The sequence below is a fragment of the Planococcus salinarum genome (genome assembly GCF_007004625.1).
GTDB lineage: Bacteria > Bacillota > Bacilli > Bacillales_A > Planococcaceae > Planococcus > Planococcus salinarum.
The window spans coordinates 1-49273 of the sequence record NZ_VIFV01000024.1; the positions used below are offsets into that span (position 1 = coordinate 1).

The 49273-nt window shown below is 47.6% G+C and carries 48 protein-coding genes, 1 riboswitch and 1 other annotated feature; of the genes, 11 read left to right on the forward strand and 37 right to left on the reverse strand.

Going from position 1 to position 49273, the window contains the following annotated elements; genetic code table 11:
* Positions 1-159: 159 nt before the first annotated feature.
* The 12 genes from DIJ65_RS12330 to DIJ65_RS12385 all read right to left on the reverse strand — a co-directional run bounded on the left by DIJ65_RS12330 (position 160) and on the right by DIJ65_RS12385 (position 11144).
* On the reverse strand, positions 160-1245 hold the full coding sequence (locus DIJ65_RS12330; RefSeq protein ID WP_071151789.1) for a bifunctional 3-deoxy-7-phosphoheptulonate synthase/chorismate mutase: 1086 nt from the start codon (positions 1243-1245) through the stop codon (positions 160-162).
* A gap of 168 nt (positions 1246-1413) precedes the next feature.
* Positions 1414-1743, reverse strand: a complete 330-nt coding sequence (gene ytxJ, locus DIJ65_RS12335) for a bacillithiol system redox-active protein YtxJ (RefSeq protein ID WP_117302761.1) — start codon at positions 1741-1743, stop codon at positions 1414-1416.
* A 14-nt stretch (positions 1744-1757) separates the two neighbouring features.
* Positions 1758-2543 carry a YtxH domain-containing protein gene (locus DIJ65_RS12340; protein ID WP_117302763.1) on the reverse strand — a complete coding sequence of 262 codons (786 nt, stop codon included), beginning with the start codon at positions 2541-2543 and terminating at the stop codon, positions 1758-1760.
* Between the two features lie 34 nt (positions 2544-2577).
* A complete protein-coding gene (locus tag DIJ65_RS12345) occupies positions 2578-3069 on the reverse strand; it encodes a DUF948 domain-containing protein (RefSeq protein ID WP_071151790.1) in 492 nt (163 codons plus the stop codon).
* A gap of 137 nt (positions 3070-3206) precedes the next feature.
* Positions 3207-4520 (reverse strand): UDP-N-acetylmuramate--L-alanine ligase, encoded by a 1314-nt coding sequence (murC, locus tag DIJ65_RS12350; protein WP_071151791.1) that lies wholly within the window; start codon positions 4518-4520, stop codon positions 3207-3209.
* A gap of 140 nt (positions 4521-4660) precedes the next feature.
* The gene (locus tag DIJ65_RS12355) at positions 4661-7114 is read right to left on the reverse strand and encodes a DNA translocase FtsK (RefSeq protein WP_117302765.1); all 2454 of its coding nucleotides are present in this window, start codon (positions 7112-7114) and stop codon (positions 4661-4663) included.
* Positions 7115-7120: 6 nt separating this feature from the next.
* Positions 7121-7729, reverse strand: a complete 609-nt coding sequence (gene ytpR, locus DIJ65_RS12360; RefSeq protein WP_117302766.1) for a YtpR family tRNA-binding protein — start codon at positions 7727-7729, stop codon at positions 7121-7123.
* Positions 7726-8541, reverse strand: coding sequence for a DUF1444 family protein (locus DIJ65_RS12365; protein ID WP_117302768.1), 816 nt, complete (start codon positions 8539-8541; stop codon positions 7726-7728). The genes ytpR and DIJ65_RS12365 overlap by 4 nt, the downstream gene beginning before the upstream one ends.
* Positions 8542-8602: 61 nt before the next feature.
* Positions 8603-8920 carry a thioredoxin family protein gene (locus DIJ65_RS12370; RefSeq protein WP_117302822.1) on the reverse strand — a complete coding sequence of 106 codons (318 nt, stop codon included), beginning with the start codon at positions 8918-8920 and terminating at the stop codon, positions 8603-8605.
* Positions 8921-8932: 12 nt separating this feature from the next.
* The gene (locus DIJ65_RS12375; protein WP_117302770.1) at positions 8933-9448 is read right to left on the reverse strand and encodes a hypothetical protein; all 516 of its coding nucleotides are present in this window, start codon (positions 9446-9448) and stop codon (positions 8933-8935) included.
* Positions 9449-9508: 60 nt separating this feature from the next.
* Entirely contained in the window at positions 9509-10030 is a 522-nt protein-coding gene (locus DIJ65_RS12380) for a DUF84 family protein (protein WP_117302771.1), read from the reverse strand.
* 40 nt (positions 10031-10070) lie between these two features.
* The gene (locus tag DIJ65_RS12385) at positions 10071-11144 is read right to left on the reverse strand and encodes a M42 family metallopeptidase (protein WP_117302773.1); all 1074 of its coding nucleotides are present in this window, start codon (positions 11142-11144) and stop codon (positions 10071-10073) included.
* 173 nt (positions 11145-11317) lie between these two features.
* On the opposite strand from DIJ65_RS12385, the gene DIJ65_RS12390 reads away from it, so the two are divergent.
* Complete coding sequence (locus DIJ65_RS12390) at positions 11318-11632, forward strand: hypothetical protein (RefSeq protein WP_117302774.1); 315 nt, start codon at positions 11318-11320, stop codon at positions 11630-11632.
* 76 nt (positions 11633-11708) lie between these two features.
* Entirely contained in the window at positions 11709-12266 is a 558-nt protein-coding gene (locus DIJ65_RS12395) for an AAA family ATPase (protein ID WP_117302776.1), read from the forward strand.
* Between the two features lie 372 nt (positions 12267-12638).
* Here DIJ65_RS12395 and DIJ65_RS12400 read toward each other — a convergent pair whose 3' ends face one another.
* The 6 genes from DIJ65_RS12400 to pepV all read right to left on the reverse strand — a co-directional run bounded on the left by DIJ65_RS12400 (position 12639) and on the right by pepV (position 18054).
* Complete coding sequence (locus tag DIJ65_RS12400) at positions 12639-13493, reverse strand: YtnP family quorum-quenching lactonase (RefSeq protein WP_071152183.1); 855 nt, start codon at positions 13491-13493, stop codon at positions 12639-12641.
* A gap of 21 nt (positions 13494-13514) precedes the next feature.
* Positions 13515-14162 carry a tRNA (guanosine(46)-N7)-methyltransferase TrmB gene (gene trmB, locus DIJ65_RS12405; protein WP_071152182.1) on the reverse strand — a complete coding sequence of 216 codons (648 nt, stop codon included), beginning with the start codon at positions 14160-14162 and terminating at the stop codon, positions 13515-13517.
* Between the two features lie 18 nt (positions 14163-14180).
* On the reverse strand, positions 14181-15092 hold the full coding sequence (locus DIJ65_RS12410) for a diacylglycerol/lipid kinase family protein (protein WP_071152181.1): 912 nt from the start codon (positions 15090-15092) through the stop codon (positions 14181-14183).
* Positions 15093-15114: 22 nt separating this feature from the next.
* The gene (gene thpR, locus DIJ65_RS12415; protein WP_071152180.1) at positions 15115-15654 is read right to left on the reverse strand and encodes an RNA 2',3'-cyclic phosphodiesterase; all 540 of its coding nucleotides are present in this window, start codon (positions 15652-15654) and stop codon (positions 15115-15117) included.
* Positions 15655-15744: 90 nt separating this feature from the next.
* A complete protein-coding gene (gene dat, locus DIJ65_RS12420) occupies positions 15745-16593 on the reverse strand; it encodes a D-amino-acid transaminase (protein WP_117302777.1) in 849 nt (282 codons plus the stop codon).
* An 84-nt stretch (positions 16594-16677) separates the two neighbouring features.
* Positions 16678-18054 (reverse strand): dipeptidase PepV, encoded by a 1377-nt coding sequence (pepV, locus tag DIJ65_RS12425; protein ID WP_117302779.1) that lies wholly within the window; start codon positions 18052-18054, stop codon positions 16678-16680.
* Between the two features lie 310 nt (positions 18055-18364).
* Here pepV and DIJ65_RS12430 point away from each other — a divergent pair, with 310 nt between their 5' ends.
* Positions 18365-18586 (forward strand): DeoR family transcriptional regulator, encoded by a 222-nt coding sequence (locus tag DIJ65_RS12430; protein WP_117302781.1) that lies wholly within the window; start codon positions 18365-18367, stop codon positions 18584-18586.
* 229 nt (positions 18587-18815) lie between these two features.
* On the opposite strand, the gene DIJ65_RS12435 is transcribed toward DIJ65_RS12430, so the two are convergent.
* Positions 18816-19529, reverse strand: coding sequence for a pseudouridine synthase (locus tag DIJ65_RS12435; protein ID WP_117302782.1), 714 nt, complete (start codon positions 19527-19529; stop codon positions 18816-18818).
* 8 nt (positions 19530-19537) lie between these two features.
* Positions 19538-21142, reverse strand: a complete 1605-nt coding sequence (locus DIJ65_RS12440) for a putative polysaccharide biosynthesis protein (RefSeq protein ID WP_117302784.1) — start codon at positions 21140-21142, stop codon at positions 19538-19540.
* A 306-nt stretch (positions 21143-21448) separates the two neighbouring features.
* On the opposite strand from DIJ65_RS12440, the gene DIJ65_RS12445 reads away from it, so the two are divergent.
* Complete coding sequence (locus tag DIJ65_RS12445; protein WP_117302785.1) at positions 21449-22714, forward strand: BaiN/RdsA family NAD(P)/FAD-dependent oxidoreductase; 1266 nt, start codon at positions 21449-21451, stop codon at positions 22712-22714.
* 264 nt (positions 22715-22978) lie between these two features.
* On the opposite strand, the gene leuS is transcribed toward DIJ65_RS12445, so the two are convergent.
* From leuS to DIJ65_RS12465, 4 genes are all read right to left on the reverse strand, one after another.
* Positions 22979-25390 (reverse strand): leucine--tRNA ligase, encoded by a 2412-nt coding sequence (gene leuS, locus DIJ65_RS12450; RefSeq protein ID WP_117302787.1) that lies wholly within the window; start codon positions 25388-25390, stop codon positions 22979-22981.
* A 224-nt stretch (positions 25391-25614) separates the two neighbouring features.
* Positions 25615-25820: a binding site (T-box leader), on the reverse strand.
* Positions 25821-25865: 45 nt separating this feature from the next.
* Positions 25866-26519, reverse strand: coding sequence for a 3-oxoacid CoA-transferase subunit B (locus tag DIJ65_RS12455; protein WP_071152482.1), 654 nt, complete (start codon positions 26517-26519; stop codon positions 25866-25868).
* 16 nt (positions 26520-26535) lie between these two features.
* On the reverse strand, positions 26536-27228 hold the full coding sequence (locus DIJ65_RS12460; protein ID WP_071152481.1) for a CoA transferase subunit A: 693 nt from the start codon (positions 27226-27228) through the stop codon (positions 26536-26538).
* A gap of 172 nt (positions 27229-27400) precedes the next feature.
* Positions 27401-28600 carry an MDR family MFS transporter gene (locus tag DIJ65_RS12465; protein WP_071152480.1) on the reverse strand — a complete coding sequence of 400 codons (1200 nt, stop codon included), beginning with the start codon at positions 28598-28600 and terminating at the stop codon, positions 27401-27403.
* 156 nt (positions 28601-28756) lie between these two features.
* Here DIJ65_RS12465 and DIJ65_RS12470 point away from each other — a divergent pair, with 156 nt between their 5' ends.
* Both DIJ65_RS12470 and DIJ65_RS12475 read left to right on the forward strand, forming a co-directional pair.
* Positions 28757-29710 carry a tRNA modification radical SAM protein MnmL/YtqA gene (locus DIJ65_RS12470; RefSeq protein ID WP_071152479.1) on the forward strand — a complete coding sequence of 318 codons (954 nt, stop codon included), beginning with the start codon at positions 28757-28759 and terminating at the stop codon, positions 29708-29710.
* A complete protein-coding gene (locus DIJ65_RS12475) occupies positions 29707-30282 on the forward strand; it encodes a tRNA 5-(aminomethyl)-2-thiouridylate-methyltransferase MnmM (protein ID WP_117302789.1) in 576 nt (191 codons plus the stop codon). Before DIJ65_RS12470 ends, DIJ65_RS12475 begins: the two co-directional genes overlap by 4 nt.
* Positions 30283-30342: 60 nt before the next feature.
* Here the strand turns inward: DIJ65_RS12475 and DIJ65_RS12480 are convergent, their stop codons facing one another.
* Both DIJ65_RS12480 and DIJ65_RS12485 read right to left on the reverse strand, forming a co-directional pair.
* Entirely contained in the window at positions 30343-31359 is a 1017-nt protein-coding gene (locus DIJ65_RS12480) for an LLM class flavin-dependent oxidoreductase (protein WP_117302791.1), read from the reverse strand.
* 20 nt (positions 31360-31379) lie between these two features.
* Positions 31380-32183 carry an alpha/beta hydrolase gene (locus tag DIJ65_RS12485; protein ID WP_117302792.1) on the reverse strand — a complete coding sequence of 268 codons (804 nt, stop codon included), beginning with the start codon at positions 32181-32183 and terminating at the stop codon, positions 31380-31382.
* A 111-nt stretch (positions 32184-32294) separates the two neighbouring features.
* Between DIJ65_RS12485 and DIJ65_RS12490 the strand changes: the two genes are divergently transcribed.
* Entirely contained in the window at positions 32295-32807 is a 513-nt protein-coding gene (locus tag DIJ65_RS12490; protein ID WP_117302794.1) for a gamma carbonic anhydrase, read from the forward strand.
* 43 nt (positions 32808-32850) lie between these two features.
* On the opposite strand, the gene metK is transcribed toward DIJ65_RS12490, so the two are convergent.
* Positions 32851-34047, reverse strand: coding sequence for a methionine adenosyltransferase (metK, locus tag DIJ65_RS12495; RefSeq protein ID WP_117302796.1), 1197 nt, complete (start codon positions 34045-34047; stop codon positions 32851-32853).
* 413 nt (positions 34048-34460) lie between these two features.
* A riboswitch (SAM riboswitch) is annotated at positions 34461-34572 on the reverse strand.
* A gap of 235 nt (positions 34573-34807) precedes the next feature.
* On the opposite strand from metK, the gene pckA reads away from it, so the two are divergent.
* On the forward strand, positions 34808-36397 hold the full coding sequence (gene pckA / locus DIJ65_RS12500; protein ID WP_117302797.1) for a phosphoenolpyruvate carboxykinase (ATP): 1590 nt from the start codon (positions 34808-34810) through the stop codon (positions 36395-36397).
* An 82-nt stretch (positions 36398-36479) separates the two neighbouring features.
* Here pckA and DIJ65_RS12505 read toward each other — a convergent pair whose 3' ends face one another.
* The 3 genes from DIJ65_RS12505 to DIJ65_RS12515 form a co-directional block, all read right to left on the reverse strand.
* A complete protein-coding gene (locus tag DIJ65_RS12505; protein WP_117302799.1) occupies positions 36480-37271 on the reverse strand; it encodes an alpha/beta hydrolase family protein in 792 nt (263 codons plus the stop codon).
* Positions 37258-37710: an RNA deprotection pyrophosphohydrolase gene (ytkD, locus tag DIJ65_RS12510; RefSeq protein WP_117302801.1), complete on the reverse strand. Its 453-nt coding sequence runs from the start codon at positions 37708-37710 to the stop codon at positions 37258-37260. The genes DIJ65_RS12505 and ytkD overlap by 14 nt, the downstream gene beginning before the upstream one ends.
* A 68-nt stretch (positions 37711-37778) precedes the next feature.
* Complete coding sequence (locus DIJ65_RS12515; protein ID WP_117302803.1) at positions 37779-38225, reverse strand: Dps family protein; 447 nt, start codon at positions 38223-38225, stop codon at positions 37779-37781.
* Between the two features lie 202 nt (positions 38226-38427).
* Between DIJ65_RS12515 and yidD the strand changes: the two genes are divergently transcribed.
* Positions 38428-38658, forward strand: coding sequence for a membrane protein insertion efficiency factor YidD (gene yidD / locus DIJ65_RS12520; protein ID WP_117302805.1), 231 nt, complete (start codon positions 38428-38430; stop codon positions 38656-38658).
* An 88-nt stretch (positions 38659-38746) separates the two neighbouring features.
* Entirely contained in the window at positions 38747-39883 is a 1137-nt protein-coding gene (locus DIJ65_RS12525; RefSeq protein ID WP_117302806.1) for a metal ABC transporter solute-binding protein, Zn/Mn family, read from the forward strand.
* Positions 39884-39918: 35 nt separating this feature from the next.
* Here DIJ65_RS12525 and DIJ65_RS12530 read toward each other — a convergent pair whose 3' ends face one another.
* From DIJ65_RS12530 to DIJ65_RS12560, 7 genes are all read right to left on the reverse strand, one after another.
* The gene (locus tag DIJ65_RS12530) at positions 39919-40581 is read right to left on the reverse strand and encodes an MOSC domain-containing protein (RefSeq protein WP_117302808.1); all 663 of its coding nucleotides are present in this window, start codon (positions 40579-40581) and stop codon (positions 39919-39921) included.
* A 51-nt stretch (positions 40582-40632) separates the two neighbouring features.
* Positions 40633-41706, reverse strand: a complete 1074-nt coding sequence (gene menC / locus DIJ65_RS12535) for an o-succinylbenzoate synthase (protein WP_117302810.1) — start codon at positions 41704-41706, stop codon at positions 40633-40635.
* Positions 41697-43130, reverse strand: a complete 1434-nt coding sequence (locus tag DIJ65_RS12540; RefSeq protein ID WP_117302811.1) for an o-succinylbenzoate--CoA ligase — start codon at positions 43128-43130, stop codon at positions 41697-41699. The genes menC and DIJ65_RS12540 overlap by 10 nt, the downstream gene beginning before the upstream one ends.
* A 117-nt stretch (positions 43131-43247) precedes the next feature.
* Positions 43248-44066, reverse strand: a complete 819-nt coding sequence (gene menB, locus DIJ65_RS12545; protein ID WP_117302813.1) for a 1,4-dihydroxy-2-naphthoyl-CoA synthase — start codon at positions 44064-44066, stop codon at positions 43248-43250.
* 10 nt (positions 44067-44076) lie between these two features.
* The gene (gene menH / locus DIJ65_RS12550) at positions 44077-44889 is read right to left on the reverse strand and encodes a 2-succinyl-6-hydroxy-2,4-cyclohexadiene-1-carboxylate synthase (protein WP_117302815.1); all 813 of its coding nucleotides are present in this window, start codon (positions 44887-44889) and stop codon (positions 44077-44079) included.
* Complete coding sequence (gene menD, locus DIJ65_RS12555; RefSeq protein WP_117302816.1) at positions 44886-46586, reverse strand: 2-succinyl-5-enolpyruvyl-6-hydroxy-3-cyclohexene-1-carboxylic-acid synthase; 1701 nt, start codon at positions 46584-46586, stop codon at positions 44886-44888. Before menD ends, menH begins: the two co-directional genes overlap by 4 nt.
* Positions 46573-47964, reverse strand: coding sequence for an isochorismate synthase (locus DIJ65_RS12560; protein ID WP_117302818.1), 1392 nt, complete (start codon positions 47962-47964; stop codon positions 46573-46575). Before DIJ65_RS12560 ends, menD begins: the two co-directional genes overlap by 14 nt.
* Positions 47965-48135: 171 nt before the next feature.
* Here DIJ65_RS12560 and DIJ65_RS12565 point away from each other — a divergent pair, with 171 nt between their 5' ends.
* Entirely contained in the window at positions 48136-49047 is a 912-nt protein-coding gene (locus DIJ65_RS12565) for a 1,4-dihydroxy-2-naphthoate polyprenyltransferase (RefSeq protein ID WP_117302820.1), read from the forward strand.
* Positions 49048-49273: the final 226 nt, after the last annotated feature.

Genomic DNA, 49273 nt, shown 5'->3' on the forward strand with positions numbered 1-49273 from the left:
TTGCCGCCCGCTTCCTTCAGATTCCACGTCGCCGTAGACACCCTTGCGCTTGGCTAACTGTTACTTCTGCCTTCACAGTTCGGGACTCGCACCCTATAGATTACGCCCATGCCGGGCACACCAAAAAACAAAAGCCGGGTTTTCACCCGGCTCTTGGAGTTACATTTTCATCTCATACTGCTTCATGAATTTCATCAATGAATCGTAGTATTCATCGAATTGCTGAAGATTCATCTGTTGCTGTGCATCTGATAAGGCTACTGCCGGGTCCGGGTGGACTTCTGCCATAACCCCGTCAGCTCCGATGGCGATTGCCGCTTTGGCAGCCGGCAAGAGAAGGTCGCGGCGTCCAGTAGAATGTGTTACATCAACGAATACCGGCAAATGCGTTTCCTGTTTAAGAATAGGCACTGCTGAAATATCCAATGTATTGCGTGTTGCTTTCTCATATGTGCGAATGCCTCGCTCACAAAGAATAATCTGGCTGTTGCCTGAAGCGATGATGTATTCAGCCGCATTGATGAATTCCTCAATAGTAGCTGACATGCCGCGTTTCAGCAGAACCGGTTTGTTGATGCTTCCGACAGCTTTCAGCAATTCAAAGTTCTGCATATTGCGTGCGCCAACCTGGACTACATCGACGTATTCGAGTGCATCTTCCAAGTGATGAGGTGTAACGATTTCAGAAACCACCGCCAAATTGTGCTGGTCTGCGGCTTTCTTCAGCAGTTTCAAACCTTCAAGACCCAATCCTTGGAAATCGTATGGTGATGTGCGGGGTTTGTAAGCTCCGCCTCGAATCATTTTCAGGCCTTTGCCGCCAATTGCTTCTGCAACTTTCATGACCTGATCCTGGGATTCCACTGCACAAGGGCCAAATATGAATGAAGGTTCGCCTTGTCCGATCTTTTCACCGTTAATATCGATAATTGTATCTTCCGCTTTGTTTTTACGCGACACAAGCAGTGCTTTGCGCGTATCTTCTTCCTGCATATCCAAAGCAGACTTGAAAATTTCCTTGAATATATGATCAACCGTTTTTTGGTCTAAGGGACCGTTATTATTATCTTTCAGCAAATTCAGCATATGTCGCTCACGCAGCGGGTCATATCTGTTCATCCCCTGCTTTTCCTTGATTTTTCCGATTTCCTGTATAACAGAAGCTCTGTCGTTTATCAGGGACAGAATTTGCAGGTTTACTGCATCGACTTTTTCTCTCAGCTGTTCCAAATCCATCTTGCTCATCCTAATTTCCCCTTTCATAAATCACCTTTAATCGGTGACTTATCTTAACATGATAGGACTAGTATATGCAAAAGATTCAACAAAGTCACGAAAAATGTTTTAGCGATTCAACGCGCTAAAGTAAAAACCCCTGAAAAAGACCGGAGCACTGGGGCTCCGGCCATTTCATTAAGCTAAAAATTCTTTCATTGCTTTGCTTTTAATTTTATTATGCGATGCATGCCAGTCGACTTGCATGTTTGAGAAATGCATCAATTGGGGTGACTCATGTTTAATCTGTGTGATTTCTGCAATTTCCTGCGCCAATTTTTTATCTTCCTGGACTACCAGAAAAAGAAAAAGCTGATTCGGATGCAGGGAACAATATTCATTGTATTCGTTCCAGGCGGCCGCAGAAACCGGGCATGTGCTGCTGTGTTTGAACAGCCAATAACTTTGGGTGCCTTCAACGGCTTTCTTGAGACCATCCAAATCCTGTACTCGTAGTAAATTTTTCATTTTATCCGCTCCAATTATTTCGTTGAGTTGTTTTTATTGCTGTTGGAATTGGAATTATTTTTATTGACCTGGTTACCGGATTTGCTTTGGTTTCCAGATTTGTTCTTGTTGGTATTTGAAGTGTTTCCTGAACTCGCGCCTGTAGTGGAACCTCCGCTGCTTGTTACATCATCCTTGGTTGTTGAACCCGTCGAATAGCCTGAACCGGATTTCTTTTCATCATTCACTTCTTCTACAGCCTCTTTCAAAGCGTTGGCCGTCGATGTGAATGCCTCGTCACCCGCAGTTTCAGTTTCTTTATTCGACTCATAGACAGTGTTCTGGATCGTCGCATGCATATCAATTGATTCTTCCCCTTCAGATGAGGCTGTGCCGTCATCCATCGGTGAAGAGCCGCCTTTGATGCCTTTTACTTTATCGACAACTTTAGAAGACTGGTCCTTAAGCTGCTGCTTTAAGCCGCCTTCGCTGTCAGAACCTCCATTTGAACTTTGGGTCTTTTCTTTCAACGAGGATACCTGGGTATTCAATTCACCACGGAATTCTTTCCCCGATTTTGGTGCAAGGAATAATGCAGCTGCAGCTCCGATAACCACTCCTACAAGAGCGCCCATCAGGAAACTGCCTGAGCCAGACTCTTCTTCGTAATCATAAAGGTCGTCATATCTGCTGGACATGCCATACGATTGGGGAACGTAATCACTTTGCTGATAGTTTTGTCCCGTATTCGTATAATAGTCCCGATTATACTGCGAGTCATTATAATTTGGTTTGTTGAACTCATTATTTTTTTCAGTCATTTTACATTCCTCCAATTAGTATATGGTACTTTAATCAGTACTGATCGTTGTGCGGAAGCTGTTTCTGACCCGGTACAGGCTGATATGTTTCAGTCTGCTGGGTATTGTATGCTTTGCGGGCTTTCCATTTGTCGCGGATTCCCATAGCTACGTTGCTCCATTGCACAACCTGTGCAATTTTTTCTTCATTTTGTTCAGCCTGGGAAGCGATCGACATTGTAATGCGGCGAACAGAAGCATTCAAATCAGTCACCGAATTGCCAACACCTTTAACAGCATCAACAACACCGTTAAGCTTTTCAGTCTTCACCTGGATATCCTCTGCGAGCTCATTTGTTTTATGCAGAAGATTTGTGGTCTCCAATGTGACACCCTGCAATTGGTTTTCGAGCCCCGAAACAGTTCCAGATACTTCTTTTAATGTGTTTTTCAACGAATTCAACGTCACTGCAAGAGCTATGCATAGAATTAAGAATCCGACAGCAGCCACGATTGCGGCTATGTAGAGCAGTATTTGCCAATCCATGAAAATTCCTCCTTTTACATTCTGTTATATAACTTTTCTACCCTCGCAGGCCTGAGCCTAAACACAGGCCTTCTACATTAATTCTCCAAAGCTTTGCAAAAGACCTGCAAAAAGAAGAAAACAGTTTAACCCGAAAGTTAAACTGTTTCCTCTGTCTTCAGCATATTTTCAAATGCCTCTTTAAATTTGGTGACATCCCCTGCTCCCATGAACAAGAAAACACCGTCTTTATGCTCCGTGAGCTGTGCTATATCTTCCACCTGCATCAATTTGCTGGCCGGTATCTTCTCTTCCAGATCACGGATCGTCAATGTGCCGGCTTCTTCCCGGGCCGATCCAAAGATATCACAAAGGTAAACCTGGTCTGCTTCGGCCAGGCAATCAGCAAATTCCTGCAGGAATGTCTGCGTCCGCGTAAATGTGTGCGGCTGGAAAATGGCAATCACTTCACGCTCAGGAAACTTCTGGCGGGCTGATTGCAAAGTCGCACGGATTTCTGTCGGATGATGTGCATAATCGTCAATAAGGATGCGCTCCCCGATATCGGTTTGCGAAAATCGCCGTTTGACTCCTTCGTAATCACTGAATTGCTGTTGGATGATATCAGCCGGTATATTTTCATAATGGCACAGCGATATCACCGCCAGGGCATTCAGAATGGTGTGGTCACCGAACATCGGAATGGTGAATGTATGGAAAAATTCGTTGCGGATCACCACATCGAAAGTTGTGCCTTCGGTAGTTTTAACGATATTTCTTGCCTGGAAATCATTCTCTTCACCGAATCCGTAATAAACCATCGGCACTGGAGCCTGTAATTTCTGAAGATATTCATCATCTCCACAGGCGATTATGCATTTTTTTACTTGCTGCGCCATTTCTTCGAACGCTTTAAAAACATCATCGACGCCGGAAAAATAATCCGGGTGATCAAAATCGATATTTGTCATAATAGCGTAATCGGGATGATAGGCAAGGAAGTGTCGGCGATATTCACAAGCTTCAACAACGAAGAAATGTGAATCCTCCATGCCATATCCTGTACCGTCCCCGATCAGAAATGAAACAGGCTTATAGCCGTTCAAAACGTGCGCCATAAGGCCGGTAGTCGAGGTTTTGCCATGGGCACCGGTTATGGCGACAGAAACATATTTCTTCATCAGGTCACCAAGGAATTCATGGTAGCGGATAATGGTTGCGCCAATTTCTCGTGCCCGTACAAGTTCAGGATGTTCGTCATTAAAGGCGTTGCCGGCAATGATGGTCATATCAGCTGTAATATTTTCCGGATTGAACGGAAGAATGGAAATGCCCCGCTCCCGCAAACGTTCTTCAGTGAAAAAATATTTGGCGATATCCGAACCCTGCACTTCGTTCCCCATATCATGCATGATCTGAGCGAGCGGACTCATGCCTGAGCCCTTGATGCCGGTAAAATGTAAAACTGTCATAAGTGAACCTCCTGTGGAAGTTTTAAGTAGTCTATTCCATCTGTTTTGAGGTGGATAGCCGATTTGGATCTAAAAACGTTCGCTTGCATCTTCTTTTTATCGTGCAGTATTTTCGTAAATTTAAGGCAATAACATAACCTTTATTGGAACACTTCTGTTAGATCCTCTTCAGTGATTAATACGGATCGTGCTTTGCTGCCGTTCTGCTCAGATATGAATCCATGTTCTTCAATAAGGTCCATCAGCCGTGCCGCCCGGTTGTAGCCGATGTGGAATTTCCGCTGCAGAAGAGAAGTGGATGCACTGCCCTGCTGCATGATGAAACGGCAGGCTTCTTCGAAGAGGTCATCCTGCTCGGCCCCCGCGCCGCCCTGCTTGATCAATTCTTCTTCTTTAAAAAAATACTCAGGCTCGCCCTGGCTGCGGACATGTTCAATAATCTTCTCGATTTCTTCATCTGTTACAAAAGTTCCCTGGATCCGGCTCGGTGCAGACATGCCGTTGCCGAGGTAAAGCATATCTCCTTTGCCCAGTAAACGCTCAGCGCCCTGCGAATCAAGGATCGTCCGGCTGTCCACTTGGGATGAGACAGAAAACGCGATACGTGTTGGTATATTCGATTTGATCAGACCGGTTATGACATCAACAGAAGGCCGCTGTGTGGCAATGACCAGATGGATGCCGCAGGCGCGCGCTTTTTGTGCTATGCGGCAAATCGCATCTTCAACATCAGACGGCGACATCATCATCAGATCTGCAAGTTCATCGATGACAATCAGGATATAAGGCAGATGCTGTGCGGGATTGCCTTTTTCTTTGACGGTTTTATTATAGCGGTCGATATCCCTGACCCCTGTGTGGGCAAACAGCTGATAGCGGCGCTCCATTTCGGATACTGCCCACTTCAATGAGGCCGTAGCCGCTTTTACGTCCGTTATTACCGGACTGACCAAATGCGGAATGTGATTGTAAGGAGCCAGTTCAACCATTTTTGGATCGATCAGCAGTAATTTCAGATCCTGTGGCGACGATTTGTAAAGAAGGCTTACAAGCAATGAATTGATGCAAACCGATTTTCCTGAACCGGTCGCTCCTGCAATCAGGCCGTGGGGCATTTTTCTCAAATCCAGCGTTACCGGTTTTCCTGTAAGGTCGAGTCCGAGTGCGGCTTCCAACGGAGAATCGGAATCCCGGAATTGCGGACTTTCAATCACTTCAGAAATTCTGACAGGCCGGGATGTCCGATTGGGTATCTCTATGCCAATCGAGCTTTTTCCGGGGATCGGAGCCTGTATGCGAATATCTTTGGCTGCGAGCGCCAATTTCAGGTCGTCCGCCAAATTCCGGATTTTGCTTACTTTCACTCCCTGGGCTACAGTCATTTCAAATTGAGTAACAGCAGGTCCCTGAACGATGCTTATAATTGTTGCCTGTACCTGGAAGTGCGACAGGGCTTCCACCAGTCGATCGCCTTGTTCAGCCATCCATTCCTCGTCTTTGCGTTCATTTTCCGGTGCTAAAAGAAAGTTGTTATGCGGATGGTCATAGCTTCCGGCAGGCTTTGCCTCAGTGCAGACTGCCTCTGCTGAAGCTGATTCCGGATCTGAAACTGATTCTGGATCTTTGAATGCTGAGGGCTCATCGGATATTTTGGCCGGTTCAGTTGCCGGTACTGGCTTTAATGCTTGCAAGGATGTCGGTTTTACCGGACCGGCGTTATGCTTTTTTGATTTTTCTTTATCCGATTTCAGCATCAAAACGTTAAAGGGAACCGTTTTCTCTTTTCTTCGCTCCGTGCCGGCCGCAGCACTGCCCTGGTCCCGGTCAGTTTTCACAGATTTTTCACTATGTACCGGTTTGGTGTCATCGGAAACCACGGATGCCGCACTTTCAACGTCCTGCGGCTGTTCAGTGTGGACCGGTTCTTTTGGCTGCACTGGAAGCTCTTGTGCCGGAATTTCTTCCGTTTTTTCTGAAATCTCGGTTTGTGCCGGTTTTTCATCTTGAGGAACTTTCGGTTCTTCCACAAGCGTCTCGTTTGCTTCAGCCGCATTAGCGTCTTCTGCGGCCATTTCAACAGCTTTTTTCAGTACTGGTGAAGCTGCTTCATGGAACTCTTCATTCAATCCCTTCTGCTCCAAAAGGATTTCGATGGGTGTAGCTTTTCGCTCATTGAACCCATGGATCGGGGAAGGCACCCTTGTCGGTTCGAAGCGGCGTTTGATAGGTTCCGGCTTGCTCTCTTCCGGTATCGCCTTTACAGGCTGCGGCTGTGGTTTGCGCTGAACAGGAGCGCGCGGCGCCTGCCTTTGGAAAACAGGGGGCTCAGGATCCGGCCGGGTTTCTCGCCGCACGGGCTGCTGTTCCGTCGTCAAAGGCCGGCGGATTAGTTCTTCCCTTACTTCAGCCATTGTGACTTTTTCGCCACTCTGTTCTTTTTTCAAAAAGACTTCTCTTTCCTCATCTGTAATCAGGGGGAACCGGAAAGGCACGTTGCTGCTTCTGTTCTCGACAGGCGCTTCGATCTCCTGCTCAACTTCTTCCTCAATTTCATCCGTAAACATTCGATTCCATACTTTTTTAACCCAGCTCATAACAAGTCACGCCTTTACTTCAATTGCTGATCCGATTTCTTTATCATCTTCCAAAACCAAAATTCCCTTTTCCTCAGGCGCATCCGGCAAAGCCAATTCTTTGGCAGAACAAATCATGCCGCTTGATGCAATTCCGCGAAGTTCTGCATCTTTGATGAGCATACCGGAAGGCATTACGGCACCGACTTTTGCGACAACCACTTTTTGGCCGGCTTCCACATTCGGTGCACCGCAGACAATCTGCAATTTTTCAGTTCCGACCTGGACCTGGCAAACATTCAGTTTGTCGGCATTCGGGTGTTTTTCCATCGATTCCACGAAGCCCACCACGAATTTTGGTGTCAGATCGACTTCGAGCATAAAATCAATGCCGTTTTTTTCCAGGGAATTCTGCAGTTCAGTAACCAATTGTTCCGAGACATCGATTGAACCTGTTTCCGGAGCGCTGATGTATTGGGAAGCATTAAAAAGGTTGAAGCCGGCAATTGTACCGCTGCCGTCTTTAATGAGTGTGACATCCCCATTTTCTTCCGTGTGGATCTTCTCCGGCGTTGCTGTTTGAAGTTGAACCAGCAAGACATCACCGATTCCCTGCTTATTATAAAATGCATTCATTTCTCATCGTTCTCCTCTTCGGGTCTATTTTTTGCCAGGATAAAAATCGGTTCCAATTCGCCGTCTTCGTAAATGAAAGACAGGGACGTAATCGGCACTTTGCCATTGGTGAAGAAATGCATCGCCATCTGCGCGAGTACATCATAGCCGGATTCGTTCCGGATGTCTCCAATGATCAATACATCCTGGTGCGGGACCGATACAGTCATGTCTCCGGTAATTTTCTTTTTCATATCTTTCAGGAACGTTTCATTCAAAATTCGTGATGCATCATAACCATCATTTTCGTTGAGGAAATAAAATACGTTTCCGGCAACGTGGTCTTCCTTAACTGCAGTTTTCAGTTTCTTGACCTGGAATCTCGCCAGTTCCTTGAGCTGGTCTTCTGTCAGACTTAATGAATTTAACACATTTTCGTCAATTAAGCGATAGGTGGCACCGGTATCCAGCGCATAAAATATCCGTGTTTCCGCTGTATGATCTGTCGTGATAAAGCGGTTCCCCTCATTGGACACCACTGGGAACGAAGTCGATCGGATGACTGGATAGATGTGTTCGCCACCCGGCAAATTGCCTGCTGCTTCCTGTTCCATCGCTTTGAACGTTTCATTGATCGTGTAAACTATTTCGTTTACCGCTTCTTCGCCCTTGGTCTCGTAGCGGCTTGTAATTTTCGGCAGGTCCAGCGTCAGGCCTTTGCCGATTTGCATATGGCGTATGTTTGCTGTGTTATTTTCGCGATCGTAGCGCCATTCCAGATTCTTGCTCGGCAAACGTTCTCTTAAAAGATTCACCAATTGAGTCGAATTCATAATGATCTTCCTCTCTGTCAAAAATAAACGGCTCGACCTTCTCAGGCGAACCGTCGTAATATTATGATTGCAATCCTGCGATAAAAGCTTCAATTTCTTCGGGTGTTTTTCGGTCACGGCTGACAAAACGGCCAAGTTCATGCCCTTTGCTGAAAGCCAGAAAACTCGGTATGCCGTATATATCCATTTCGATGCAAAGATCGATGAACTCATCCCGGTCTACTGACAGGAAAGAATAATTCGGAAAAGCCTTTTCTATATCCGGCATGATTGGATCGATGACCCGGCAATCCGGACACCATCCGGCCGTAAACATGAATATTGTATCGTGTGAGTCTTTATATTCGTTGAACTGGTCAACAGATTCAAGTTTTTTCATCATCAATTCACCTCAATTTCCTTCTTCGATGGATCGTACTGTTTTCATCATCCATTCCATATTTTCCGGAACATCCGACTGTTCGGAAATAGTGGTCATTTTGACCCCTCCTGCGCTGACGACCACTTCAAACCGGTCATCCGCAATTGCTCTCAGAGTCGAAAAGCCGAACCGGCCATTCTGTTCGAAAGTCTCATCCGCAGCCCATTCCTGTTCTTCATTTGCTTTTTGCAAGTCGTAAAAGAATTTGCTGTCGGGAGCTTCATTCGGATTGATGAACAGCACAAAAGAATCACTGCCCTGCGTTATAATTACATTGTTTTCATCAGTAGGCTCTTCGATGTCATAGCCTCCAGGCAGATACAGTTCCGTTTCTCCGGCGGTTTCGTTCGTTTCCGGCGGCTCTTCTTCAAAAACTGTGCGGGTCTCGGAAAGCCCTTCCGCCAATCGTTCTTCAGGAGTTCCCGTGCATCCGGCTAATAAAATCATGGATAACACAGTTCCTGCAATAAAAGCTGACCGTTTCACGCGACTTCCTCCCCTGCTTTGCTGATACCTATTTTAAAGATGTTTCGATGCACTTGCAACTCAACCGCTGCCGAGCCGGTATTGACCGATCAGCAATGCCACGATATGTCCGAACATATCGCCGCGATTCATCAAACCATCGGTCAAAATTCCAACAGCGCCCTGATGATGGCGTATCCCTGTTCCGTTTGCATACCAGTCCATGACTGGTCCGAGCTCATTGCCGGCTCTCAATTCCTGTGCAATTTTCTCGGGTAACGGAATTTGGGCACCGCCTGCCGTATAAATTTTGCCGTCTGAACTTGCCAGGGCCCCCCAATTGCACAGGTACATCGTTCCCTCAAGTTCATATACCCCGCCTTCCAGCCCTATGGCCAGATCAAAATCGTGCCCCAGGGCGGCCAACGCCCTATTGACGGCCCCCCTTCTTGTTTCCGCAATTGAAAACGGCTGGGCAGAGACACCGGAAGCTGTTTCTGCTGCAATAATTTCCATATGTATACTGAGCTCTTCGCAACAATCTCTCACTGCTTTGATCTTCGCAGGATTTGTCGATGCCACAGCAAGTTTCAAAACGCCCATAATTTGGCCTCCTATTAAAAAAAGTGCCCGAGGGCACTCCTTATACGTTATTTTTTATTGTTTCAACTGTTGTACGGTCAGCTGCTCTGACCAACTTCAACAATAACTCTTTCGCAGCCGCATAATCGTCAGTGTGGATGATTGACGAAGAGGTATGGATATAACGGGAGCAGATTCCGATTACGGAACTTGGCACCCCTTCGTTAGCCTGATGCACACGTCCGGCGTCTGTGCCGCCCTGCGATATAAAATACTGGTAAGGAATATTATTCGATTCAGCTGTATCCAAAATGAATTCCCGCATGCCGCGGTGGGTGACCATGCTCTTATCGAGGATGCGAAGGAGAGTCCCCTTGCCCAATTGGCCGAATTCGTTTTTATTGCCATCAGCGTCATTCGCCGGGCTTGCATCAAGAGCAAAGAAAATGTCCGGATTGATCATATTGGCAGCCGTCATCGAACCGCGCAGTCCGATTTCTTCCATGACCGTCGCGCCTGAAAACAGTTCGTTCGGCAGCTTTTCATCTTTCAACTCGCGCAATAATTCGATTGCAAGTCCGCAGCCGTAGCGGTTGTCCCAGGCTTTGGCCATGATTTTCTTGTCATTGGCCATGGGAGTGAACGGGCTGTAGGGAATGATTTGCTGTCCTGGCCGAACGCCGAACGACAACGCATCTTCCTTGTCATCAGCTCCGATATCGATGAGCATGTTCTTGATTTCCATCGGTTTGCTGCGCAATTCCTCACTCAGCAAATGCGGCGGAATCGAACCGATGACGCCAGGAATCGCTTTGTCCCCCACCATGATTTCCACTCGTGTCGCCAGCATGACCTGGTTCCACCAGCCGCCAAGCGGTTGAAAGCGCAGCATGCCGTTATCAGTGATCTGTGTCACCATAAAGCCGACTTCGTCCATATGTCCCGCCACCATGATGCGGGGGCCGTCCCCTTCGCCGTGCTTGACGCCGAAAATACTGCCTAGATTATCCTGTATCAATTCATCGGAAACCAATCCCAACTCTTTTTTCATGAATTTGCGGACTGCATGCTCGTTGGCAGGTGCTCCGGGTAATTCCGTCAAAGTTTTAAATAACTCTCTCGTTTCACTATTCATGATACAACTTCCTCCTAAAATAAAATGCCTCTTACCAGTTTAGTGCTTTTTTCAGTTTATTTCCACTTTTTTATTTCGATGAACGAAAGAAACACATTTTGCGTGCTGTTATCATTTCTTGTTTTTTTATTATGTATGGTACAATTTAGCCAGTAAGTATAGGAGGGATCTAATTGAAAAATCGGGATTTATTGATCGGCTTTGCCACAGGCGTGGCTGCAACCTATGTCGTCAAAGAAATGGTTGACCGCAGCCAGAAGCTTTATCCGGCAGATGAAGTACTCAAGCAAGTGAAGAACTCGTTTAAAGAAGAAGGTCCGATCGACGGTTCATGGATTTACATGAAAACAGAGCCTTATACGCAGCACGCAGTTACAACCGATGTTTACAAAGGCGGCATCACTCGCCAACGCGATGACGAATTGGAGCAATTCGAATTCATGGCGGACGCTTTTACCGGCGCTGTCGTTGAAGTCTCAAAAGTCTAGATCATATTTAACTGCAGACAAATTTAGTTTTGAGTTTGTCTGTTTTTTATTTCTTTGAAAAAAAAGGCGGATGTTTATGAAATTTGTGCTGCTGTTCGGACCTCAGGCTGTCGGTAAAATGACGGTCGGGCAGGAATTGGCTGAAATCACAGAGCTGAAATTACTGCATAATCATATGACTATTGATTTGCTCGAACCGTTTTTTGGGTTCGAACCCGAGATGTGGAAGCTGTCGACGATGTTTCGGGAACAGATTTTCACCTCTTTCGCACGAAGTAATAAGTACGGCATGATCTTTACATATGTTTGGGCATTCGACCAACAGGAAGATTGGGATTTCGTGGAGAAGACCTGTGCAATTTTCGAAGAACAAGGGGCAGAAGTTTTCTTTGTGGAACTGGAAGCCGATCTCGGAGAAAGGCTCGAACGCAATAAAACCTCCAATCGCCTCGCGCACAAACCGACGAAAAGAGATACTGTGTCGTCCGAAAAAGAAATGGTGAAATCACATAAAGTATACCGATTGAATTCCAATGCGGATGAAATCCGGGCGGAAAATTATTTGCGGATAAACAATACGGGCATCCCTGCGAATAGAGTGGCCCGAAAGATTAAAGAACATTTTGAGTTGTGATGATTTTTCAATTAATGATTAGCTTCTATTTCTGCCGGTTTCCTCTTGAGAAGCCGGTTTTTTCATTTGGAAATATAAGTAAGTTACTGATTGCCAATCGCGAGGTGCGGGTTGAGGCGTTTGGGGTGCGGCTTGATTGATTTGGGGTGCGGCTTGGAGGTTTTGAGGTGCGGGTCGGCCGGTTTGGGGTGCGGTCAGCAGAAAACACCAAATAATAAATCCATTATTTTCCGATATTTTATTTATAGTTGCGCGATTTCGCAATTTAGTTGCGGTTAGCCTTCATTTAGTTGCGGTTAAATTGAAATTAGTTGCGCTTAGCCTTTTTCGACCACAAAAAAAGCACCGCCGCAGCGATGCCATCCTTCAAGCTCAAATATTCTTCTCTTTATACTGCAATGAGTCAACGATCTCTTTTCCGTCGTTGCTCCATTTCACCAAACGGTAATACGCGTCGTGATAAAACGAGAAATAATAATTGTTTTCCAGCGCTTCTTTCATCAGCCGCTCTTTGGCGTAGATCGAGTCCATCGGGTAATCATCGTATGCCAATACCCACAACGGATTCTTGTGTGCATGGGTCGGCATGATATCGCCCATATGGAGAATCGTTTCGCCGCCGCTTTGGAGCTTGATGACGGAATGGCCATTCGAGTGGCCGCCTGTATGGATCATCGTAATCGCCCCGAACAGGGTCAGCTCGTCATCAAATGTTTCCACCTGTCCCTGAATCGGTTCCCAATTTTCTTTCCAGTATGTGTTGCGGGACCGGATATTCGGGTGCTGCATTTCATTCCATTCGACAGCCGATACGTAAATCTTCGCATTCGGAAAAGCCGAAACGTATTCTTCTCCTTGCCGTTCCGTCAAGCCGGCCGCATGGTCTCCGTGCAGATGCGTCATCAATACCGTATCGATGTCTCCGGCAGAAAGTCCGAGCTCCTTCAAATCTTTATCCATTGAAGATTGGGCGGATACACCAAGATTACGGATTTGGCGGTCGGTCAATTTGCCGTCGCCCAGTCCGCTGTCGACCAAAATATTGTGTCCTTCAAATTGAATCAGAATCGGATGTGTCGGCAACTCGATGTTATTTTTCTCGTCCACCGGATATTTCTTCGACCACACCACTTTCGGGACCACACCGAACATTGTTCCGCCGTCCAGATTCGTGGTGCCGCCGTCGAGCCAGGTCAAAGTCATTTCGTGAAAATCAAATTTATCCATCATGCCATCCCCTTCTTCTGATTAAGAGTTGTACTGCGCTTCCATCCGGTAAATCGGCTGGCCTTTCTTCATGAACTTCTCTTCGTATTCCGTCATGATGTTCCATTCCGGCTCATTGGCGTGCAAATCCAGTGAAACGTCTTTCAACAGCATGCCATATTCCGAAATGCTGGTCAGTGAATACTCGAACAGGCCACGATTATCCGTTTTGAAATGGATCTCACCATTTTTCGGGAGCACCGTTTCATACAATCTCAAAAATGATTCATGCGTCAGGCGCCGTTTGGCGTGCCGCGTTTTCGGCCAGGGATCGGAAAAGTTCAGATACATGCGGTCGACTTCATTTTTTTCAAAAAAGCTTTCCATTTCCTGGGCGTTCACACGCAGAAGACGCAGGTTTGGAATGCCGCCTTCCTGTTCCAGCACCGTCTGAAGCGCCATGACAATGACACTGTCGAACAGCTCAATGCCGATGTAATTGATATCCGGATTGGCCAGCGCCAATCCCGTTATGAACCGGCCCTTGCCGGAGCCTGCTTCAATGTGCAAAGGATTCGAATTGCCGAATTCCTCCTGCCATTTGCCTTTCAGTGTTGCCGGTTCCGGGATCAAAATTTCCGGATGGGCTTCAATCAGTTCCGCTGCCCAAGGTTTATATCTCGCTCTCATTTCTTGTTCCTCTTTCCATCATTTATTTACAGAATGCCAATCGCTCTTACTGACAGTATAGCTGATACTGCGACCTTCGGGGGTGCGTCCGGCGCTGTCGCCGTCCACATGGCGGTAAACCGGCCGGTCAGCCGTCAATGAAAATGCAGTGCCTTTCAGCTGGTGGACTTCTTTGAATCGCAAATGCTTCCCGCTGAATACCGTACCAAAAACGAGGAGCAGTTTCAATCGGGAAAGCCAGTTGACGACGGTCAGCTCGAGCACGCCATCGTCCGTCACGGAATGCGGGGAAATTTTCATGCCTCCGCCAAAATATGGCTGATTGCTGACGGTGGCGAACCATACATTATCGTATTCGACCATCTCGCCTTCCTGTTCAACCGTCAAGCGGAACAACCGGAACCGCAACAGTGTCGTGATTACATAAACCATATAGACCAGCTTGCCAAGGCCAATTTTATTCAGCCAGTGCTTGACCTTGGAACGATTGACCAGCACCGAAATCTCGGCGTCAAAACCAATGCCCGAACTGCTGACGAAATGATAAGGCACCTCGTCAATAAATTCGCCAAGATCTTTAGGACTGCTTGTGGGATTTTCCAAAAAAGCCGCGATTTCTTCTGCATCCGCAAAAGAATGGAAGCCCCGGCCAAAGTCATTGCCTGAACCTGCTGCAACGGAGCCCACTATCAATTGGGGTGTGCCGGCAGCCCCTTCAATCACTTCCCGAAGCGTACCATCGCCGCCAAAACCGATTACTAAAACCGGAGACGGTGAATTTCGCAGTTCCCGAACAAGCACGGTGGCATGTCCACTCGATCGGCTGACCGCAAGTTCAAAAGGAAAGTGGACCGTTTTTTTGAACTTCAGCCATTTCTTCATTGAATTACCATTACCGGCCACCGGATTAATAACAAAAATTGTTCTCATTAGACCTCGCCCATTGACGCACTTACACGCCATCTTTCAATTTATAAGTTTTTATTGCCACATAGCGTGGTGTACTGTTCGGTTCAATCCGGAACAAACTGAAATCCTCTACACTGAAGTGCCCGGGTCCGAATGCCGGAATTTCAGTCCATTTATCTTTCCCGGCCCACTTATTCGCGATAGTGATGTGCGGAACAAATGGTTTGGTATCCGGAGTCAAATTGAAATCCTTGAGCGCTGTCATTATCTTATCCTGCAGTCCATTCAATGATTCACTTTCCTCCACCGCTGCATAGACTACTCCCGGTCTTTCCTTTTTCCCGAAGTAGCCTGTCCCGGTAATCTTCAGATCAAAGGGAGAGTGAGCTATATTCTGCAAAGCTTGTTCGACAGCCCTGATTTCCCCTTCCGGATCCGCGCCGATGAACACCAGCGTTATGTGCAGGTCCTCTGCAGCCGGGTAGCGTTTATGGCTCGACAGATTCCAGGAATCCCGCTGTTCCACCAGCGACCGCGCTTCCGGCAGAGGAATTTTTATGCCAATAAAATAATGGTTTGCCATTTTTATCACCTGTTAACAGTTTACCATTTATGTGCAAGCAAAAAAACAGTGCCCGGCGTCTGCCGGGCACTGTTTTCATCTGGAACGGGATTAAATTTTAACGCCCAAGTTCAATTTTGCCTCAAAAGCCTTCTGAAGCTTTTCAGTTTTGACACCACGCGTGCCATTTCCTATTTTGAAGCCATCAATCTCGACCAAGGGGATAATTTCTGCAGTTGTCGATGACATGAAGAACTCGTCCATTTGGAGCGCCTGGTCTTTTGTCATCGGTGTTTGCTGAACCTCAATTGCAAGCTCCTCACAAAGCGCCAAAATTGTTCTTCTTGTTATACCATCCAAAATAAGGTTCGTTGCAGGATGCGTATACAGGGTATTATTTTTTATGCCGTACATATTGGAAGAGGACCCTTCCGTAATAAGTTCGCCGCGGTGCAAAACAGCCTCAAAACAACCATAGTCGTAAGCTTCCTGTTTGGCCATGACATTCCCCAGCAGGTTGAGGCTCTTGATATCACATCTGAGCCAGCGCATATCTTCGATGAACTTGGCACGTGCGCCGTTTTGCATCAACTCCACCGGCCGTTCGACCGTCTTTGTATAAGCGACCACTACCGGAGAACTGCTGTCCGGGAACTGGTGCTGCCGCACAAAGGAGCCGCGTGTTATTTGCACATATACCTGACCGTTGGTGATTTCGTTTTTTTCCACCAGGTCGTACATCAATTTATGAAACACATCTTTTGTATACGGAACCAGAATTTTGACTTTTTCAGCGCTTTCATAAAATCGGTCGATATGTTCCTTCGCTGTATACAGATTTCCACCGTACACACGGATCACTTCGTAGATCCCATCGCCAAATTGATATCCCCGGTCCTCTTTTGATATCTTCAGCTCATCTTCCTGAATAAACTCTTCGTTGTGTAAGATCCATTCCATATCCATTCCTTCTTTCGCTTCTGTAATAGTCATTTCAGCCATAAATCATTGGGGATATAAAAATCAATTAAATCTGGAATAATATTATTTTTTCCTGCAGGCCAGTTGGCTGATCGCTTCGGCGTAAATCGCTGTGGCCTTCACCAGGTTTTTGATATCTACAAATTCATCCAGCTGATGGGCAACATCCTTTTCGCCCGGAAACAGCATACCGAAAGCAACGCCTTTTTCCATCACCCTGGCATAGGTGCCGCCGCCGATTGCCAGCAGCTCCGCTTTCTCGCCGGTCTGTTTTTCATAGGCATCCTGCAATGTCCTGATGAACGGATCATCCGCGTCCACGTAATGGGGGTGGGAATTGGAATTTACATTCACCGAAAACCCTTCCACCTGAATCGCTTCCACTTTTTCATCAAACGGACAGGAAATCGAATAACGCATACTTACTTCGACGGTTCCCCCCTGTGCTTTTTTAAAACGCATGATGCCGGCATTGAACGTCGTATCGCCGGAAGCTTCATCCGAAAATTGCAGATTCAGTGCGCGGCCGCGTGTATCTCCATAAAACTTATCCGCAATAAATTCTGTAAAAACCTGGCCGTCTCCAGTGAGATGGTCTTTCAGAAACAATGCCAGCATCACACCGGCGTTCAGGCCATCATCCGGTTCCATTGCGTGGGCCGCTTTGCCATGGACCGTCAATTTGACGGCATCACCACTCTCTTCCAGTGCAGTTTGCAGGCCATGTTGATTTGCAAAAACTTCAAAATCGGGCTTCCAGTCAGCCGAACGGCCTTCAACCGTGGCTTCTGCCAGATCCGGAACCATATTGGTCCGGTCGCCAGACCTGAAAGTGATCAATTGGTCTTCTTTACCCGAAAATACCTGAGAAAACACCAAACCGGCAATTCCTTTTTCCGCATTGATGATCGGAAAATCTGCATCCGGCGCAAACGCCATCGTCGGCATTTCTTCTTTTTGAAAATAATTTTCAACGCAGCGGAACCCGCTTTCCTCATCCGTCCCGATGATCAGCCTCACGCGTTTATCGAATTCATACCCCGCGTCTTTGACCATATTCAAAGCTGTCCAAGCCGCAATCGTCGGCCCTTTGTCGTCAATCGCGCCCCGTCCGAATAATTTGCCGTCTTCGATAACGCCGCCAAAAGGATCTTTCGTCCATCCTTCCCCGGTCGGCACCACGTCAACATGGCCAAGGATGCCAAGGAGTTCCTCTCCCTGCCCGATTTCAAGATGCCCGGCAATATTGTCGACATTTTTAACCTGATAGCCGTTTTCACGGCCTTTGTCCAAAAACCAGTCCAATGCCCTTTTCACTTCTTTGCCAAAAGGCGCATCCGCTGTTGCGTCTGTATTCAGCACACTTGGAATCGCAATCAACTCCTGCAATTCCTTCAGCATACTTTCCTTCCTCTTTTCCGCTTCCAGCTGCCAATCCATATATACACCCCGCTTTTATTACCACCATTGTACACCTTTTTAGACAATTTAAAAGAAATACCGGTTAAATTTCTGATAATTTTCCCACCGAAACATTTTCTTAGGAAAATGTAAATTTAAGTAAAATAAAATATAATCATGGATAAATCATTATTTTTTCGATATAATCAAATTGTCAGATAAATCCGACTGGCAGATATTTTTTAGGGGGATGTCTCAAACACTTGAAAAAAACCGGCCGGGTATACCCCGGCAGCTCGTCCGCTAGTCTTTGCCAACGGGAAAAAAGATGAAGGAGTGGTTCTCTTTTATGAAACCTACTACGGATCGCATGCTCATTCGAATTAAAGACATGTATAAGTACATCCTCGAAAACGGGACTGTAACTACGCAAGATTTAGTCGATGAATTCGGCATCACTCCTCGCACCATTCAAAGAGATTTGAATGTGTTAGCCTTTAACGATTTGGTGACAAGTCCAAGTCGGGGCAAATGGACAACGACGCAAAAAAAAGTGAGAATGACATCTTAGAGAAGAAAAGCGACGGCGCCCAATAGCAGATGTTAACCTAAGAACGCGACATCCTGTCGCAACGGTTAACTGACCCGCTTCCTGCGGGCCTCTGAAAGGCATAAGACGAATCAGCGAAATGGCGTTCTGTGCCATGCAGCTGAGTCGGCTTATGATCCGAAGAGCTGGGCCGCCGGAGTCTGGACACCAGAAAAATAGTTCTGCAACCAAAAAATGACCGCATCCGCGGTCATTTTTTCTCTTTCAATCCAGTTAGTTCTTCTTCCGTCAAATAACGGTATTCGCCCAAGTCCAGCTCCGGATCCAATTCGAGCGACCCCATCGACAGGCGTTTCAGGTAGACGACCTCTTTGCCGACACTTTCAAACATGCGTTTGACCTGATGGAATTTGCCTTCCGTGATTGTCAGCTCTATTTCTGATTCAGCACCGCTTTGCAGGATTTTCAAAAAAGCTTCTTTCGTTTGATAGCCGTCGTCCAGGACCACACCGCTCTTGAAAGCCTCGCCGTCTTCCTCTGTCACATGTCCTTCGATCCGCGCGTAATAGGTTTTCGCCACATGCTTTTTCGGTGACAGCAATTCATGTGCCAGTTTGCCGTCATTTGTCAGCAGCAGCAAGCCTTCGGTGTCCTTATCGAGTCTGCCCACCGGAAACGGTTCAAAATGCCTTTCTCCTTCTCCGAGCAGATCGATGACGGTTTCGTCATATTTATCTTCAGTGGCGGAAATGACGCCCGGGGGTTTATTCATCATCAGGTAGATGAATTCCGCGTATTCAACTTCTTCACCCGCTACTGTCACTGTATCAGCCACTTCGTCCACATGCTGTTTTGCATCACGGATGACTTCGCCGTTCACTTCCACAGTCTTCGATTTCAAAAGAATTTTAACGTCTTTTCGGGAACCGAAACCCATATTCGATAAAAATTTATCTATTCGCATAGTGCCTCCTAAAGACCGAATTTCCTGGTGTATTTCGTCAGACGTTCGCCGAAAAGTTTCTGGGCAATGCCTGTGCGGAGAGAGATGAAGCCGTACACAGCTCCTCCAATTCCTCCGACAATCAATATCCGGATGATTGACTGAATTTTACTCTCCATTCCGATAAACAGATCAAGACCTGCTAATGTCAGTAAAACGACCACCGCCATTACAGCATTCATCAAAACAATAAAGAAGATTCGGCGCACTACGAGCGCTGAACGATATTGCATTGTTACGATGATGACACCGATATTCATGGCGATGGCCGCCGAATAGCCGATGATGGTTGCCGCAATGGCACCGTCCGTTTCAAACAGTTTGATCAATGGTATATTCAGGGACAATTTCAGCAACAGCCCCGTCAATAAATTAAGGATGATCCATTTTTGCTGATTGATCCCCTGCAGGATTGATGCTGTTACAGGAAATAACGCAAACAGTATTGCTGCCGGCAAGTAATGCGCGAGAATTTCAGAGCCTATTTCACTGTTCTCGTAAAACAGATGGTACAGCTCATCCGACAGCAACGCCATGCCGACAACTGCAGGCAGTGTGAGAAAAATGATTGCCTGAAACGACTTGTCAAGTGTTCTCGTCAGAGCCTCATGTTCATTTTTTGTGAAATACTTGGTTATCAGTGGAATCAAAGCCATGGAAAAACCGGTTGCGAGCATGACAGGAATCATGACAAGCTTATGCGCCGTCAAATTTAAAATCCCCAGCAAATCGGTTTCCGACAGGTTGCCTGCAGCATCCATCGCCCGGTTGAATGTCAGTAGATCGACGAACTGGAACAATGGATTTGCAATTCCAAGGAATACAAGTGGTATGGCATACGTTAAAATCTCCCGGTACATATCACGCAGACCCACATCATAGGACTCAATTGAGTTTTGGCGCAACTGGTTATATTCCGGCTTCTTCTTTCTCCAGTAATAAAAGAGAACGACAACACCGCCAAGGGCTCCCACCGTAGCAGACAGGACCGCAAATTGGATGGCTGTCATTACTGAGCCGCCGAATACATTGATAACAAGATAGGCACTTCCGAGCAGGAAGACGATACGCACGATTTGTTCCACCAATTGTGAAACAGCTGTCGGCATCATATAATTATAGCCCTGGAAAAAACCTCTCCATAAACTCATGAAAGGAACGATAATCAGTGCAAAACTGACCCAGCGGATGGCGGAAGTGACGTCTTCCACCGAGTAAATTTCCTCTTTTTCTGAAATAGTCACTTTGGCAAGCGGTTCTGCTGCTATGTACATCAACAGAAAGCCGATAAAGCCGGTGACCAGCATCGTCAAAAGGCCCGACCGGAGCAGCTTCCTGCCGGTTTCATAATCGCCAAGGCTGTTATATTTGGCGACAAATTTCGAGAATGCCAACGGTGCCCCGGAAATTGCGACTGCCAGCATCAGTGTATATGGAATATAAGCGTATTGATAAAGACCGATATTGTCTGATCCCACAAGACTGTAGAAGGGGATGATATAAATGACGCCGAGCACTTTGGATATAAACATGCCCAGTGTTAAAATGGCAGTTCCTTTGATTAACGTTGACATTTTACACTTCCTGACTAATTCTTGATAAAAAAAACAATCTACACGATAGTTTACACTTATAAAAGGAATTACTCAACGGATTTTGAAGCATCGTGTATACTAAAGAAAAGCGACAACGCCCGTTAAGCTCTGAAAGGCATAAGAGGAATCAGCGGCGCGGCGCCCTTTGCCGCATAGCTGAGACGGCTTATGACCCGAAGAGCTGGGCAGTTGGAGTCTGGACAATAGAAAAGCCTAAGTGCCTGTCCAACTCTGGAAGGCGTTCTATTTTAGACAAATTAAAAACGAAAGCGAGTTCTATCTATTATGTATGACGTTATTATCATCGGCGGGGGTCCCTCTGGTCTGATGGCCTCCATCGCCGCCGCTTCACGTAACCAAAAGGTCCTGTTGATTGAAAAAGGCAAAAAGCTTGGCAAGAAGCTTATCATATCCGGTGGCGGGCGCTGCAATGTGACCAACCGCCTCTCACTTGACGAAATTGTGAAACACATACCCGGCAACGGCCGGTTCCTCCACAGCCCGTTTTCCGTATTCAATAATGAAGACATCATCACCTTTTTCGAAGGGCTTGGTGTAGCATTAAAAGAAGAAGATCATGGCCGCATGTTCCCTGTCTCGAATCGGGCACAGGATGTGGCAGATGCGATGTTCGCCGAAATGGACCGGCTTGGCGTCGAAGTTATGCGCGATGCCCCGGTTAAGAAATTATTGATGACTGAGGAAGGTGTGACCGGAGTACGCCTGCATACCGGTGAAGAATATACCGCAAAAGCGATTGTCGTCGCGGTCGGCGGCAAAGCCGTTCCGCAAACGGGATCCACCGGAGACGGCTATCCCTGGGCGGAAAAAGCCGGCCACACGGTAACCGACTTGTATCCGACCGAAGTGCCGCTGCTGTCCAAAGAACCTTTCATCGTCGGCCGCGATCTGCAGGGGCTGGCTCTCCGCGACGTTGCTGTTTCCGTGTTGAATAAAAAAGGAAAAGTCCTGGTGACCCATCAGATGGACATGCTGTTCACCCATTTCGGCTTGAGCGGCCCTGCAATTCTGCGCTGCAGCCAATATGTCGTCAAAGAAATGAAGAAAAACGGCGGCGTTCCGGTGGAGATGCGCATCAACTCGATGCCGGACGAAAATGCCGAATCGGCGTTCCAGCTTCTCATAAAAATGATGAAGGAAGAGCCGAAAAAAGCTGTCAAAAATGTATGGAAGAGTCTGGCGCAGGAACGCTGGCTGCTGTTCCTGCTGGACCGTGCAGGCATCGACCCATCAATCACCGGCGCAGAACTTGCCAGCGACAAAGTGCGGGCCATGGCTGCTCAACTTACCGCCTTCACGATGGACGTCACCGGCACACAATCAATTGAAAAAGCGTTTGTCACCGGCGGTGGCGTTTCCATCAAGGAAATCGAACCGAAGACGATGGCGTCCCGCAAAAAGCCCGGCCTTTACTTTTGCGGAGAAATCCTCGACATCCACGGCTACACAGGCGGCTATAATATCACGTCCGCCCTCGTCACCGGCAATGTTGCCGGCAGAAGCGCAGCGGACTTTGCAAAACAACTATAATATAGAGAAAACCCTTCGCATGAGTTTGCGAAGGGTTTTTTTATGCTTTATTCAAAGTTAGATCGATTTTAATTTCCAATTTTTGGACTCACTATCCGCAGAACTGAAATACTGTCCGGAACGACTAAAATACTGTCCGCAAACCAAAAATACTGTCCGGATGGGACCAAATACTATCCGGAGGGATAATCCTATATCCAATTACCATATTCACCCAATAAAAACCGGAGTCCCAGCCCAAAAGCTGAAACTCCGTTATAAAACTTATGCTATTACCACATTCACCAATTTGCCTGGAATCGCAATCACTTTGCGGACCTGTTTGCCTTCCGCTGCTTTTTGGATGTTTTCATCCGCCAACGCTGCCGCTTCCAAGTCTTCTTTCGAAATGTCTTTCGCCACTACCATCTTCGTTCTCACTTTGCCGTTGACCTGCACAACAATTTCCACTTCATCGTCGACCATTTTCGATTCATCATAAGTCGGCCACTGTGCATACGTGATCGTTTTTGTATGGCCCAATTTCTCCCACAGCTCTTCCGCCACGTGCGGCGCAATCGGGGAAAGCAATTTCACAAAGCCTTCAACGTATTCTTTTGGAATCGTGTCCGCTTTATAGCCTTCATTGATAAAGACCATCATCTGCGAAATTGCGGTATTGAATCGCAGCCCTTCGAAATCATCCGTCACTTTTTTGACTGTCTGGTGATAGATTTTTTCCAGTTTGCCATCGTTTTTGCCGACGATTTTCGAGCTCAATTGCTCTTCGTCGATGAACAGACGCCAGACGCGGTCCAGGAAGCGGCGCGCCCCTTCCAATCCGTTTGTCGACCAGGCGATTGAGGCGTCAAGCGGTCCCATGAACATTTCGTAAAGGCGCAGCGTATCCGCTCCGTGGCTTTCGATGATCTGGTCCGGATTGACGACATTGCCTTTGGACTTAGACATTTTTTCATTGCCCTCGCCCAGGATCATTCCCTGGTTGAACAATTTCTGGAACGGCTCCTTCGTTGGTACCACACCAATATCATATAAAACTTTGTGCCAGAAGCGCGCATACAATAAATGCAGCACCGCATGCTCGGCTCCGCCGATATAGACATCAACCGGCAGCCAATGCTTCAGCAATTCCGGATCGGCAATCGCTTCATCATTTTCCGTATCGATATAGCGCAGGTAGTACCAGCAGCTTCCTGCCCATTGCGGCATCGTATTTGTTTCGCGGCGGCCCCTCATGCCCGTTTCCGGATGCACGACATTCAGCCATTCTTCGATATTGGCAAGCGGCGATTCACCCGTGCCACTCGGCTTGATGTCCGTTGTCACCGGCAGTACCACCGGCAAGTCTTTGTCATCAACAGGCGTCATCGTGCCGTCTTCCCAGTGGATGATTGGAATCGGCTCTCCCCAATAACGTTGGCGGCTGAACAGCCAGTCGCGCAGGCGGTACGTGATTTTCTTCTCGCCGACACCTTTGTCGACCAACCAGTCGATCGCTGTGGCAATCGCTTCGTTTTTATTCAAGCCGTTCAGGAAACCTGAGTTGATCAATTCGCCATCGCCTGCATACGCTTCTTCTTCAATATTGCCGCCGGACACTACTTCCACAATCGGCAAATCGAATTGTTTAGCAAATTCGTAATCGCGCTCATCGTGCGCCGGAACCGCCATGATGGCACCTGTTCCGTAAGTTGCCAATACATAATCGGCAATCCAGATCGGCATCTTGTCGCCGCTTGCCGGATTGATGGCGTAAGCGCCTGTGAACACGCCGGACTTCGATTTCGCGAGGTCCGTACGCTCAAGGTCACTCTTCGTTTTTACATCGTCAATGTATTTTTCAACAGCCTCTTTTTGCTCGGCGGTCGTCACGGACGCCACCAATTTATGTTCCGGCGCCAACACCGCATAGGTTGCACCGAAAATCGTATCGGGACGTGTCGTAAATGCGCGGAATGAATGGCCGTTGCCGTCCACCTGGAATTCGAGCTCTGCCCCTTCGGATTTGCCGATCCAGTTCCGCTGCATGTCTTTCAGGCTTTCCGGCCAGTCCAGGTCATTCAAATCTTCCAATAAACGGTCTGCATATTCCGTAATGCGCAGCACCCATTGGCGCATCGGCCGGCGTTCAACCGGATGGCCGCCGCGCTCCGACAAACCGTCGATCACTTCTTCGTTTGCAAGAACCGTACCCAGTGCCGGACACCAGTTGACTGCGACTTCATCCACATAGGCAAGGCCTTTATTGTAAAGCTGTATAAAGATCCACTGCGTCCATTTATAATACTTCGGATCGGTCGTATTGATTTCGCGGTCCCAGTCATAAGAAAAGCCGAGTTCCTGGATCTGGCGTTTGAACGTCGCGATGTTTTTCGCTGTGAATTCCGCCGGGTCGTTGCCGGTATCCAGCGCATATTGCTCAGCGGGCAGGCCGAACGCGTCCCAGCCCATCGGATGCAATACATCAAAACCCTGCATGCGTTTCACACGGCTCAAGATATCCGTCGCTGTGTAGCCTTCGGGATGGCCGACGTGGAGTCCGGCGCCTGATGGATACGGGAACATGTCCAGCGCGTAAAATTTCGGCTTGCTGAAATCCGTTTCCAATTTGAAGGTTTTATTCTGTTCCCAATGTTTCTGCCATTTCTTTTCGATCGTTTTGTGCTTGAATGTCATAGTCTTTTCCTCCTCAAAATAATAGCGCAAGCGCCCGTTAAGCTCTGAAAGGCATAAGGGAGATCGGCATAGTGACGGTCTATGTCACGCAGCTGGGCTGACTTATGACCCGAAGAGCTGGGCAGCTGGAGTCTGGATAAATACCCGCTCCTTTTAAAGCATTATCAACGTAAAAAAGTATTTAATTTTTATCCGAAAATAAAAAATTCCCGCCCCTTATAAAAATAAGGGACGGGAATCACCCGCGGTACCACCCAAATTAGCGATTGCTCGCCCAACTTGATTCCTTAACGCGGAAAACGGTGCACATTACAGGGTTCACATGCACGACTCCAAGGCGAGTTCAACCGTTTTATCCACCGGCTTGCACCTTACGCCGGCTCTCTGGGGGAATAAACTGCGGTTTACTGATCCTCATCACTGTCATTTGCTATTACATCTTATTTTAGCTGAGCCGCCGATTTTTGGCAATAGCTCAGGATACTTTGACGTTATCGGTGTTCAGCGGCGCGTCTGTGGAATCAACGACATCCTGAACAGAGAAGCCTTCGAACACTTCGGACAGCACCAGCCCCTGCTCCGTCACTTCGATCACTGCACGTTCCGTGATGATTTTATTGACGACAGCTTTGCCGGTCAATGGAAGATCGCATTGCTTCTTGATTTTTGCGGATCCGTCTTTTGACACGTGATCCATGATGACGATGACCTTTTTGGCCCCGTGCACCAGGTCCATCGCGCCGCCCATGCCTTTGATCATTTTGCCGGGAATCATCCAGTTGGCCAGATCTCCGTTTTCGGCAACTTCCATGCCGCCAAGGATGGCCACATCAATGTGCCCGCCGCGGATCATCGCAAACGATTCAGCGCTCGTGAAGAAAGCGGAACCTGGAATGGTCGTTACCGTTTCTTTGCCGGCATTGATCAGGTCCGGATCCACTTCGTCCTCTGTCGGATAAGGTCCAATCCCGAGCAAACCATTTTCCGATTGCAGCACAACCGATTTATTATCTGAAATGAAGTTCGCCACCAGGGTCGGCATTCCGATGCCCAGGTTGACGTAATCGCCGTCATGAATTTCTTTTTCTGCGCGTCTTGCGATTCTTTCTCTTACCATTTGTTTATCCATAGGTTTCCACTCCTTCCTAAGCTTTTTTCGTCGTTAAACGTTCAATGCGTTTTTCCTGTTTTGCCTGCAGAAGTCCCTGTACGTAGATGCTCGGTGTCTGTACATGGTTCGGGTCGATATCGCCAGTCTCAACGATTTCTTCCACTTCCGCAATCGTGAATTTGCCGGCGGCAGCTGCCAACGGGTTGAAGTTTTGCGCGGTTTTGTTGTAGACGAGGTTGCCCATTTTATCCGCTTTTGCAGCGCGCACAAGTGCAAAGTCAGCTTTTAAAGCATGCTCCAGCACATGTTCCTTGCCGTCGAATTCGCGGATTTCCTTGCCTTCCGCAACGGTTGTGCCCACACCGGCTGGCGTGAAGAATGCCGGAATGCCGGCTCCGCCTGCGCGCATTTTCTCGGCAAGCGTGCCTTGCGGCGTCAATTCCACTTCGATTTCACCAGACAATACCTGGCGTTCGAATTCTTTGTTTTCGCCGACATAAGAGCCGATCATTTTTTTAATTTGTTTGTTTTTCAGCAGCAAGCCGAGGCCCCATTCGTCAACTCCACAGTTGTTGGAAATGATCGTCAGGTCTGTTACCCCTTTATCCACCAATGCCAAAATCAGCTGTTCCGGAATACCTACGAGACCAAAACCGCCGACCATGATTGTGGCGCCGTCCTGAATTTGTTCAACTGCTTCTTTCGCAGAACCAAAAATCGGTTTCATTCTTTGTGCCCCCTCTGCAATATGTACGTATTATTTTGGATTATTTAGAAACGCTTACATATTCAATTTAAACAAACTCTCCCGCCAAACGCAACAAACAGCAGAAGGAAGCCCGAAAGTATCGGGCTTCCTTCTATAATAATCATATCCTGTCGTTTGGAATTCACTTGAATTACATTTCCCCTATTGATTCCTGCAGCTCCACCGCTTCTTTCCGCTTCAACGGAATATCATACACCATCGATGCGCCAATTGCCGCGACCAGCAAAAACGTCACTAAAATGAATAATGCCTGCATGCCATAAAAATCGACCATCAACCCGCCCATCAACGGGCCGATCATGCGACCGCCCGTTGCCACGCTGTTGACGATGCCCTGGTAAAAACCTTCCCGCCCTTTTGGTGCCAATTGGTTGGCCAGGGTCGGTACAGCCGGCCAGACGAACATTTCACCAATCGTTAAAATCGCCATCGCCACGACGAACATACTGAATTCCTGGGCAAACGCCACCACCAGATACGACACCATCATGATAATAATACCAATGACCAATTGCTGCTTGATGTTATTTTCGATGCGTTTGATAATCGGACGGATCAGCGGCTGGCCGAGCACGATCAAGGTGCCGTTCAATGTCCAGAGCAAACTGTATTGCGGCAGGGTGATGCCGATTTCCTGCGTATAGGCGGAAATCGTCGACTGCCACTGTACGTACCCGACCCAGCAAAGCAGGTAACCCGCCGACACGATCAGCAGCGCATAAAAAGGCGTGCGGTTGCGGATTTTCTTCTTTTCATTGAAAACGCTGGTATGCGAAACCGCCGAAATGGACATCGACCGGAAGCCGATCAGCGCGATGAAGAAAAAGACAATGTACATTCCAAGATTCGCCATGAAAATATAATCAAAACTATAGACTGCCAGAACTCCTGCCATTGCGGGTCCCGCTGCCACCCCCACATTCTGTGCCAGGTATATGGCGTTGAACGCCTTGCGTCCGCCTTCCGGCCAAACGGTTCCAACCATCGCGTACATACTTGGAAAAACGATTCCCCCACTGAAACCGATGATCGTATAAAAAGCGACAAACGGCACAAATTCATGCCAGATATTCAATCCCACCAACGCCAAAACGGTGATGGTAATTCCGCCCATGATTGATTTGTATCCGCCGATGCGGTCGAACAGCATGCCGCCGAGCAGATTGCCAATGACCGCAGCTCCCGCATTCGCCATCAGCACCAGCCCGGCCAGTGACAATGATTTCCCCAAATGGTCGTGCATATAAATTGTCGTCAACGGCCACAGGAATGAATTTCCTGTGACGTTGACGAGCATTCCGATGATTAAAAGCCACACTTGTTTCGGCATCGTTCTGTCTCCTCATATCTCAATTCCAAGAGTCATTGTATTCCTTTTTCTGCATCGCTACAAGAAAATTTTTCACTCACCCCTCACAGCAGGATTTTCAGTCGTTGTGGCACAAATTACCGCCATGCTACAATACACAAAAGAGGAGTTGATGTTATGGAATTGAACCTGCCTTTTTCTTCAGACGGCAAACGCTATTACACATGGAACCGCCACTTGCGCGACCATTTCGGCCATAAAGTTATGAAAGTCGCATTGGATGCCGGCTTTGACTGCCCAAACCGCGACGGCACGGTAGCTTACGGCGGATGCACATTCTGTTCGGCAGCCGGATCCGGTGATTTTGCCGGCGACCGCGTTGATTCGATTCCGGTCCAGTTCGAACAGATCAAAGAAAAAATGCACAAAAAGTGGAAAGACGGCAAATACATCGCCTATTTCCAGGCCTATACCAATACCCATGCCCCGCTCCCGGTCATTAAAGAGAAATTCGAAGCTGCACTTGCTCAGGAAAATGTCATCGGTTTGAGCATCGCCACACGCCCCGATTGCCTGCCTGAAGATGTGGTGGACTATTTGGCAGAGTTGAATGAACGGACGTACCTGTGGATCGAACTTGGCCTCCAGACGGTCCATGAAAAAACGGCGCGGCTTGTCAACCGCGCCCACGACTTCACTTTATATATAGAAGGAGTCGAAAAATTGCGCAGCCGCGGAATTCGGGTCTGCACCCACATCATCAACGGCTTGCCGCTTGAGGACCGCGACATGATGATGGAAACTGCCCGGGAAGTGGCCAAACTGGATGTCCAGGGCATAAAAATCCATTTGCTGCATCTGCTGAAAGGAACGCCTATGGTCAAACAATACGAAAAGGGCATGGTGGAGTTCCTTGAAAAGGATCAATACATAAAGCTCGTTGCGGACCAACTGGAAGTGATCCCTCCGGAAATGATCGTCCAGCGAATAACAGGGGACGGACCGATCGAATTGATGATCGGCCCGATGTGGAGCGTCAATAAATGGGACGTACTGAATGGCATCGATGCCGAGCTTGAACGAAGGGGCAGCTGGCAGGGCAAATATTTTCCGAAGAAGGTGCAGGCATGACGCTGATGCGTGTTCTTCCTTTCACGAAATACCTCCTCGAACAGTCTGTCACAATTGGCGACAACGTAATTGATGCGACCGCCGGCAATGGTTACGACACTTTATTTCTTGCGCAACTGACTGCCGGCTCCGGAAAAGTGTATGCCTTTGATATCCAGGAAGATGCTGTGCACGCCACCCGGGATCGTGTCAAAGAGTTCGATAATGTTGACGTGATTCTCGACAGCCATGCGAACATCGGGCGTTATGTCAAAGATGAAATCGGCGCAGCCGTTTTTAACCTGGGCTATTTGCCGAAAGGCGACCACAGCATCATTACAAAAGCGGAAACAACGTTGTCCGCCATCAAACAGTGTGTCCACTTGCTCAAAAAAAACGGCCTCGTTGTGATCGTCATCTATTCCGGGCACGAAGGTGGCAGCGAGGAACGGGATGCGGTGATGGATTACGCCCTTCAACTGCCGCAAACCAAATTTGATGTGCTGAAATACCAATTCATCAATCAGCAGCATTCACCGCCGTTTCTCGTTGCCATCGAGAAAAAACAATTGAAGAATAATACTTCCAAATAAAAATAACCTTGCATGAATAATTGCTATTCATACAAGGTTATTTTTATTGTATTCAATGCCTTATTTTTTCTGATTGCTCTTCCTTAATTGTTCCGCAACCAATCTGAAGGTTTTCAGTTTTGATTCAAAATCATAGGCGATCGATACCAGCATCACTTCATCCGCTCCATACTCCTGCGCGAGCGACTCCAAACGCGCTCCGACCTGTTCCGGATTTCCGACAACCATGCGTTTGCGGTTTTCAGCTACAAGAAGCTTCTCAAACTTGGAATATTCATATGCCTGTGCCTTTTCAGGTGATGGCGTCCCTTTCGAAGGCATCCCTTGGGCGCCCATCGACAGCGCAAGGTCGAGTGATGAAGCGACCCGTTCCGCCTCCTCCTCTGTTTCCTGGCAGACCACAAAAATCGCAAATCCGACATAAGGGACATTTCCTTCAGCACTTACAAACCGTTCCCTGTAAGTCCGGGTATAATCCTGGCCGCCTTCCCCGTTGATGAAATGGGCAAACATATAAGGCAAGCCCTTGTCAGCTGCCAATAAAGCCGAAGTCATGCTGGAACCCAGAATCCATATTGGAGGTGCGGATGGAGTCAACGGTGTCGCTTTCATACCGTGGTAAAGATGATCGTCAGGAATGGCATCATTCAGATACATCGACAATTCGTCGATCTGCTCCGGAAAGCGGTCGATATTTCGCGGCCGACCTTCATTCAGCGCCAGCGAAGCCCTTGGCATTCCACCCGGCGCCCGGCCTACACCTGCATCAATTCTTCCGGGATACAAGGCTTCCAGTAATTTAAAATTCTCTGCAATTTTAAAAGAGGAGTAATGCGGCAGCATAACGCCTCCAGAGCCGAGCCGGATCGTTTCAGTCACTGCTCCAAGGTGGGATATCAAAATTTCCGGGGATGAACCGGCCAAAGTTTGGGCGTCGTGATGTTCAGACACCCAAAATCGGGTGTATCCCCATTGCTCTGCAGATTGTGCCAGTATGGCGGTTTGCTTCAATGCTTCGCCGGGATTGCTGCCTTCTGAAACTGGCGACTGATCAAGAATACTGTAACGCAATGCCATACCCACCCATTCCTTTCATCTTACTTCACTACATAACCCAACGACCGAAGAACATTTTTCAGAAATAAATGCGTCGTAATCAACACATCTTCCCGCTCCGGTTCCTGGAAAAGATCATGGTATGCGCCTTTCCATTCTTTATAACTGAATTCTTTCAACTCCTGCTGTTTCAGCCAGTTTTTCGAAAAATCTATATCCGTCACCAAATCTTTTTCACCTGTATGGACAAATACTGGAATGTCAGGGAACTTCACTTTTCCCCCGGCAATCGACTTCATATAAGCTTGCAGTTCGTGATACCATTTCACCGTCACGATGGGCCGGTAAAGTTCATCATCGCGTTCGACTTCGATAATGTCCGGATTGCGGGTCAGATCTTCAATTGTCAAATCATGACTTATTTTTAAATTCGGCGTCAATTTATGCAGACCCGACAATGCGCTGGAAATTTTCGAAGGGGTCTTGACGAGATGCAGCCAAGGCGACGTGAATACGACTCCCGCAATATTCTGCTGTACGCTGCTCAAATAGCTCATCACCAGGGTGGCACCAAAGCCATGGGCTATTACAAAGACAGGCAATTCATCCACAAGCGCAGCTTCCAGCATTTCCTCAATGTCCTTTTCATAAATTGCGAAACTGGCCTTATGGGGTTTGTCAGAAGACCGGCTTTTACCATGCCCTGCAAAATCCCCCATAACGACATGAAATCCGGCTGAACGCCATTGCTCGATCTGCCAGGCGTAGCGCAGATGATGTTCATATGCACTGTGAATAATCACGATTACTGCTTTCGCCTGACCTTCAGCCTGCCATTTCCACATACTAGACGCCCCCTTTAATCCTATGTCGGCCGATACCAGCTCTTAAAGTTGACCTTTCGAAAGCTTTTGCTACCATTAAAGATATCTTATCTTGAATAAAGGAGTTTTACCATGATTTACCCGTACAAAGACAAACACCCGCAAATAGACCCATCTGCCTTCATTGCCGATTTCACGACGATAACAGGCGACGTCAAAATCGGAGCCGAATCCTCTGTTTGGTTTAATACCGTTGTCCGCGGTGACGTAGCCCCGACCATCATCGGCAGGAAAACCAACATTCAGGATCTCTGCATGCTTCACCAGAGCCCGGACAACCCATTGATTCTGGAAGATAATGTGACGATTGGCCATCAGGTCACTCTCCACAGCTGCACCGTCCGAAAGAATGCTTTGGTCGGCATGGGCTCGATTATCCTGGACGGCGCAGAAATCGGCGAAGGCGCATTTGTTGGAGCCGGCAGCCTCGTCCCTCAAGGGAAAATCATCCCTCCGGGCACACTGGCATTCGGCCGTCCCGCCAAAGTGATCCGCGACCTGGCTGAAGATGATATCGCCGACATGGAGCGCATCGTCCGCGAATACGCAGAAAAAGCCGCCTATTACAAATCGTTGCAGAAATGATAAAACCGCAGGAGCCCGAGGGCTCCTGCGGTTTTCAGTTCCATTAAATTCCTGCTTGCTCTTTTAAAGCGTTCGCTTTGTCTGTGCGCTCCCAAGGAAGATCCACATCGGTACGGCCAAAGTGACCGTATGCTGCAGTCTGCTTGTAGATTGGTCGGCGAAGATCAAGCATCTTGATGATGCCGGCAGGACGCAAGTCAAAATTATTGCGTACCAGGTCGATCAATGTGCTCTCGTCGACTTTCCCTGTTCCGAATGTGTCGAACGAAATCGATACCGGATGGGCAACACCGATGGCATACGCCAATTGTACTTCGCATTTGTCTGCAAGGCCGGCAGCGACAATATTCTTCGCTACATAACGCGCTGCATAAGCACCTGAACGGTCAACTTTCGTCGCATCTTTGCCGGAGAATGCGCCGCCGCCGTGGCGTGCATATCCGCCGTAGGTATCCACGATAATCTTGCGTCCAGTCAAACCGGCATCTCCCTGAGGTCCGCCGATAACAAAACGGCCGGTCGGGTTGATGAAATATTTTGTGTCAGCGTCTAGCAGCTCAGCCGGGACAACTGCATCGATGACGTATTCCTTAATGTTGCGTTGAATCTGCTCAAGCGTAACTTCCGGATGATGTTGAGTGGAAATGACAATCGTATCCACACGCACCGGTTTATCGTTTTCGTCATATTCAATCGTCACCTGTGTTTTGCCATCCGGACGAAGGTAAGGAATGATTTCTTCTTTTCTTACTTCTGCCAGCCGTCTCGCCAGTTTATGGGCAAGGCTGATCGGAAGCGGCATTAATTCTTCAGTTTCATTGGACGCGAATCCGAACATCAGACCCTGGTCTCCAGCTCCGATATCATCCAATTCCTTGTCTGTCATTTGGCCTTCTCGAGACTCAAGCGCAACGTTCACTCCTGCAGCGATATCCGGCGATTGTTCGTCAATTGCAGTCAAAACGGCACTTGTTTCAGAATCAAAGCCATATTTGGCACGCGTATATCCGATTTCCTTCACTGTTTGGCGCACTACTTTCGGAATGTCCACGTAAGTTGATGTTGTAATTTCCCCTGCCACCAGGACCAGTCCTGTCGTAACGGTGGTTTCGCACGCTACCCGTGCGTTCGGGTCTTCTGCGAGGATTGCATCCAGGATGGCATCTGAGATTTGGTCACAGATTTTATCCGGATGTCCTTCTGTTACTGATTCTGATGTGAATAATCGACGGTTTTTCAAAAAAAGTTCCTCCTTATATCCTGCGAGATTGCTCTCGAAATTGATACGGTACTCGTTTTCCCATGTCAAGTCCGTTCCAAACGTTCTGGATTGAACTTCAAGCCGTTGTGGCCTTTGTACACGAGGATTAAGGGCGTTTTATAAGAAAAGCGGATGCGTCCGTCTAAATCCCTCAGGCATAAGTCACTCTGGTGAAGAGGCGTTTTTGCAGCCTCACAGTCTCGAAGAGCCAGGCACTGGAGACTGGACACAGAGTGGCTTATCTTCCCGGGGATTAGGGCGCTGGAGTCTGGACTTGGATTTACGTCTTCTGAAAATCCACGAAAACTCACTGTTGTAATTTCTTATAGATAAAAAAAATCCCTTCACTCATACATCATGAGGAAAGGGAAAATCATCATAAGCACCTTTCACTCTTATCATCCAAGGCCTGCGCCTTGCTTCAGGTTGGGCACCAGCGCTGCACAATGCAGCAGGTTGCCGGGTTTCATAGGGCCTGCCCCCTCCACCAGCTCGGAATAAGAGTATCCGTTCAATTTTTTATCATACGGAACTGACCAAATGATGTCAACGATTTTCAACATTTATTTGCGATGGATGCTTGAAAGCAGCCAATTTCGGGTATTAATTATGCACATATGAGGAATTTTCATTTCGACCGGTTTATTAGTATAGACTAATCGGGTTAATGTGTTATACTATTGTTCGAATATAACTCTTCCCCAATGCCTTGGGAATAACCGAAAAGGAAGGTACATATATGAACTCACTTAACCTTGTCAGCGATCTGAAAGATCTTTTAAATGGCCCAAATGTCCACACGCAATGGTCAGTCCCGCAATTAGTGGAGGCTGCAACATCCCGCGGAGAAGCAGTTTTGACCAAGGAAGGCGCCGTTACAGCCGAAACTGGAAAATACACAGGCCGCTCGCCTAAGGACAAGTATATGGTAGAGGAAGAAATTTCGAAAGACAAAATTGACTGGGGCAATGTCAACCGCCCTATTTCCTCTGAAGTTTTCGAAAACCTGTATACAAAAGTCCTTGCGCATCTCAAGCAAAAAGAAGAACTTTTCGTCTTTAAAGGCTTTGCCGGTGCAGACCCTGAATCACGCCTCCACATCCAGACGATCAATGAATACGCGTGGCATAATTTGTTTGCCCATCAATTATTCATCCGTCCGACAGCTGAAGAGATGAAAATCCATGAGGCAGAATTCACAGTGGTTTACGCTCCTACTTTCAAGGCAGATCCGGCAGTTGACGGCACTGAATCCGAAACATTCATCATCGTTTCCATGGAGAAGAAAGTGATTTTGATCGGCGGCACCGAGTACGCCGGCGAAATGAAAAAATCCATTTTCTCAATCATGAACTATATTTTGCCTGAAAAAGGCATCCTTCCGATGCATTGTTCCGCAAACGTAGGCCAGGATGGAGATGTTGCCTTGTTCTTCGGCTTATCCGGAACGGGCAAAACTACATTGTCTGCAGACCGGGACCGCAAATTGATCGGCGATGACGAGCATGGCTGGTCGGATAATGGCGTATTCAACATCGAAGGCGGCTGTTACGCGAAAACAATCAACCTTTCACGTGAAAACGAACCACAGATTTTTGACGCGATCCGCTTCGGTTCGGTTCTTGAAAATGTTGTCGTTGATACAGAAACCCGGATTCCTGATTATGATGATGGGTCATTGACTGAAAACACACGCGCTGCTTACCCGATTCATGCAATCGAAAACAGCATCCACCCTTCCATGGCTGGACATCCAAAAACAATCGTCTTCCTGACTGCTGATGCATTCGGCGTACTGCCTCCTATCAGCAAACTGACGAAAGAACAGGCTATGTACCATTTCCTGAGCGGCTACACTTCCAAACTCGCTGGCACTGAGCGTGGCATCACGTCTCCGGAAGCCACATTCTCAACTTGCTTCGGATCACCTTTCCTACCGTTGCATGCAACGGTGTATGCAGAAATGCTCGGCAATAAAATCGATGAGCACGATGTGGAGGTCTTCCTGGTCAACACAGGTTGGACAGGCGGCGAATATGGCGTCGGGAGCCGCATGAAGCTTTCTTATACCCGCACAATGGTGCGCGCAGCAATAAAAGGTGAGTTGCACAACGTCCAAACAGAACAGGAAGACGTCTTCGGCCTGAGCATTCCGCAAGAAGTTCCAGGAGTGCCATCAGAAGTCCTTAATCCTCGTGATGCTTGGGCTGACAAAGCGGCTTATGATAAAAAAGCGAAAGAACTTGCCCAAAAGTTCCAGGACAACTTCAAGAAATTCGGTACCGTTTCTGCTGACATCAGCGTCCACGGCGGCCCGTTAACTAAATAATATGCAAAAGCACATCCGGCGAATCGCCGGATGTGCTTTTTTCATTTGCTTACAGCAGCTTCATTTCATCATCCAGACCTAACTAGCTTCGGTCTGGGTTTTCCTGTTCTTTCATCCAATGCGCCAATGCTGCAACCGTTTTCCGGTTGGCGGCCGGCGGAAAGAAATGATCATACTCAGGAAAATACCAGGTTTCATGGGGGTGGCCATTCAGCTTCAAAGCGGATTCAAGAAGAAATGCCTGCGCAGGCAGCACGTTTTCGTCTTTCAGCCCGTGGATGATCAGCATCGGTGCAGTCGCTTCATCCAGCCGCAGCAGAGGATTTCTTTCTTCATAAGCAGTCAGTGCGGTATTCGGTGTGCCTCCATAGATGCGCTTCATCATACGGCGCATATCCGGCCGCTCTTTATACGTCAGGACGGTATCCGTAACGCCTGCCCACGTGACCAAAGAAGTGATATCATCCCGCAGCACGGCAGTCCAGAGCGCCATGATGCCACCTCTTGAAAAAGCCAATAAATGGACTTTTCCGTTACAGAACTGCTTCAGCACTTCCACTGCGTGAACTGCATCCCAGCGGTCAGCACCCGCAAATTCATCCCGGCCTTCTCCTCCGCGGTTGCCCCTGTAATAAGGCGCGAACACAACAAAGCCCTGGGCCGCATATTGCGCAGCGCGTGCCGGCCTGACCATGCCGATCGATTGTATGCCACCGCGCAAATACAACAGCCCGCTGTAATTACCCGGCGCTTTTGGTTCTGCAAGCAGTCCCTTGACCCGCAAGCCTTCCGACCAATAAACAATTTCAGTCAGCTTCACATGCGGATTTGGTGAAGGATACCACCTCTTCGAACTAATCTCACCATTTTTCATCCAGCTTCACCCGCTTCACAATTTCTTTCATCCCGTCATCTTTCATCAGAAAACTATAAGTGTCGTCAGGCTTCAAAACATCCACCAAAACAGCCCCTTCCGTTTCCATCAGTTCGGTTTTCCTGATGTCCGAGACCTTTGCAGTAAAGACGGTTTTGCAGAAGGGCCGTTCAGATTGCACCATGTATTCCGCAAACCATTTCAGCCCTTCCACAGTTCCACCTGTCTCTTCGTAAACTTCCCTTTTTGCTGCTTCCTGCAAGCTTTCCCCCGGCTCCACTTTGCCGCCGGGAAATTCAAGGCCCCGCTCACCATGTTTCGTCAGGAGCCATTTGCCCTTATATTTCGCAATGACGAGGACATGCCTGCTGGCAAGTCGAAACGCATCCGGCTCAAACGACAACCGGCAATGGTATCCATTTAAATCCCTGTATTCCATTTTCCTCACTCCTGAACAAATAAAAAAGCGCACACAAATCGAAACGTGTGCGCCTGTGTACTTCTATTTTACTTCTTTTCGCCAAGAAATGCAGAAAGCATCCACGAATGCTTCTCGAGAGCCTGGTGAATGGCATTCAGCATATCTTCCGTCATATCATCGCCATCTTCCGCTGCGAATTCCATTCCTTTTTTCAGTGAAGTCATGATCTTGTCATAATCGCTGACAATCGTTTCAACCATTTCTTCCGCGTTTTCTTTGCTTGTGGCTTCCTTGACAACAGACAGATCGAGCTGCTCTTTCATCGTTGCAACCGGTTTGCCGCCAAGCGCCAGAAGGCGTTCCGCGATTTCATCCATATAAGCCGTCGCTTCATCGTACAATTCCTCAAACTTAACATGTAATGTGAAAAATGATGGTCCTTTTACATACCAGTGGAAGTTATGTAATTTCGTATAAACAACCGACCAGGTAGCCACCTGAACATTCAATTCCTGATTTAACTCTTTCGACATTTAAAATCACTCTCCATTCCGTTTGATAAGTTCATATACTTTATAAATACCTTTAAAGTCCCTACAATAAACATTAGAAGTTCGACATCCAAAATCACTCTCCATTCCATTTGATAAGTTCTTATACTTTATAAATACCTTTAAAGTCCCTACAATAAACATTAGAAGTTTCCAATCTTATGGAAAGAAGAGAGCGAACGCCATGAAAACAACGTTGATCAAAATTTTCCGCTTTTACCAGCGGTTCATCTCCCCCCTGTCACCGCCCAGCTGCCGGTTCTACCCCACCTGTTCCCATTACGGCATAGAAGCCGTTGAGAAGCATGGTACGTTGAAAGGCGGCTATCTGGCAACAAAACGGATACTCAGCTGCCATCCTTTCAATAAAGGCGGCGTGGATTTCGTCCCTGAAGAATGGCCTCCAAAAAAATAATTTGGAGGTTTTTCTTGTGTTTGAAAATAGTATGGGTTAAGATACTACTTGAACATAAAACGTAATCATTACATTTTGGAGGTACACCATGAAAAAATTGATTTTATCCACTTTATTTCTCCCCGTTTTTGCACTCGCTGCATGCGGTGACACCGGAACTGATAGCGCGGATTCCCCTGAGTCGTCAGGTACAGAGAATGACGACAAACTGCAGGTTTATACTACCGTCTATCCCCTGACTTATTTTACGGAAAGAATTGGCGGGGATCTGGTTGATGTCCAATCCGTATATCCGGCCGGTGCCAACGAGCACACTTTCGAACCTACCCAGCAGGATATGATTGCCATTGCTGAAGCTGATTTGATGTTTTACATCGGCCTAGGCCTCGAAGGTTTCATTGACAGCGCCAAAAGCACATTGGAAGGTGAAGACGTTGAGTTTAAAGCTCTTGCGGATTCAATCACCGATGAACAGTTGGAAGCGGCTCTGGGCCATGAAGACGAAGAAGCCCACGAAGAAGATGGACATGAAGAAGATGCTCACGCAGAAGATGGACACGAAGAAGACGCTCACGCAGAAGACGGTCACGCAGAAGACGGTCACGCAGAAGACGGTCACGCAGAAGACGCTCATGAAGAAGATGCTCATGAAGAAGACGGTGAACACGTAGAAGAAGCTGGCCATGATGACCATGACCACGGTTCAACCGATCCTCATCTCTGGATATCACCAACACTAAGCCAGAACCTTGCCGATTCCATCAAAGATAGCCTGATCGCTCAAGATCCTGACAATGAAGATACGTACGAAACGAATCACGCGGAACTGATCAGCGAACTCGAAGAGTTGGATGCATCATTCAGCGAATTGCATGAACAAGTGACAAAAGATACTTTCTTTGTGTCCCATGCAGCCTTCACTTATCTGTCGGAGCCATACGGTTTTGAACAAGTGGCGATTGCAGGACTGAACAGCCAGGATGAACCTTCCCAAAAGGAATTGACGGAAATCGTCGATCTTGCCCGCGATAAAAACATCGAATACATTGTGTTCGAACAGAACGTCTCCTCAAACCTGACGGAAGTCGTTCAGAAGGAAGTTGGGGCTGAAGCTGTTGAAATGCACAACCTTGGTATATTGACACAGGAAGATATCGACAACGGTGAAACTTATTTCACATTGATGGAAAAGAATCTTGAAGTACTTGAAACTATTTTGAAATAAATAAAAAGCATCGCGAATCCGATTCGCGATGCTTTTTATATGGACAATTTTTCTAAACGTTTTGTCAACCAGGCACGCCATTTTGCAGCAAGCGCTTCAGCTTCTAATACACGCTGAATCGCTTCGGTATCCTTCGGGTGATGAAAATTCACATTGTTGGCAAAGAGAACGGAGATCCTTTTTGAATCCCTCTCAATTACAACCGCCTGATCATCCGCTGCAATTCTTCCTTCCTGGAGCACGCGGCATAAATACCCGGTGAAGCCTGTCGTCACCATTGCTTTCAGGAAAGGCGCCATTTCGAGGCGCCGATCGATTGTATTGCAAGGAACGCGGCCCTGCGTCACTTGCACGACAGCTTCCCCGATACGTATGATGTCTCCGATATGGATATTTTCCTCGAGCATATTTGTCACCGTCAAATTCTCTCCAAACGCGGCAGGCGGCAGCTGGATGCCGAATTCTTTTTCCCAGTGTGCATAATGTTCATAAGGATAAATACAGACAGCGCGGTCCGTTCCGCCGTGATGCTTCGTGTTCGCCACCCCATCACCATGGAAGCCGCCTTTTGTTAAAAAAGCATGCTGAACCGGCTTTTTGCAGATGGCTGTCAGCATCTCCCTGCCTTCTCCGTAGGATAGCTTCTCCGGCATGCCGATGGCAAAATACTTAATCTCAGCGGGTTGAATCGTGTTCATGGCCTATTCCCCTTTCATATTGACAGAAGACCGAGAAAAAAATTTCCGGATTCAAAGCCTTTCCCAATCGACGCGGCACCCTATTCCGGCATCTTTGCTCAATTCGACTGTTCCACTCTCAATAGTGATTTCCGGTTCGATGATATCCCGCTCCCAGAAATGGCGAGAAGCCGAAAAGTCCCCTGGAAGTGTAATCCCCGGCAAGGAAGCCAGCGCCAGATTGTGCGACTTGGCTACCCCGAATTCAATCATGCCCCCGACCCACATTCCGATCGAGTGCGCACGGCACAGCTCGACGACTTTCAGCGTCTCACTCCAGCCACCGAGCCTCCCCATCTTCAAGACAATGATATCCGCAGCCCCTTCGGCAATTGCCCGCTTGGCGTCTGCCACACTGCAGATGCTTTCATCAAGGCAGATGGCTGTATCCATCGCTTGTTTCGCGCGGGTGTGAAGCTCCCATTGCTGCTCGCCGAAAGGTTGCTCGATCAACTTGAAGCCAGCCGTGTCGAATTCCATCAGCCGGTCCCAGGAACCCTCAGAGAATGTGCCGTTGGCATCAGCAAAAAAAAGTGTGTCCGGGTATTGAAGGATAGTGTCTTTTAAAAGGGACACATTGCTTGCCGGTGAGATTTTGATTTTGACCCGGCTATAGCCTTCATTGGCAGCCGCAGCTACTTGCCCGGCAATCTTGTCTTCATCCACCGCAACGACGATTCCCGCCGGCACAGGGATACCGGCACCACCGATCATTTGCCATAACGGCATCTCCCGTTTTTTTGCAAACAAATCCCACACCGCCGTCTCGATCGCAGCCTTTGCCATATGGTTACCTTTGACCGCCGCAAACAAATCAGCAACTTGCCAGGGACTCTCCAATGTTTTATTCAATAAAATCGGAATCAGCATGTGTTCAACGATAAAGCGGCTGCTTACAACCGTTTCTTCCGTATACCAAGGGGTTGAAAAGGCAACACATTCACCAAAACCCTCCAACCCTTCGTTTGAAGTCACTCTCACAATGAGGCTTTCCCGCTCCGAAACCGTCTGCAATGAAGTTTTAAAACTTTGCTTTAATGGTTCCTTCACCGTTTTCAGGTCAATCGCCTTAATCGTCAATTCCATGTCTTCAGCTCTCTTCTCAACAGTTTGTTCGAAGCATTGCGCGGCAATGCTTCGACTTTCTGTATCCTTTTCGGCACTTTATAGGAAGCGAGCTGCGTTTGGCAAAATTCCATCAGCTCCTGTTGTTCAACGCGTTCTTTCAGGACGACATAAGCTGCCGGTACTTCCCCCCATTTATCATCAGCCACGCCGCAGACGCCCGCTTCAAGGACAGCCGGGTGGCCCAGCAGCACTTTCTCGATTTCAGCCGGATAGATGTTCTCTCCACCGGAAACAATCAGATCTGACCGCCGATCGACGACGAACAAAAATCCTTCTGCATCGAGGTAACCGATGTCTCCCGTATGAAACCATCCATCTTCCTGCACTTTCCGCTCCGCGTATTTTCCAATATAGCCCGCCGTCACCTGAGGACCCCGAATCTGAATTTCCGCCTTCTCTCCAGCCGGCGCATCATTCCCAATTTTGATCTGATACAAAAATAATGGCTTGCCGGATGAACCGATTTTCCGTTTTGCATCGGCCGGCTGCAGTGTTGTCGTCTGTGACGAAGTTTCCGTCATGCCGTAGGTCTGCAAGACAGAAATTCCGAATTTCTCAGCCCGTTCAATATATGAAACCGGAACGGGTCCCCCGCCTGCAAGCATCGACTTGAATTTTGGAGAAACCTCCAAACTTTGTGTTTCGAGCTGATTTAATATCCGTTCCAATGTCACTGCCACAACTGACATATGGGTTACAGTCCCGGCGCCTAATTCAATTGCACATGCTTCTGCGTCAAATTTCGGATGCAACTGAACGCCCATGCCATAAACAAGGGAACGCATCAAGATTGAAAATCCGCTGATGTGGAATAGCGGCATGACACAAAGCCATACATCATCTGGCGAAATACCGATATTCAATGCTGAGGAAACCGCACTCGAGAAATGGTTTTGGGCTGTTTGGCGTACCCCTTTCGGATAGCCTGTCGTCCCCGATGTATACATGATGGAAATCGTCCGATCCTCAGACCATTCTGCAGAAGGAATAAAGTCAGCCTTCTCTGCATTTTTGATTTCCCCAAACAGAATTTTATTCCCGAAATCGATTTTCTCCTGAAGTTCATCATCCACCAGTAAGTAGCCCGCTTCAGAATCTGCCAGCTGATACCCCAATTCCACTGCCGAAAGCCGGTCATTCAACATGACCATCTCGCAGCCCGCATGGAGGCATGCATACATGACAAAGACCGATTCCGGGTGGGATTTCGCCAGAATCGCAACTCTCGAGTCAGCAGTGATGCCAAAAGAAGCCATACTCCCCGCATAATCGACTGCAATCTTATGGATTTCCGCGAATGACCATTTTTCGTTTTCAAATGATAACGCCATTCGGCTGCCGTTCAAGTAGGCACGTTGGCTAAGCCAGTTTGGATAACTCATTTCACAAAATCCCTTTCTTCAAAGCAAACAGAAAAACCTGATGCTGTTATCAAATGATTTCAGATGTAATTGCCAAAAAAAGCTGTCCCCGGAAGGACAGCTTTCAATTATTGATGATCAAGGGAAACGCGGGAATTGGCCGAAGTCAGGTTTGCGCTTTTCTTTGAAAGCGTCGCGTCCTTCTTTCGCTTCATCCGTCGTATAGTAAAGCAACGTAGCGTCACCAGCCATTTGCTGCAACCCAGCCAGGCCATCCGTGTCGGCATTCATAGCAGCTTTAACGAAACGAAGAGCGGTCGGGCTCATTTCAAGCATTTCTTCGCTCCATTTTACAGTCTCGTCTTCCAGCTGGTCCAAAGGCACGACCGTGTTGACCAAGCCCATATCAAGTGCTTCCTGTGCGTCGTATTGACGGCACAGGTACCAGATTTCACGGGCTTTCTTATGACCGATGATGCGAGCCAGATAACCGGAACCGTAGCCGGCATCAAACGAACCGACGCGCGGTCCTGTTTGGCCGAAACGAGCGTTGTCAGCAGCAATCGTCAAATCACAGACGACGTGCAGCACGTGTCCGCCGCCAATTGCATATCCTGCGACCATCGCCACTACCGGTTTCGGAATTACACGGATCAGGCGCTGCAGGTCAAGAACATTCAAACGTGGAATTTCATCCTCTCCCACATAACCTCCGTGGCCGCGGACAGACTGGTCACCGCCCGAACAGAAGGCTTTTTCCCCTTCGCCTGTCAAAACAATCACGCCTACATTCGAATTATCGCGTGCGCGTGAAAACGCATCGATCAATTCGTGAACCGTTTTCGGACGGAATGCATTGCGCACCTCCGGACGGTTGATCGTAATTTTGGCGATCCCGTTATAAGTTTCGTATTTAATATCCTCATATGTACGTTCTGTTACCCATTCACGTGTCATGATTTTCCTCCTAATAATTCAGTTTCAGATACTCCCTTACTATTGTAGCAAATTCATCAGATTTTTCCACATGTAATGCATGTCCCGCCAGTATCTCCTGATGCACAGCTTCCGGCATTAACGAAACCATCTCTTTCGCAATCGCAGTGAATTTGTCATCCAAACTGCCCGTAAGCAATAAAACCGGGATTTTCAAGCGACAGAGTGCTTCCCAGTACGACTCCTGTGCCCCCGTTCCCATGCCAATCAGGCTATTGGCCAAACCGATCGGATTTTGGGCCATACGTTCTTCCCGGACCGCTATTTTTACCGGATCCGGCAAGGATTCCTGCGTGCTGAATAAAGGGGTTTTTTCCCAACTTTTTACAAAAGATTCGGTTCCTCCAGAAACTATCCGCTCTGCCAGTTCACCATCACTCTGTCTCCGGTCGCTGCGCTCTGCTCCCGACTTCAAACCGGGTGAAGCACTTTCCAGCACCAAAACAGACACCCTCCCGGGAAACGTACAGGCATAAGCAAGTGCTGCGCGCCCACCCATCGAATAGCCGGCAAGAGCAAACTCTTCCAGCCCCATTCGCCCAAACAGCATTTCAAGATCCCGTAACTGCAATTCCATTGCATACCGTTCCGGATTTTCCGGACTTTCTGTAAGCCCATGCCCAAGCAAGTCGAGCAGAATTATTTTATAATCCGTGAAATGTGAAACTAAATTGTGCCAGGTAACGGTGCTGCCAGTGAAGCCGTGGAGAAACACCAGCGTCTGTTCCTTATCTTCATTTAAAATTTCAATGTGATAATTGACGCCTTCGATTTCCAGCTTCATTGCCTGTCCAGCTCCTCAATCAAACGATTCCACAATTCCCGGTGCACCCGTACATTCGTTTCCCGGTCCGTAAACACTTCGACGATTTTCACAGCTTTTTGTTTCCCCTTACGGAGTGCCTCGCGCAATTGATCCTTTGTCTCCACAGCTGCATAATCCGCATCATACATTTTGGCGGCATCTTGGAATTTTAATCCTGTCGGCGTGCCGAATAGCTCCTCAAAATAACGCTCTTCCTTCGACTGAGGTAAATAGGAGAAAATTCCACCCCCGTCATTATTCATGACAATAATCGTCAGGTCGGTCTGTTGCATTTTTGACGCGATCAACCCGTTCATGTCATGGAGAAACGACAGATCTCCAATAAACAGGAACGCTGGTCGCTGTTTTGCCGCCTGTACACCAAAGGCTGTCGAAACTACACCATCAATGCCATTGGCTCCTCGATTCGCATAAATCATGACATCGCGTTCTGTGGACTTGAAATAAGTATCGGTATCGCGGATAGGCATGCTGCTGCTGACAATCAGGTCGCAATGATCAAGCTCATCAAATAGAATCTTCGCCAATACGCCTTCATCCAATTTTTCATTGCAATGTACTTCTGTCAATTTCCAGAACAACTCCGAAGCCGCTGTCCATTTATCGGTATATGGATTGGCCGTTTTTGTCGAGATCGGCAACTGCCACAAGCCATCTGTTGAAGCCTGGATATGATGGGTCACGACCGATTGTGCATCACGCATCATCGGAGATTCGTCGAATACGGCATAGGTTTTCGGTTTTGCAGTAGCCAGGTAAAGAGTCAACGGTTTTGAAACAGGCTGTGGACCAATACGGATAACCGCTTCCGGAACCATGCTTCCTTTGAAAACTTCACTCTTTAAAATGGCATCGTAGCTGTCGATAATGAGATCTTTACAACTTTGATCTATGTTCGACCGAACATTTGACAACGGATCGGCCAGCACCGGCCAATTCAATTTTCGGATAAACGACCAGAATTCCGAGGGCATCTTCCCGGTCATTTCCCCGATTATCAGAAGCCCTTTATCTGTTTTCACAGTTTCCTCCAAGAATTGTTGCACAGAAACCGGCAAGCGGGATTCACCTGTTAAATGCATAATTTCGTCAGTGCTGTTATATTGCTGCTCGAAATCCAGCAGCAAAGGTTCCCGGAAAGGCACGTTCAAATGCACCGGACCTTTGGGTTCAGACATTGCTGTTTTAACTGAGCGGTGCAAATGGCGGACCAGGAAATCCAGCCGGTTATCTTCTTCCGGCATCGGCAAATCAACCGACCATTTGACATGTGAGCCAAATAAATTTATTTGATTGATTGCCTGGGATGCGCCCACTTCACGCAGCTCGTGCGGACGATCCGCTGTAACGACAATCAACGGGATTCTTGCATAAAAAGCTTCGACGATCGCCGGAAAATAATTCGCTGCTGCAGTGCCGGACGTGCAAAGAAGCATGACAGGCTTACCGGAAGCCTTTGCCATGCCGAGGGCAAAATAAGCCGCAGAACGTTCGTCAATCTGGCGGTAAACGGTGAGCCCCTCTTCCTTCATGCAGGCATATGCCAAAGGTGTCGATCTTGACCCCGGACTGATTACCACATTCATAATTCCCTGGTTCACCAGACTATGCGTGAACGAGGAAACATATTCGGTTAAATATTTACGATTCGTCACTCAATTGACCTCCCAGGGCTCGAAGCATCGGGCGGAATTTCACCCAAGTTTCCGCATACTCCGAATCGGGAGTGGAATCTTCGACGATTCCCCCCCCAGCATATAAATAAGCTTCTTTTCTATCCAATAAAGCGGAGCGAATTGCAACAGCAAACTCCCCGTCCCCTTTTGCATCAATCCAGCCGACCGGCGCTGCGTAGTAGCCACGGTTCATCGTCTCATATTGTCTGATCAGGCTGAGTGCTGATTGCCGTGGTTCCCCTCCCAGTGCAGGCGTCGGGTGAAGATCACGCACAAGGTCGATCAGATTTGACTCCGGCTTTAAATCCCCTTCAACTGGTGTATATAGATGCTGTATATCCCTGACCTTCATCAGTTTCGGTTTTTTCGGTACAAATTGCCCCCTGCAATGAGCCAGGAATACTTTGCTGATCATATCCACAACGTATTTGTGTTCCGAACAATTTTTCGGATCATTCAAGAGTTCATTGCCGAGTTCAATATCTTGTTCGACTGTCCTTCCGCGCGGAATGGATCCTGCCAGGCACGTTGATAATGCCCGCCGGTCCTCCACTTTCACAAGCCGCTCGGGAGTGGCACCAAAAAAGAATTGCTCTTCGGCCTCCAGACCAAATAAAAAGCTCTCCGGCTGTTCTTTGGAAACTTGATAAAGAGCTGACGAAGCTGACAGCGGTTCGTCAAAATCCAACCTCAAGACGCGGGCTATCACAACTTTTTCTGCTTGATTTGCTTTGATTACTCCAGTCACTTTCTCAATGGAAGAAAGATAGGAAGCCTTCTTCAATTCTTCCCGCCCAGTGACTTCTGGTTTTTTATAAGCTATCGGTTCAGATACTTGCGCAGCGTGGATCAGCTTATCGCGTTCTTTACGCAATGCCTCAAATTCTGGAAATGTATCATCTTTTTTTGTTATCAGGTGGATGCTTACATATGCCCGATCATTTTTAATGACCAGCTGGAATGTCGGCACTACAAAATAAGCTTCAGGAAAACTGTGCCACATACTTTTGGTTTTATTCAAAGGATCAAAAGAAAAACCGCCAAACAGGATAGGTTCCACGAAAGATTCTTCGTTGACGATCTGTTTGCAGAGACTTTGCCAATTGGTTTTGATATCTTCAAACCGCCCCTCATGGTTCTTTGCACTCAATACATGTGCATGCCCCAGGCCGACCAATGTAAATGTTTTCTCCGGATTCTGCCAAAAAAAACGCTTCCCTTTATAGGTCTTTTCCCCAGCCTCAAAAAATGCCAATGCTGACATTCTGGAGACTTCAATGGTTTCCGTATAAAAACGGTATGAGATATACCTCGAATTATTATACTTTTGAGCCGATGAATACTGTGGTCGATTCATCAAATTACCTCCGTTTACATAGTCGCTCCTTAAATTCGCAGCAAGCTATCAATCTTTTTAACATCTACCCCCTATCATACCCCTTTCTGCTAAAATCAGCACAACATTTGCTGTAATTCAAGCAATTTTGCAGTACAATATAATATGGAATATATAGAGGAGAGATACATGATGGCAACTACTTTACAAGCAGACAGCGGCTGGCGTCTCTGGTGGCAATTAACCCGTCCACATACATTGACAGCCTCTTTCGCTCCCGTATTTTTGGGAACTATGATCGCTATTAGAGATACACAGATTGATTGGATATTATTTTCCGCAATGTTGATTGCCAGTTTACTGATACAGGCTGCAACAAATATGTTCAATGAGTATTATGATTTTGCACGGGGACTGGATAATGAAAAATCTGTAGGAATTGGCGGAGCCATCGTTCGAAACGGTGTAAAGCCCAAAACTGTTCTGGGGCTTGCATTCCTGCTTTACGGCATCGCTGGTATTCTTGGAATCTATATCTGCATGCAAACCACCTGGTGGCTTCTTCTGGTGGGAGGCGTAGCGATGATTATCGGGTTTCTTTATACTGGAGGACCATATCCGATTGCTTACACACCGTTTGGCGAATTATTTTCCGGACTGTTCATGGGATTTTTGATTGTACTGATTGCCTTCTATATTCAAACAGGAACCATTACATTAGATGCGCTGTTATTATCTGTTCCGAGCACGCTTCTCGTAGCGGCGATCATGATGGCTAATAACATTCGGGATATTGTGGGTGATGCTGCCAGCGGACGGAAAACATTGGCCATTCTTGCAGGCCGTCCAGCAGCGGTAAATATACTTCTCAGCTTTTTCGTTCTATCTTATCTTTGGATAATGATTTTAGTTTTATCCGGACTGATAACGCCATGGGCACTCCTGGTCTTCCTTAGCGTCATCAAACCTGTTAAAATAATCCGGATTTTCAAAGTTCACACCGAACCTTTAAAAGTAATGCCTGCAATGAAGGATACAGGTATAACCAATACCCTCTTTGCATTTTTGTTGGCTATCGGCTTATTGTTGGGCCATCTCATTTAAAACCCTTGAGACATCTCTTTCGTGAGATGTCTTTTTTTAGTTGCTGACTTTCTTAATATATTCACCTGTTCATTGAATTCCTGGAAATATTATCGAACAAATCGAGTAGGAGGGAGCGATTAACTCCCGACCTCTCACACCACCGTACGTACCGTTCGGTATACGGCGGTTCAATTAAGATGCATAACGCAAAGTTTCATAACGTGCTACCAGACTTTTGAGCCCT

Bases quoted from the DNA above. Each gene is read 5' to 3' on its own strand.
- menB (WP_117302813.1), bottom strand. From the start codon at position 44,066: ATGACACGTGAATGGGTAACAGAACGTACATATGAGGATATTAAATAC.
- DIJ65_RS12465 (WP_071152480.1), bottom strand. From the start codon at position 28,600: ATGCCGAAACAAGTGTGGCTTTTAATCATCGGAATGCTCGTCAACGTC.
- DIJ65_RS12455 (WP_071152482.1), bottom strand. From the start codon at position 26,519: ATGGATAAACAAATGGTAAGAGAAAGAATCGCAAGACGCGCAGAAAAA.
- DIJ65_RS12445 (WP_117302785.1), top strand. From the start codon at position 21,449: ATGTATGACGTTATTATCATCGGCGGGGGTCCCTCTGGTCTGATGGCC.
- DIJ65_RS12385 (WP_117302773.1), bottom strand. From the start codon at position 11,144: ATGAATAGTGAAACGAGAGAGTTATTTAAAACTTTGACGGAATTACCC.
- ytkD (WP_117302801.1), bottom strand. From the start codon at position 37,710: ATGGAATACAGGGATTTAAATGGATACCATTGCCGGTTGTCGTTTGAG.
- DIJ65_RS12515 (WP_117302803.1), bottom strand. From the start codon at position 38,225: ATGTCGAAAGAGTTAAATCAGGAATTGAATGTTCAGGTGGCTACCTGG.
- dat (WP_117302777.1), bottom strand. From the start codon at position 16,593: ATGGAATGGATCTTACACAACGAAGAGTTTATTCAGGAAGATGAGCTG.
- pckA (WP_117302797.1), top strand. From the start codon at position 34,808: ATGAACTCACTTAACCTTGTCAGCGATCTGAAAGATCTTTTAAATGGC.
- DIJ65_RS12365 (WP_117302768.1), bottom strand. From the start codon at position 8,541: ATGAATTCGACTCAATTGGTGAATCTTTTAAGAGAACGTTTGCCGAGC.
- DIJ65_RS12525 (WP_117302806.1), top strand. From the start codon at position 38,747: ATGAAAAAATTGATTTTATCCACTTTATTTCTCCCCGTTTTTGCACTC.
- DIJ65_RS12560 (WP_117302818.1), bottom strand. From the start codon at position 47,964: ATGAATCGACCACAGTATTCATCGGCTCAAAAGTATAATAATTCGAGG.
- DIJ65_RS12460 (WP_071152481.1), bottom strand. From the start codon at position 27,228: ATGAAACCGATTTTTGGTTCTGCGAAAGAAGCAGTTGAACAAATTCAG.
- DIJ65_RS12530 (WP_117302808.1), bottom strand. From the start codon at position 40,581: ATGAACACGATTCAACCCGCTGAGATTAAGTATTTTGCCATCGGCATG.
- DIJ65_RS12410 (WP_071152181.1), bottom strand. From the start codon at position 15,092: ATGAGAACAATTTTTGTTATTAATCCGGTGGCCGGTAATGGTAATTCA.
- DIJ65_RS12540 (WP_117302811.1), bottom strand. From the start codon at position 43,130: ATGAGTTATCCAAACTGGCTTAGCCAACGTGCCTACTTGAACGGCAGC.
- DIJ65_RS12440 (WP_117302784.1), bottom strand. From the start codon at position 21,142: ATGTCAACGTTAATCAAAGGAACTGCCATTTTAACACTGGGCATGTTT.
- thpR (WP_071152180.1), bottom strand. From the start codon at position 15,654: ATGGCAAACCATTATTTTATTGGCATAAAAATTCCTCTGCCGGAAGCG.
- DIJ65_RS12490 (WP_117302794.1), top strand. From the start codon at position 32,295: ATGATTTACCCGTACAAAGACAAACACCCGCAAATAGACCCATCTGCC.
- DIJ65_RS12380 (WP_117302771.1), bottom strand. From the start codon at position 10,030: ATGGGCGTTTTGAAACTTGCTGTGGCATCGACAAATCCTGCGAAGATC.
- DIJ65_RS12345 (WP_071151790.1), bottom strand. From the start codon at position 3,069: ATGGATTGGCAAATACTGCTCTACATAGCCGCAATCGTGGCTGCTGTC.
- ytpR (WP_117302766.1), bottom strand. From the start codon at position 7,729: ATGAATGCATTTTATAATAAGCAGGGAATCGGTGATGTCTTGCTGGTT.
- DIJ65_RS12480 (WP_117302791.1), bottom strand. From the start codon at position 31,359: ATGGCATTGCGTTACAGTATTCTTGATCAGTCGCCAGTTTCAGAAGGC.
- DIJ65_RS12565 (WP_117302820.1), top strand. From the start codon at position 48,136: ATGGCAACTACTTTACAAGCAGACAGCGGCTGGCGTCTCTGGTGGCAA.
- ytxJ (WP_117302761.1), bottom strand. From the start codon at position 1,743: ATGAAAAATTTACTACGAGTACAGGATTTGGATGGTCTCAAGAAAGCC.
- DIJ65_RS12505 (WP_117302799.1), bottom strand. From the start codon at position 37,271: ATGAAAAATGGTGAGATTAGTTCGAAGAGGTGGTATCCTTCACCAAAT.
- DIJ65_RS12340 (WP_117302763.1), bottom strand. From the start codon at position 2,543: ATGACTGAAAAAAATAATGAGTTCAACAAACCAAATTATAATGACTCG.
- leuS (WP_117302787.1), bottom strand. From the start codon at position 25,390: ATGACATTCAAGCACAAAACGATCGAAAAGAAATGGCAGAAACATTGG.
- yidD (WP_117302805.1), top strand. From the start codon at position 38,428: ATGAAAACAACGTTGATCAAAATTTTCCGCTTTTACCAGCGGTTCATC.
- DIJ65_RS12485 (WP_117302792.1), bottom strand. From the start codon at position 32,183: ATGTGGAAATGGCAGGCTGAAGGTCAGGCGAAAGCAGTAATCGTGATT.
- menC (WP_117302810.1), bottom strand. From the start codon at position 41,706: ATGGAATTGACGATTAAGGCGATTGACCTGAAAACGGTGAAGGAACCA.
- trmB (WP_071152182.1), bottom strand. From the start codon at position 14,162: ATGAGAGCGAGATATAAACCTTGGGCAGCGGAACTGATTGAAGCCCAT.
- pepV (WP_117302779.1), bottom strand. From the start codon at position 18,054: ATGGATTGGCAGCTGGAAGCGGAAAAGAGGAAGGAAAGTATGCTGAAG.
- DIJ65_RS12430 (WP_117302781.1), top strand. From the start codon at position 18,365: ATGAAACCTACTACGGATCGCATGCTCATTCGAATTAAAGACATGTAT.
- DIJ65_RS12400 (WP_071152183.1), bottom strand. From the start codon at position 13,493: ATGGATAAATTTGATTTTCACGAAATGACTTTGACCTGGCTCGACGGC.
- DIJ65_RS12475 (WP_117302789.1), top strand. From the start codon at position 29,707: ATGACGCTGATGCGTGTTCTTCCTTTCACGAAATACCTCCTCGAACAG.
- menH (WP_117302815.1), bottom strand. From the start codon at position 44,889: ATGAAGCTGGAAATCGAAGGCGTCAATTATCACATTGAAATTTTAAAT.
- DIJ65_RS12435 (WP_117302782.1), bottom strand. From the start codon at position 19,529: ATGCGAATAGATAAATTTTTATCGAATATGGGTTTCGGTTCCCGAAAA.
- DIJ65_RS12395 (WP_117302776.1), top strand. From the start codon at position 11,709: ATGAAATTTGTGCTGCTGTTCGGACCTCAGGCTGTCGGTAAAATGACG.
- DIJ65_RS12355 (WP_117302765.1), bottom strand. From the start codon at position 7,114: ATGAGCTGGGTTAAAAAAGTATGGAATCGAATGTTTACGGATGAAATT.
- murC (WP_071151791.1), bottom strand. From the start codon at position 4,520: ATGACAGTTTTACATTTTACCGGCATCAAGGGCTCAGGCATGAGTCCG.
- DIJ65_RS12470 (WP_071152479.1), top strand. From the start codon at position 28,757: ATGGAATTGAACCTGCCTTTTTCTTCAGACGGCAAACGCTATTACACA.
- DIJ65_RS12330 (WP_071151789.1), bottom strand. From the start codon at position 1,245: ATGAGCAAGATGGATTTGGAACAGCTGAGAGAAAAAGTCGATGCAGTA.
- DIJ65_RS12370 (WP_117302822.1), bottom strand. From the start codon at position 8,920: ATGAAAAAACTTGAATCTGTTGACCAGTTCAACGAATATAAAGACTCA.